Annotated in this window: 44 protein-coding genes, 1 pseudogene and 2 riboswitches (1 of these 47 running past the window's edge); of the genes and pseudogenes, 31 read left to right on the top strand and 14 right to left on the bottom strand. The window is 68.3% G+C overall.

Annotated features, from left to right (window positions below):
• The 6 genes from DIE21_RS30930 to hutC all read left to right on the top strand — a co-directional run.
• Positions 1 to 30, top strand: the final stretch of a protein-coding gene (locus DIE21_RS30930; protein WP_124501249.1) for a transporter substrate-binding domain-containing protein. 831 nt of this gene lie to the left of the window's left edge; the window shows 30 of its 861 coding nt (coding positions 832–861); the start codon falls outside the window, past its left edge; the stop codon is at positions 28 to 30.
• Between the two features lie 92 nt (positions 31 to 122).
• The gene (locus DIE21_RS30925; protein ID WP_124501237.1) at positions 123 to 845 is read left to right on the top strand and encodes an ABC transporter permease; all 723 of its coding nucleotides are present in this window, start codon (positions 123 to 125) and stop codon (positions 843 to 845) included.
• Between the two features lie 12 nt (positions 846 to 857).
• Complete coding sequence (locus DIE21_RS30920; RefSeq protein ID WP_124501236.1) at positions 858 to 1,604, top strand: ABC transporter permease; 747 nt, start codon at positions 858 to 860, stop codon at positions 1,602 to 1,604.
• A 28-nt stretch (positions 1,605 to 1,632) separates the two neighbouring features.
• On the top strand, positions 1,633 to 2,424 hold the full coding sequence (locus DIE21_RS30915; RefSeq protein ID WP_011660730.1) for an ABC transporter ATP-binding protein: 792 nt from the start codon (positions 1,633 to 1,635) through the stop codon (positions 2,422 to 2,424).
• A 7-nt stretch (positions 2,425 to 2,431) separates the two neighbouring features.
• Positions 2,432 to 3,934, top strand: a complete 1,503-nt coding sequence (gene hutH, locus DIE21_RS30910; RefSeq protein ID WP_124501235.1) for a histidine ammonia-lyase — start codon at positions 2,432 to 2,434, stop codon at positions 3,932 to 3,934.
• Between the two features lie 33 nt (positions 3,935 to 3,967).
• Entirely contained in the window at positions 3,968 to 4,723 is a 756-nt protein-coding gene (hutC, locus tag DIE21_RS30905; RefSeq protein ID WP_124501234.1) for a histidine utilization repressor, read from the top strand.
• A gap of 178 nt (positions 4,724 to 4,901) precedes the next feature.
• On the opposite strand, the gene DIE21_RS30900 is transcribed toward hutC, so the two are convergent.
• Positions 4,902 to 5,924: an ABC transporter substrate-binding protein gene (locus DIE21_RS30900; protein WP_124501233.1), complete on the bottom strand. Its 1,023-nt coding sequence runs from the start codon at positions 5,922 to 5,924 to the stop codon at positions 4,902 to 4,904.
• A 138-nt stretch (positions 5,925 to 6,062) separates the two neighbouring features.
• A riboswitch (guanidine-I (ykkC/yxkD leader) is annotated at positions 6,063 to 6,184 on the bottom strand.
• A gap of 433 nt (positions 6,185 to 6,617) precedes the next feature.
• Positions 6,618 to 6,751: riboswitch (guanidine-I (ykkC/yxkD leader) on the top strand.
• Positions 6,752 to 6,808: 57 nt separating this feature from the next.
• Here DIE21_RS30900 and DIE21_RS30890 point away from each other — a divergent pair.
• The 11 genes from DIE21_RS30890 (at position 6,809) to DIE21_RS30840 (ending at position 24,041) form a co-directional block, all read left to right on the top strand.
• Positions 6,809 to 7,570 carry an urea amidolyase associated protein UAAP1 gene (locus tag DIE21_RS30890; protein ID WP_124501232.1) on the top strand — a complete coding sequence of 254 codons (762 nt, stop codon included), beginning with the start codon at positions 6,809 to 6,811 and terminating at the stop codon, positions 7,568 to 7,570.
• An 11-nt stretch (positions 7,571 to 7,581) separates the two neighbouring features.
• On the top strand, positions 7,582 to 8,238 hold the full coding sequence (locus tag DIE21_RS30885) for an urea amidolyase associated protein UAAP2 (protein ID WP_124501231.1): 657 nt from the start codon (positions 7,582 to 7,584) through the stop codon (positions 8,236 to 8,238).
• A 79-nt stretch (positions 8,239 to 8,317) separates the two neighbouring features.
• Entirely contained in the window at positions 8,318 to 11,905 is a 3,588-nt protein-coding gene (gene uca, locus DIE21_RS30880) for an urea carboxylase (protein WP_124501230.1), read from the top strand.
• A complete protein-coding gene (gene atzF, locus DIE21_RS30875) occupies positions 11,902 to 13,812 on the top strand; it encodes an allophanate hydrolase (protein ID WP_124501229.1) in 1,911 nt (636 codons plus the stop codon). The genes uca and atzF overlap by 4 nt, the downstream gene beginning before the upstream one ends.
• Positions 13,813 to 13,876: 64 nt before the next feature.
• On the top strand, positions 13,877 to 14,851 hold the full coding sequence (locus DIE21_RS30870) for an ABC transporter permease (RefSeq protein ID WP_124501228.1): 975 nt from the start codon (positions 13,877 to 13,879) through the stop codon (positions 14,849 to 14,851).
• A 45-nt stretch (positions 14,852 to 14,896) separates the two neighbouring features.
• Positions 14,897 to 15,808: an ABC transporter ATP-binding protein gene (locus tag DIE21_RS30865; RefSeq protein ID WP_124501227.1), complete on the top strand. Its 912-nt coding sequence runs from the start codon at positions 14,897 to 14,899 to the stop codon at positions 15,806 to 15,808.
• 295 nt (positions 15,809 to 16,103) lie between these two features.
• Positions 16,104 to 19,559: an adenylate/guanylate cyclase domain-containing protein gene (locus DIE21_RS30860; RefSeq protein ID WP_124501226.1), complete on the top strand. Its 3,456-nt coding sequence runs from the start codon at positions 16,104 to 16,106 to the stop codon at positions 19,557 to 19,559.
• Between the two features lie 93 nt (positions 19,560 to 19,652).
• A complete protein-coding gene (locus DIE21_RS30855; protein ID WP_124501225.1) occupies positions 19,653 to 20,702 on the top strand; it encodes a patatin-like phospholipase family protein in 1,050 nt (349 codons plus the stop codon).
• A gap of 138 nt (positions 20,703 to 20,840) precedes the next feature.
• The gene (locus DIE21_RS30850) at positions 20,841 to 21,380 is read left to right on the top strand and encodes a hypothetical protein (RefSeq protein ID WP_185640727.1); all 540 of its coding nucleotides are present in this window, start codon (positions 20,841 to 20,843) and stop codon (positions 21,378 to 21,380) included.
• Positions 21,381 to 21,654: 274 nt separating this feature from the next.
• On the top strand, positions 21,655 to 22,584 hold the full coding sequence (locus tag DIE21_RS30845; RefSeq protein WP_124501223.1) for a glyoxalase: 930 nt from the start codon (positions 21,655 to 21,657) through the stop codon (positions 22,582 to 22,584).
• The gene (locus tag DIE21_RS30840) at positions 22,584 to 24,041 is read left to right on the top strand and encodes an alginate export family protein (protein WP_124501222.1); all 1,458 of its coding nucleotides are present in this window, start codon (positions 22,584 to 22,586) and stop codon (positions 24,039 to 24,041) included. Before DIE21_RS30845 ends, DIE21_RS30840 begins: the two co-directional genes overlap by 1 nt.
• A gap of 18 nt (positions 24,042 to 24,059) precedes the next feature.
• Here the strand turns inward: DIE21_RS30840 and DIE21_RS30835 are convergent, their stop codons facing one another.
• Positions 24,060 to 24,965 carry a LysR family transcriptional regulator gene (locus tag DIE21_RS30835; RefSeq protein WP_124501221.1) on the bottom strand — a complete coding sequence of 302 codons (906 nt, stop codon included), beginning with the start codon at positions 24,963 to 24,965 and terminating at the stop codon, positions 24,060 to 24,062.
• A gap of 212 nt (positions 24,966 to 25,177) precedes the next feature.
• Here DIE21_RS30835 and DIE21_RS37985 point away from each other — a divergent pair.
• A pseudogene (locus DIE21_RS37985) lies at positions 25,178 to 25,321 on the top strand (MBL fold metallo-hydrolase); the annotation flags it as partial.
• A gap of 28 nt (positions 25,322 to 25,349) precedes the next feature.
• On the opposite strand, the gene DIE21_RS30825 reads toward DIE21_RS37985, so the two are convergent.
• Entirely contained in the window at positions 25,350 to 26,258 is a 909-nt protein-coding gene (locus DIE21_RS30825; protein ID WP_124501220.1) for an AraC family transcriptional regulator, read from the bottom strand.
• 398 nt (positions 26,259 to 26,656) lie between these two features.
• On the opposite strand from DIE21_RS30825, the gene DIE21_RS30820 reads away from it, so the two are divergent.
• From DIE21_RS30820 to DIE21_RS30810, 3 genes are all read left to right on the top strand, one after another.
• A complete protein-coding gene (locus DIE21_RS30820) occupies positions 26,657 to 29,512 on the top strand; it encodes a winged helix-turn-helix domain-containing protein (RefSeq protein WP_124501219.1) in 2,856 nt (951 codons plus the stop codon).
• A gap of 157 nt (positions 29,513 to 29,669) precedes the next feature.
• On the top strand, positions 29,670 to 31,526 hold the full coding sequence (locus DIE21_RS30815) for an amidohydrolase (protein WP_124501218.1): 1,857 nt from the start codon (positions 29,670 to 29,672) through the stop codon (positions 31,524 to 31,526).
• A 95-nt stretch (positions 31,527 to 31,621) separates the two neighbouring features.
• Positions 31,622 to 32,293 (top strand): phosphohydrolase, encoded by a 672-nt coding sequence (locus tag DIE21_RS30810; protein WP_124501217.1) that lies wholly within the window; start codon positions 31,622 to 31,624, stop codon positions 32,291 to 32,293.
• Positions 32,294 to 32,381: 88 nt separating this feature from the next.
• Here DIE21_RS30810 and DIE21_RS30805 read toward each other — a convergent pair whose 3' ends face one another.
• The 4 genes from DIE21_RS30805 to DIE21_RS30790 form a co-directional block, all read right to left on the bottom strand.
• Positions 32,382 to 33,494: an alkene reductase gene (locus tag DIE21_RS30805; protein ID WP_124501216.1), complete on the bottom strand. Its 1,113-nt coding sequence runs from the start codon at positions 33,492 to 33,494 to the stop codon at positions 32,382 to 32,384.
• Positions 33,495 to 33,646: 152 nt separating this feature from the next.
• Positions 33,647 to 34,864, bottom strand: coding sequence for an MFS transporter (locus tag DIE21_RS30800; protein ID WP_124501215.1), 1,218 nt, complete (start codon positions 34,862 to 34,864; stop codon positions 33,647 to 33,649).
• 329 nt (positions 34,865 to 35,193) lie between these two features.
• Positions 35,194 to 36,111: a LysR family transcriptional regulator gene (locus tag DIE21_RS30795; RefSeq protein WP_124501214.1), complete on the bottom strand. Its 918-nt coding sequence runs from the start codon at positions 36,109 to 36,111 to the stop codon at positions 35,194 to 35,196.
• 70 nt (positions 36,112 to 36,181) lie between these two features.
• Complete coding sequence (locus DIE21_RS30790) at positions 36,182 to 38,443, bottom strand: molybdopterin cofactor-binding domain-containing protein (protein ID WP_124501213.1); 2,262 nt, start codon at positions 38,441 to 38,443, stop codon at positions 36,182 to 36,184.
• A gap of 119 nt (positions 38,444 to 38,562) precedes the next feature.
• Between DIE21_RS30790 and DIE21_RS30785 the strand changes: the two genes are divergently transcribed.
• Entirely contained in the window at positions 38,563 to 39,615 is a 1,053-nt protein-coding gene (locus DIE21_RS30785) for an RNA-guided endonuclease TnpB family protein (protein ID WP_124501212.1), read from the top strand.
• A 15-nt stretch (positions 39,616 to 39,630) separates the two neighbouring features.
• Here DIE21_RS30785 and DIE21_RS30780 read toward each other — a convergent pair whose 3' ends face one another.
• From DIE21_RS30780 to DIE21_RS30770, 3 genes are all read right to left on the bottom strand, one after another.
• Positions 39,631 to 40,134: a (2Fe-2S)-binding protein gene (locus DIE21_RS30780; RefSeq protein ID WP_124501211.1), complete on the bottom strand. Its 504-nt coding sequence runs from the start codon at positions 40,132 to 40,134 to the stop codon at positions 39,631 to 39,633.
• Complete coding sequence (locus DIE21_RS30775) at positions 40,131 to 41,411, bottom strand: cytochrome c (protein ID WP_124501210.1); 1,281 nt, start codon at positions 41,409 to 41,411, stop codon at positions 40,131 to 40,133. Before DIE21_RS30775 ends, DIE21_RS30780 begins: the two co-directional genes overlap by 4 nt.
• Before the next feature lie 182 nt (positions 41,412 to 41,593).
• Positions 41,594 to 46,678 (bottom strand): ATP-binding sensor histidine kinase, encoded by a 5,085-nt coding sequence (locus DIE21_RS30770; protein WP_185642878.1) that lies wholly within the window; start codon positions 46,676 to 46,678, stop codon positions 41,594 to 41,596.
• 370 nt (positions 46,679 to 47,048) lie between these two features.
• Here DIE21_RS30770 and DIE21_RS30765 point away from each other — a divergent pair, with 370 nt between their 5' ends.
• The 3 genes from DIE21_RS30765 (at position 47,049) to DIE21_RS30755 (ending at position 49,702) form a co-directional block, all read left to right on the top strand.
• Positions 47,049 to 48,515 (top strand): winged helix-turn-helix domain-containing protein, encoded by a 1,467-nt coding sequence (locus tag DIE21_RS30765; protein ID WP_185642876.1) that lies wholly within the window; start codon positions 47,049 to 47,051, stop codon positions 48,513 to 48,515.
• Entirely contained in the window at positions 48,412 to 48,957 is a 546-nt protein-coding gene (locus DIE21_RS30760; RefSeq protein ID WP_311767467.1) for a response regulator, read from the top strand. The genes DIE21_RS30765 and DIE21_RS30760 overlap by 104 nt, the downstream gene beginning before the upstream one ends.
• 103 nt (positions 48,958 to 49,060) lie before the next feature.
• On the top strand, positions 49,061 to 49,702 hold the full coding sequence (locus DIE21_RS30755) for a response regulator transcription factor (protein WP_124501207.1): 642 nt from the start codon (positions 49,061 to 49,063) through the stop codon (positions 49,700 to 49,702).
• A 118-nt stretch (positions 49,703 to 49,820) separates the two neighbouring features.
• On the opposite strand, the gene DIE21_RS30750 is transcribed toward DIE21_RS30755, so the two are convergent.
• Positions 49,821 to 50,642 (bottom strand): alpha/beta fold hydrolase, encoded by an 822-nt coding sequence (locus DIE21_RS30750; protein WP_185640723.1) that lies wholly within the window; start codon positions 50,640 to 50,642, stop codon positions 49,821 to 49,823.
• A gap of 552 nt (positions 50,643 to 51,194) precedes the next feature.
• On the opposite strand from DIE21_RS30750, the gene DIE21_RS30745 reads away from it, so the two are divergent.
• The 3 genes from DIE21_RS30745 (at position 51,195) to DIE21_RS30735 (ending at position 54,643) form a co-directional block, all read left to right on the top strand.
• Complete coding sequence (locus tag DIE21_RS30745) at positions 51,195 to 51,620, top strand: DUF3331 domain-containing protein (RefSeq protein ID WP_124501205.1); 426 nt, start codon at positions 51,195 to 51,197, stop codon at positions 51,618 to 51,620.
• A gap of 71 nt (positions 51,621 to 51,691) precedes the next feature.
• Entirely contained in the window at positions 51,692 to 52,513 is an 822-nt protein-coding gene (locus DIE21_RS30740) for an alpha/beta fold hydrolase (RefSeq protein ID WP_124501204.1), read from the top strand.
• 351 nt (positions 52,514 to 52,864) lie between these two features.
• Positions 52,865 to 54,643, top strand: coding sequence for a winged helix-turn-helix domain-containing protein (locus tag DIE21_RS30735; RefSeq protein ID WP_124501247.1), 1,779 nt, complete (start codon positions 52,865 to 52,867; stop codon positions 54,641 to 54,643).
• A 112-nt stretch (positions 54,644 to 54,755) separates the two neighbouring features.
• Here the strand turns inward: DIE21_RS30735 and DIE21_RS30730 are convergent, their stop codons facing one another.
• The 3 genes from DIE21_RS30730 to DIE21_RS30720 all read right to left on the bottom strand — a co-directional run bounded on the left by DIE21_RS30730 (position 54,756) and on the right by DIE21_RS30720 (position 56,322).
• Positions 54,756 to 55,664: a LysR family transcriptional regulator gene (locus DIE21_RS30730; RefSeq protein WP_124501203.1), complete on the bottom strand. Its 909-nt coding sequence runs from the start codon at positions 55,662 to 55,664 to the stop codon at positions 54,756 to 54,758.
• A 75-nt stretch (positions 55,665 to 55,739) separates the two neighbouring features.
• Positions 55,740 to 56,021, bottom strand: a complete 282-nt coding sequence (locus DIE21_RS30725; RefSeq protein ID WP_124501202.1) for a XapX domain-containing protein — start codon at positions 56,019 to 56,021, stop codon at positions 55,740 to 55,742.
• Between the two features lie 85 nt (positions 56,022 to 56,106).
• A complete protein-coding gene (locus tag DIE21_RS30720; protein ID WP_124501201.1) occupies positions 56,107 to 56,322 on the bottom strand; it encodes a hypothetical protein in 216 nt (71 codons plus the stop codon).
• 14 nt (positions 56,323 to 56,336) lie between these two features.
• On the opposite strand from DIE21_RS30720, the gene DIE21_RS30715 reads away from it, so the two are divergent.
• The 3 genes from DIE21_RS30715 to DIE21_RS30705 all read left to right on the top strand — a co-directional run.
• Positions 56,337 to 57,023 (top strand): hydrolase, encoded by a 687-nt coding sequence (locus DIE21_RS30715; protein ID WP_124501200.1) that lies wholly within the window; start codon positions 56,337 to 56,339, stop codon positions 57,021 to 57,023.
• A gap of 165 nt (positions 57,024 to 57,188) precedes the next feature.
• The gene (locus DIE21_RS30710; RefSeq protein ID WP_124501199.1) at positions 57,189 to 57,356 is read left to right on the top strand and encodes a DUF1427 family protein; all 168 of its coding nucleotides are present in this window, start codon (positions 57,189 to 57,191) and stop codon (positions 57,354 to 57,356) included.
• A 19-nt stretch (positions 57,357 to 57,375) separates the two neighbouring features.
• A partial coding sequence (locus DIE21_RS30705; RefSeq protein ID WP_148092765.1) for an amidohydrolase family protein occupies positions 57,376 to 57,671 on the top strand: 296 nt, incomplete at its 3' end.

Below are 57,671 nucleotides of genomic sequence, written 5' to 3'. Positions count from 1 at the left end.
AAGTGGTTCAAGACCGACGTCACGCCGTAAGCGCGTAACCGGCCGCCGCCGCGCAAGCGGCTCGCACGACGCGCGGCGGCACGCATCCTGCGGATTCATTCAACGCTTGCCGGGAGGCACGCATGGCGATTCTTGAAATGCTCGGCTTCGGAACCGAGGGCTGGGGCGGCGTGCTGTTGCTCGCGGCGCTGATGACGGTCGCGCTGACGCTCGCCGCGCTCGCGGTCGGCGCCGTGATCGGCGCGGCGATCGCGGCGGCGAAGCTGTCGCGCCACCGCGGTGCCCGCCTGCTCGGCGACCTGTACACGACGGTGTTTCGCGGCGTGCCCGAACTGCTCGTCATCTACCTGTTCTATTTCGGCGGCTCGACGCTCGTCACGACCGTCGGCCAGTGGTTCGGCGCGGAAGGCTTCATCGGCGTGCCGCCGTTCGTGATCGGCGCGCTCGCGGTGGGGATGATCTCCGGCGCGTACCAGGCCGAGGTGTATCGCGCGGCCGTGCTCGCGGTATCGAAGGGCGAGCTCGAGGCGGCGCGCTCGATCGGCATGCCGCGCAGCATGGTCCTGCGCCGCATCCTGGTCCCGCAGGTGCTGCGTTTCGCGCTGCCCGGCATCGGCAACGTATGGCAGCTGAGCCTGAAGGATTCGGCGCTGATCTCGGTCACCGGGCTCGCCGAGCTGCTGCGCACGAGCCAGATCGCGGCGAACTCGACGCATCAGTACTTCGTGTTCTTCGTCGCGGGCGGCGCGCTCTACCTGGTCATGACGGGCCTGTCGAACCGCGTGTTCAACCGGGCCGAAGCAATCGTCGGCCGCTCGTTCCGCCGCAATTTCGCGCGCAACTGACGGAGAGCACGCATGTCATTCGATTTCGACTTCCTCCTCGACACGCTGCGCCAGCTGCTCACGGCCGTGCCGACCACGCTGGGCCTGTTCTTCGCGTCGCTCGCGCTCGGCGGCCTGCTGTCGCTCGTGATCGTCACGATGCGCGTGTCGCCGCACTGGCTGCCGAACCGTTGCGCGCGTGCCTACATCCTCGTGTTTCGCGGCTCGCCGCTGCTGATCCAGATGTTTCTCGTGTACTACGGGCTCGGCCAGTTCGGCGTGATCCGCGAAAGCTTCATGTGGCCGCTGCTGCGCGAGCCGTACGTCTGCGCGGTGCTGTCGCTCGCGCTGTGCACGGCGGGCTATACGGCCGAGATCGTGCGCGGCGGGCTGATGGCCGTGCCGGTCGGGCAGATCGAGGCCGGTTATTCGATCGGCCTGTCGGGCTTCGCGCTGCTGCGCCGCGTGATCGGCCCGATCGCATTGCGCCAGTGCCTGCCCGCGTATTCGACCGAAGCCGTGCTGCTGGTCAAGTCGACCGCGCTCGCCAGCCTCGTGACCGTGTGGGAGGTGACGGGCGTCGCGCAGCAGATCATCCAGCAGACCTACCGCACGACCGAGGTGTTCGTGTGCGCGGCCCTCATTTATCTCGGCCTGAACTTCATCGTCGTGCGCCTGCTCGGCGCGCTCGAATGGCGGCTTTCCGGCCACCTGCGTGCGCCCAAGCCATCCGGTGCACCCGCCGCGGCGACACGCAATTCCCGGCGCGTGGCGTCCTGAGCGTCCCCGTCCTTTCCAGGAGAATCCGATGAACACCGCTGCTCCCGTTGCGCTGTCGGTCAAGAACATCCACAAGTCGTTCGGCGATCACCACGTGCTGAAGGGCATCTCGCTCGACGCGCACGAGGGCGACGTCATTTCGATCCTCGGCGCGAGCGGCTCGGGCAAGAGCACCTTCCTGCGCTGCCTGAACCTGCTCGAAACGCCCGACGACGGCTCCGTCGCGCTTGCCGGCGAGGAACTGAAGATGAAGCGCGCCCGCGACGGCAAGCTGCAGCCGGGCGACCGTCGGCAGGTCGATCGCATCCGCTCGCAGCTCGGGATGGTGTTCCAGAACTTCAACCTGTGGTCGCACATGACCGTGCTGGACAATCTCGTCGAAGGGCCGCTGCGCGTGCTGAAGCGCAGCCGCGCGGAAGCGGTCGAGGAAGCCGAGGCGCTGCTCGCGCGCGTCGGCCTCGCGGACAAGCGCGGCTACTATCCGGCGCACCTGTCGGGCGGCCAGCAGCAGCGCGTCGCGATCGCCCGCGCGCTCGCAATGCATCCGAAGGTGATGCTGTTCGACGAACCGACGTCGGCGCTCGACCCGGAGCTGGTCGGCGAAGTGCTGCGCGTGATGCGCTCGCTCGCGGAGGAAGGGCGCACCATGCTGGTCGTCACGCACGAAATGGGCTTCGCGCGGCACGTGTCGAATCGCGTGATGTTCCTGCATCAGGGCGAGGTCGATTCGGACGGGCCGCCCGACGCGCTGTTCGGCGGCCAGTGTTCCGAGCGCTTCCGCCAGTTCGTGTCGAGCCATCACGACCGCGCCGCGAACTGAGGACGTCATGACCGTATTCCGTTCTGCACGGCCGCTCGACTGGCGGCAGATTGCGGCCGTCGCGGCCGGCGAACCGCTGGGGTTGACCGACGCCGCGCGCGGTCGGATCGCCGCGGCGCGCGGGCTCGTCGACGAGATCGTCGCGCGCGGGATTCGCGCCTATGGCGTCAATACCGGCGTCGGTGCGCTGTGCGACGTGATCGTGTCGCCGGCACAGCAGAGCACGCTGTCGCGCAACATCCTGATGAGCCACGCGGTCGGCGTGGGCATGCCGCTCGGCGCGGCGGAAACGCGCGCGATCATCGCGGCCGCGATCAACAACTTTGCGCACGGGCATTCGGGCGTGCATGCCGATGTCGTCGAACAGCTCGTCGCGCTGCTCGAACACGATTGCCTGCCGGAGGTGCCGGCGCACGGTTCGGTCGGCTACCTGACCCACATGGCGCACGTCGCGCTCGTGTGCATCGGGCACGGTCATGCGCGCCATCGCGGCGAGCGCGTGCGCGGCGACGAGGCACTGCGCCGCATCGGCCGCGAACCGCTCGCGCTCGGTGCGAAGGAAGGCTTGAGCCTGGTCAACGGCACGCCGTGCGTCACGGGGCTCGCCGCGCTCGCGCTGGCGCGCGCGGAGCGGCTGCTCGACTGGGCCGACTGGATCGCGGCAGCGAGCTTCGAGAATCTGGGCGGGCAGCTCGCCGCGTTCGACCCGGCGTCGCTCGCGCTGCGGATCTCGCCCGGCATCGCGCATGTCGGCGCGCGCCTGCGGGCGATGCTCGCCGGCAGCCCGATGCTCGCCGCGGCGAGCGGGCGGCATACGCAGGATCCGCTCAGCCTGCGCACGATCCCGCATGTGCACGGCGCGGCGCGCGACGTGTTCGCGGTGACGGCGGAAGTCGTCGACCGCGAACTCGCGTCCGTCACCGACAATCCGATCGTCGCCGGTACGCGCGACGCACCGGTCGTGCATTCGCAGGCGCATGCGGTCGGCGCGGGCATCGCGCTGGCGATGGACAGCCTCGCGGCCGCGATGGCGCAGGTGGCGGCGATCGCCGAGCGGCGTCTGGACCGTCTCGTCAATCCGCTGGTGAGCGGGCTGCCGGCGTTTCTCGCGGCGCCCGGCGGCACGTGTTCGGGGTTCATGATCGCGCAGTACACGGCGGTCGCGCTGGTCGCGCAGAATCAGCGGCTCGCGGCGCCGGCGAGCCTCGACGGCGGCATTACGTCGGGGCTGCAGGAAGATCACCTGTGTCACGCGACGCCTGCCGCGCTGAAGGCGCTCGACATCATCGAGAATACGACGCGCGTGCTCGCGATCGAGCTGCTGGCCGCGGCGCAGGCGTACGATTTGCAGGCGCGCGAAACAGGGCGGGCGGGGCGCGCCGCGTCGACCGATGCGCTGTGGCGACAGGTGCGCGAACGCGTGCCGCCGTATCACGACGACCGGCCGCTTGCCGACGACATCGCGATCGCGGCCGGGATCGTCGCGGGCGAGCCACCGTCCGTGCTGTAGCGGCGCATCCAACCTTCATTCGGTCGAGGGCGCATGAACGAAACGGAACGATACACACCGGCGCGTCGGGCGGGCACATCGGGCGACGCCGTGCCGGCACGCGTGCTGCCGGCGTACCAGCAGATCAAGCGCTACGTCGTCGAGCGGATCGCGAAGGGCGACTGGAAGCCAGGCGGCGCGATTCCGACCGAGGCCGAGCTGGTCAAGGAATTCGGCGTGGCCCGGATGACGGTGTCGCGTGCGCTGCGCGAGCTGACGGCCGAGCGCGTGCTGACGCGCATCCAGGGCGCCGGCACGTTCGTCGAGCGCCGCCATTACGAATCGACGGTGCTCGAAATCCGCAACATCGCGGACGAGATCGCGGAGCGCGGCCATCGGCACAGTGCACGCGTGCTGCTGATCGAGCGCAGCGTCGACCCGGAAGCGATCGATGCGCTCGGGCTGCGTGCCGGGCCCGTGTTTCATTCACGCATCGTGCATTACGAGGAAGACGAGCCGATCCAGTTCGAGGATCGCTACGTCAACCCGGCCTTGTTTCCCGACTACCTGGAGCAGGATTTCACGATCGAGACGCCGAATCACTACATGGTGCGATTGGCGCCGATCCAGCGCGCGGAGTTTCGCATCTACGCGGAGAAGCCGAATGCGCAGGTGCGTCGGCATCTCGTGATGGAGATCGGCGAACCGTGTCTGGTGTTGAGGCGCCGCACGTGGGTCGGCGAGCACGTCGCCACGTCCGTCAGGCTGTGGCATCCGGCGTCGCGGTTTCATCTGGCGGGGAAGATGTAGGACCTGCGTTGAGCCGCTGGTTCTCGCCGAGGAGGTGCTTCAGTACGCGGACCTGACGCGATGCCAGGCCCGCGTGCTGCTGCTTCCTTCGGTAATGCGTCTGTCCGGATATCCGCGGTTGCCGAACCGGATCAGCCACCGGCAGGCCCGGCTCGCCCGGCGAGCGAGCCCGCTGCGGTTAGTGCAGTTCGCCGAAGCGCGGATCGATATACGCGTCGACGTCCTGCGACTGCTTGTACACGGCGTTACGCACGTTGAACGCATTCGCGTTGCGCGTCGAGCCATAGATCGAGTCGAGTCCGTCACCCTTGCGGAACGCACGCTGCGCGGCAGGCTCGTCGAGGAGGTGCGTGCCCTTCAGCAGCGGAAGGTACTGCTCCGGCGCGAGCCCGACGCGCGCGGACATGATCCTGACCGCGTCGGCCTGCGTCTTCGGGTCGTTGATGTAAGCGACGCAGCGATACCAGACCTTGACGACCTTCGCCCAGTCGGCCCGGCGCGCGGCGAGGCTCGCCGGCGCGACCGTGATCGCATCGTAGATCAGCCCCGGCGCATCCGCCGACGTGAAGATCGCCCGTGCGCCCGGTGCGCGCTTCAACGCCTCGCCCGCGTTCGGCTGCCAGGCGGCCACCGCGGCGATGTCGGCCGACGAACCGAGCACCTGCGGCAGTTCGTTGGTTTTCGCATTCACGAGCGTGACGTCGCTGTTCTTGAGCCCGTGCTTCCGGAGCGCGGTTTCGAGCAGCAGGTGATCGACCAGGCCGAGTTCGACGCCGACCTTCTTGCCCTTCAGCGCCTCGACGGTGCGCAGCGGCGGCTTCGCGACGATCATGTCGTTGCCGGCCGAATAGTCGGTCAGCAGGATCATGACGTTCTTCGCGCCGGCCGCGCCGGTGACGAGCGCATCGCCGTTGGTCGCCGCGACCGCGTCGAGCTTGCCTGCGGAAAACGCGTCGAGCGATGCCGAATAATCGAACCATTCGAAATCGACGTCGACGCCGGCTTCCTTGAACCAGCCCTTGTCGAGCGCGACCTGGAACGCGACCCAGCCCGGCCAGTCGCTGTAACCGATCTTCAGTGGCGCGGCCGCCTGCGCGGCGGGCGCCACCAATAGCGCGGCCGCCGTGACGGCGGCCCCCAATGCGTGACGGACGGAACGGAGGGACGGCAGGCGGCGGAACGCCAGGGCGGGACGGGTCATCGTTGTTCTCCAGGAGACCGGGATCGGGATCGTCGATTCGGACCGTGCCTGTGCGCGGTCCGGCCGCGTGGCCGGTTCCTGCGGATGCGGAACGTACGAAGCGGCCACGGAGAGGCGCGACGGCCGTTGCCATCGCCAATCTCCCGGGCTTTTGTCCCGCCGTGTAGCGCGCGTGCATCCGGTCTTGCGATCGGACGCACCCGCGCCGGGCTGCTCTCGGACCAGACGTTCGATGAACCGGAACCCTAGCACCCCTAAGATGCGACGCCGCCGCACCTCTCGGCGTCATGCCGAGCGAGAAGCGTGCCAATGGCATGCGGCAATGCGATTCAACGGCGGCGTACGGCGCGCTGAAGTTCGATGAAGCGGGCAGAGAACAGCGCGCTCAATACACGCCGGAGCAGGTCGAGCTTGTTCATGAAGGGTGAGGTATCGAGTGACGGTGCATCCGTCCAGCAATGCCCATGCCATCGCGGATCGTGCGGTGCGCGTGCGTGCGATGCGCACTGCGCCGGTGCGCGATCGCGTGCGCATGGTGCGTCGCACGCCCGCTGCGAGGGCAGGCGTCTGCCGCCGATTCGTGGATGCCGCGCCGTCATCGAGCCGCCGTGCCACGTCGTGCGGTCTTTGCGCGGCGGCTGGCACGCAACTCGCTTAATCGACGCTCGAGAGGTGCGAAGCAATTTGCATCATCTTCAGGATCGCTAGGGTTCCGGTCGTGCGGCGTTTGCGCCGCGCGATGACTGGTCCGAGAGCAATCCGGTCTTGCCTTCGCCTCGATTCGAGGAAACGGCGAGGCTCCACGGAGGGATAAAAGCCCGGGAGGTCGCGATGTCGTTCGGTCGCCCTCTCACGCCTTTTGTCCAACCGACCACGGAGCCGCCATGTCGCCGAGCCCCCAAGCCGTCCCCGTCCTTGTTCCGCCGCCACACGCCGTGTGGGAAACGCTGATTCCCGCAGGAACCCACTGGTCCGGCATCCTGCGCCGCGGTCTCGCGCTGCGCATCGTCGATGTCGACGGCGGCGCGAACCTGTCCGCCGTCTTTCATCGCCAGGAAGATCCGCTCGAACGCTACAACATGGCCGATACGCTTAAGGCGCAGCACACCGCGCATCTCACGCGCGGCCATGCGCTGTACACCGACATGGGGCGCGTGATCGCGTCGATCACGGCCGACACGCTCGGCTGGCACGACCCGCTCGGCGGCGTCGGCGATGCGCGGTTGTTCGCGCACAAGTACGGCACCACGTCGTACCAGGCCGATCGCAACGCGATGATCCGCAACGGCCGCGACAGCCTCGTGCTCGAGCTCGCGAAATACGGACTGTCGGCGCGCGATCTCGCCGCGAACGTCAACTTCTTCAGCCGGCTCGACGCGCGCGACGACGGCGCGCTCGATTTCGTCGCCGGACATTCGCCGGCCGGCAGCGCGCTCGACCTGCGCTTCGAGATGAACACGCTCGCGGCGTTCTCGACCGCGCCGCATCCGCTCGATCCGCGTGCGGACTACGCACCGAAGCCCGTGAGGCTGATCGCGTACCGCGCGTATCCGGCGGACGGCGCCGCGCCCGAGGACGACCCGTGCCGGCGCGCGTGCGCCGAGAACACGCGCGGCTTCGCCAACACCGACCGTCTGTTCGCGTAAGGAGCCGGACCATGCCGATCATCGAAAGCCGTCTCGACCCGCGCGACGCGATCCACGACACCACGCTGAACGCGGGCGAACCGTGGCTGCACGACCTGAAGCGCGGACAGGTCTTCCGCATCCTCGACCTGGAGGGCAACCAGGCCGTCGACACGTTGTTCTACCGGTCCGACGACACCGAGGAGCGCTACAGCGCGCAGGACACGATTCGCGCGCAGCGCAACCTGTACCTGAGCGCGGGCAGCGTGCTGCTGTCCAGCCGGGGCAACCCGATGGTGACGATCGTCGCGGACACCTGCGGCCGCCACGACACGCTCGGTGGCGCGTGCGCGGCCGAGAGCAACGCCGTGCGCTATGCGCTCGACAAGCGCTACATGCACAACTGCCGCGACAGCTTCCTCAACGCGATCGCGCACTGCACGTGCGGCGCGGGCGTGCGGCTCGGCAAGCGCGACCTCGTCGGCAACGTCAACTTCTTCATGAACGTGCCCGTCACGCCGCTCGGCGGGCTCACGTTCGAGGACGGCATTTCCGCGCCCGGCAAGTACGTCGAGATGCGGGCGGAGATGGACGTCACGGTGCTGATCTCGAACTGCCCGCAACTCAACAATCCGTGCAACGGCTACAACCCGACGCCCGTGCGCCTCACGGTTTGGGAGGCTGAATGAACTACCCCCACGCTCACTATCGTTCGCTGCCCCCCAAGGGGGCGGTTGCCTCCCTTGGGGCGGCCCGGCGGGAGGCAACATGAGATTCGCCAAGGTCCTCGTCGCGAACCGCGGCGAAATCGCGTGCCGCGTGATCCGCACGCTGAAGCGGCTCGGCATCGCGTCGGTCGCGATCCATTCGGATGCCGATCGCGACGCGCGTCACGTGGCGCTCGCCGACGAAGCCGTGCGTGTCGGGCCCGCGCCGGCGGCCGACAGCTACCTGAACGTCGCGGCGATCCTCGCCGCCGCGCGCGAGACCGGCGCGCAGGCCGTGCATCCCGGCTACGGTTTCCTGTCCGAGCATGCCGGTTTCGCCGATGCATGCGAAGCGGCGGGACTGCGTTTCATCGGGCCGCGCGGCGATCACATGCGCGCGTTCGGCCTCAAGCACACCGCGCGCGCGCTCGCCGCCGCGCAGGGCGTCGCGCTGCTGCCGGGCACGGGCCTGCTCGACGACGTGGCGATGGCGCTTGCCGAAGCCGGCGCAATCGGTTATCCGGTGATGCTGAAAAGCACCGCCGGCGGCGGCGGGATCGGCATGTCGCTGTGCCGCGATGCCGCGCAGCTCGAGGCGGCCTTCGAATCCGTCGTGCGGCTCGGCAACGCGAACTTCGCGCATGCGGGCGTCTATCTCGAGAAGTTCGTCGAACACGCGCGGCACATCGAAGTGCAGATCTTCGGCGACGGCCGGGGCGGTGCGATCGCGCTCGGCGAACGCGACTGCTCCGTGCAGCGCCGCAACCAGAAGGTGATCGAGGAGACGCCCGCGCCGGACCTGAGCGGCGCCGAGCGCGACGCGCTGCACGCGAGCGCGGTGCGGCTCGCCCGCGCGGTCGGCTACGCGTCGGCCGGCACGGTCGAATTCGTGTTCGACACGCACGCGCGGCGGTTCTATTTCCTCGAGGTGAATACGCGCCTGCAGGTCGAACATTGCGTGACCGAAGCGGTGACGGGTGTCGATCTCGTGGAATGGATGATCCTGCAGGCGGAAGGCGACCTGCCGCCGCTCGACACGCTCGCCGTTGCGCCGCGCGGCGCGAGCATCCAGGTGCGGCTCTATGCGGAGGATCCGCACAAGCAGTTCCTGCCGAGCGCGGGCTTGCTCACGCACGTCGCGTTTCCGGACCACGTGCGTGTCGACGGCTGGATCGATGCGGGCACCGAGATCAGCGCGCATTACGATCCGTTGCTCGCGAAGCTGATCGTGCGCGGCGATACGCGGCGCGACGCGCTGGCCGCATTGCAGGCCGCGCTGGCGCATACCGAACTGTACGGGATCGAGACCAACCTCGACTACCTGCGTGCCGTGGTCGGCTCGGATACGTTCGCGCGCGGCGCGCCGACGACGGCATTCCTGTCGCGCTTCGCGTTCGCGCCGGACACGATCGACGTGCTCGACGGCGGCGTGCAGACCACCGTGCAGCAGGCCCCCGGGCGCGTCGGCTACTGGAGCGTCGGCGTGCCGCCGTCCGGGCCGATGGACGATCGCGCGTTCGACCTCGCGAACGCGCTGCTCGGCAACGCGCGCGACGCGGCCGGGCTGGAATTCACGATGGTCGGCGCGACGCTGCGCTTCAACACGGCGACGCTGTTCGTGCTCGGCGGCGCGCCGCTCGCGGCCACGCTCGACGGCGCGCCCGCGCCGTTCTGGCAGGTGCTGCGCGCACGGCCGGGCACGGTGCTGAAGCTCGGCGGCGTGACGGGCGCGGGTGTGCGCGCATGCCTGGCCGTGAAAGGCGGGCTGCAGGTGCCCGACTATCTCGGCAGCAAGGCGACCTTCACGCTCGGCCAGTTCGGCGGCCACGCGGGGCGCGCGCTGCGCAAGGGCGACGTGCTGCATCTGCACGCGGACGCGGGGCGTGGCGACGCGGGCACGACGCTGGCCGCGGCCGACATCCCCGCGCTGACGCATGCGTGGACGCTCGGCGTGCTCGACGGTCCGCACGGCGCGCCGGATTTCTTCACGCCCGACGACATCGCGATGCTCTACGGCACGCAGTGGACAGTCCATTACAACTCCAGCCGCACCGGCGTGCGGCTGATCGGCCCGAAGCCGCAATGGGCGCGCGTGGACGGCGGCGAGGCAGGCCTGCATCCGTCGAACATCCACGACAACGCGTATGCGATCGGTGCGGTCGATTTCACCGGCGACATGCCGGTGATCCTGGGCCCCGACGGTCCGAGCCTCGGCGGTTTCGTCTGTCCGGTGACGGTCGTGCGCGACGAGTGGTGGAAGCTCGGGCAGTTGCGCCCGGGCGATACCGTGCAGTTCGTGCGCGCCCGCGTGTCGCCCGCGCATGCCGCCGCGGTCGTGCCTGCGGCACCCGCCGGCGCGCCGGACGATTGCGTACTGGATCGCGACCCGTCGGCCGGCGGCGGCTTCGGCGTGGTCTACCGGCGCTCGGGCGATCGCAACGTGCTGGTCGAATACGGGCCGCTCGTGCTCGACCTCAACCTGCGCTTTCGCGTGCACGCGCTGATGTGCTGGCTTGACGCGCACCGGCTGCCCGGCATGCTCGACCTGACGCCGGGGATTCGCTCCCTGCAGGTGCAGTTCGACGCGCGGACGTTGCCGCTTGCCGCGCTGCTCGCGCATCTGCAGGCCGCCGAGCGCGAACTGCCCGACGTGGCCGACATGCGCGTGCAGAACCGCATCGTGCATCTGCCGCTGTCGTGGGACGACCCGTCGACGCGCATCGCGATCGAGCGCTACATGCAGTCGGTGCGGCCCGACGCGCCGTGGTGCCCGAGCAATATCGAGTTCATCCGGCGCATCAACGGCCTGGCGAGCATCGACGACGTCAAGCGCATCGTGTTCGACGCGCGCTATCTGGTGATGGGGCTCGGCGACGTCTACCTCGGTGCGCCGGTCGCGACGCCGATCGATCCGCGGCATCGGCTCGTGACGACGAAGTACAACCCCGCGCGCACCTGGACGCCGGAGAACGCGGTCGGCATCGGCGGCGCGTATCTGTGCGTGTACGGGATGGAAGGGCCCGGCGGCTACCAGTTCGTCGGCCGTACCGTGCAGATGTGGAACCGCCACCGCACCTCGCGCGAATTCGAGGCCGGCAAACCCTGGCTGCTGCGCTTCTTCGACGAGATCCGTTTTTACGAAGTCAGCGAGGCCGAGCTGACCGCGCTGCGCGCGGATTTCATCGCGGGCCGTGCTGCGCTGAAGATCGAGGAATCCGTGTTCGATCTGGGTGCATACAACCGTTTCCTGCGCGACGAGGCGGATTCGATCGCGACGTTCAAGGCCGCGCAGCAAACCGCGTTCGAAGCCGAGCGCGAGCGATGGCGGGTGGCCGGGCAGGCGGAATACGTCGGTGAAGCGGAGCAGGGCGACGCGCCGGCGGCACCGGCAGCGGGTGCGCTCGACGACACGCGGCGGGCGATTGCCGCGGACGTGTCGGGCAGCGTGTGGAAGGTGCTGGTCGAAGCCGGCGAGCGCGTGACCGAGGGGCAGGTCGTCGCGATCGTCGAGTCGATGAAGATGGAGGTGGCTGTGACGGCAATGGAACACGGCACGATCGAGATGATCGATTGCGCGCAGGGCGCGGCGGTGGTGGCCGGCCAGCGGCTGATGGTGATGAAGGCCGGCGCTGCCGAGGAGGTCGCATGAGCACGACGGAACGCTCGATCCTGCCCGGGCTGCGCTCGCTTGCCGCGCTGCGCGCGCGCTATGAAGCGGGCGACCTGACGCCGCATGCGCTCGTCGACGCGATCGCCGCGCATGTCGACGCGGGCGACCCGCATCATGCGTGGATCCGGCCACTGACGCGCACGGAGATGACGCGGTATGCCGACGCGCTCGCCGGGCGCGACATCGCGTCGTTGCCGCTCTACGGCGTGCCGTTCGCGATCAAGGACAACATCGACCTCGCCGGCATCCCGACGACGGCGGCCTGCCCGGCCTATACGTATACGCCGGCGCGCAGCGCGCCTGTCGTCGAGCGGCTGATCGCGGCCGGCGCGATTCCCGTCGGCAAGACCAATCTCGACCAGTTCGCGACCGGGCTCTCGGGACAGCGCTCGCCTTACGGCGCGTGCCGCAATGCGCTCGATCCGCGCTATGCGTCGGGCGGGTCGAGTTCCGGGTCGGCGGTGGCGGTCGCGCTCGGCGTTGCAACGTTCTCGCTCGGCACCGACACGGCCGGTTCCGGGCGCGTGCCGGCCGCGTTCCACGGGCTCGTCGGGCTCAAGCCGACGCGGGGCGTGCTGAGCACGCTCGGCGTGGTGCCGGCCTGCCGGTCGCTCGATTGCGTGTCGGTGTTCGCGCACTCGCCGGCGGATGCACGGGCGGTGTTCGACGTCGCGCATGGCGTGACCGAAGGCGACCCGTACGGGCGCGCATGGCAGCCGCTGCCGGGCGCGGACGGCCTGCGCGCGCATCCGGTGCGGCCGCTCGGGCAGTTGCGGTTCGGCGCGCCGCGTGCCGATCAGCTCGAATTCTTCGGCGACGAATCGTATCGCGCGGCATGGAGCGCGGCGCTCGAACGCCTGCGCGCGACCGGCGCGCGGGTCGTCGAGATCGATTTCAGTCCGCTCCTGGCCGCCGCGCGGCTGCTGTACGAAGGCCCGTGGGTGGCCGAGCGGCTCGCCGCGATCGGCGCATTCGCCGCGCGGGAACCCGATGCGCTGCATCCGGTGATCCGCGAGATCGTCGGCGGTGCGTCGCGCTTCAGCGCGGTCGACGCGTTCGCGGCATTCGACCGGCTCGCGACGCTGCGCGTCGAGGCGGACCGCGCATGGGGCGGGCTCGATGCGCTCGTGATGCCGACCTCGGCGACGACGGCGACCGTCGACGCGCTCGAAGCCGACCCGATCGGCGTCAACTCACGCTTCGGCTACTACACGAATTTCGTCAACCTGCTCGACCTGTCGGCGATCGCGGTGCCTGCCGGCCTATGCGAAACCGGGCGGCATGCGGGCTTGCCGTTCGGGATCACGTTCGTCGGCCGCGCGCACGACGATGCGCGGCTGCTGGATCTCGCACAGGCGTGGGCCGACGGCACCGTCGCCGCGGGCGATGCGGCTGCGGGTGACGCCGGGTCACCTGCACCGGCCGCACCTGCGCCCGGTGTGTCGCCCGATGCGTCGCCCGGCGTGTCGTCCGGCGTCGTGCGCGTGGCCGTCGTCGGCGCGCATCTGCGTGGCGAGCCGTTGAACGGGCAGCTCACGCAGCGGGGCGCGCGTTTCGTCGTCGCGACGACGACCGCGGCCGCCTATCGCCTCTACGCGCTGTCCGCGGCGGCATGCGGCGGCGTCGCCAAGCCGGGCCTCGTGCGCGTGCCGGACGGCGGCGCGCCGATCGCGGTCGAGATCTGGGAGATGCCGGTCGATACCTACGGCAGCTTCGTCGCCGGGATTGCGGCGCCGCTCGGCATCGGCACGCTGACGCTCGCGGACGGCTCGCGGGTGCAGGGTTTCCTGTGTGAAGGCGCGGCGCTCGCCGATGCGCAGGACATCACGCGCTTCGGCGGCTGGCGGGCTTACCGCGCACAGGCCGCCCGCGGCGCATTGCAATGAACACCCGGTCGCGCGTTGCCCCGGCATCCGCGCGACCGGCACCCGAAACGATACGGAGATTCCCATGTCAATGACCCGCAACACGACCGGATGGCTGGCCGTGCGCCGCGAACTGACGGCGCGCGGCAAGTGGACGCTCGGCCTGACGTCCTTCCTGCTGCCGTTCGCCGTCTGGTGCCTGATCAGCTATGTGCCGTTCGTCTGGCATCCGCAAATGCGCATCACGAATCCGGGGAGCGTCGACTATTTCCAGACCGGCATGCAGATCGACCGCGACGTGTTCGACGACGAGCTCGCGCATGCGCGTGCGACGCACGCGGCCGTGCCCGAAGGCGTGCGCGCGAACCCGGTGTACCTGCCCGCGCCGCACCAGGTGCTGCGCGCGTTCCACACGGCGTTCACGACGCCGCCCGCATCGCGCGACGGCGTGTGGCTGCACGAGAGCCTGTGGCACAGCATCCGGATCATCTTCTGGGGCTTCGTGATCTCGTCCGTGATCGGCGTGCCGCTCGGCATCGTCTGCGGCACCTTCAGTGCGCTCGCGCGGCTGCAGGAGCCGTTCCTGGAGTTCTTCCGCTACCTGCCGGCGCCGGCGTTCGGCGCGCTGATGGTCGCGATTCTCGGCATCTACGACGCGCCGAAGATCGCGATCATCGTGATCGGCACGCTGTTCCAGCAGGTGCTGATCATCGCGAACACGACGCGCAAGCTCGAATACGGGCTGTTCGAGGCCGCGATGACGCTCGGCACGAAGAAGCTGAAGCTGCTTACGCACGTCGTGATTCCCGGCGTGCTGCCGGACCTGTATCGCGACCAGCGGATCCTGCTTGGCTGGGCATGGACCTATCTGATCGTCGCCGAACTCGTCGGCACGAGCTCGGGCATCACGTGGTACATCAGCCAGCAGGCACGCTACCAGCATTTCGACAACGTATACGCGGCGATCCTGATGATCGGGATCATCGGCCTCGGCACCGACATCGCGCTCGGACTGCTCGGCCGCAAGCTGTTTCCGTGGGATCGCACGCTGAAAGCGTGACGCCCGTTGACGCGCGTCCATCGACCGATTTCCGTAGAGGGCATCATGCAGAATCCGCAAGCCGTTCCCGATTACCTGATTCAATCCGACGCGGTGCGCGAGCGCTTCGTGCGACTGAAATCCCGCGACGTGATTCTCGACGTGCGCCATGTCGGCAAGCGTTTCGCGACGCCGCAGGGCGAGTGCGTCGCGCTCGACGACATCAGTTTCCGTACCCACCGGCGCGAGTTCGTGTGCGTGATCGGACCGTCCGGCTGCGGCAAGTCGACGCTGATTCGCATCCTGGCGGGGCTCGAGGCGCAGACGAGCGGCGAGGTGCTGCTGGACGGCAAGCCCGTGCAGGGGCCGGGCGCCGATCGCGGGATGGTGTTCCAGGGCTATACGCTGTTTCCGTGGCTCACCGTGAAGAAGAACGTGATGTTCGGACTGCGGATGAACGGCAGCAGCAGCGGCGAAGCCGAGCGCGAGGCGCTGCAATGGCTCGATCTGGTCGGGCTGATGCGTTTCGCCGACGCGTATCCGCATCAGTTGTCGGGCGGCATGAAGCAGCGCGTGGCGATCGCCCGCGCGCTCGCGAACCGTCCGCGCATCCTGCTGATGGACGAGCCGTTCGGCGCACTCGACGCGCAGACGCGTGCGCGGATGCAGGCACACCTGCTCGACATCTGGCGCAATATCGACGTGACGATCCTGTTCATCACGCACGATCTCGACGAGGCGATTTTCCTGGCGGACCGGATTCTCGTGCTGAAGGCGAACCCGGGGGGCGTGCAGGAACTGATCGAGGTGCCGGTGGCGCGGCCGCGGGATGTCTCGCAGGTCAACACGCCCGAATTCATTGCGACGAAGGCGCGGCTCGAAGCGCTGATCCATCCGAAGGAGGAGGCGGCGGCGGACGACGACGGTGTCAAGCCGCACATGATCCGGATGACGGATGTGTCGGACAACGTCGAGTAGCGGGGGAGCCAGCCGCGCGGATGTGCCCGTGATCTCGTACTGCGGGCCCTTGGTACGGTTGCCGGGAGATCACGCCCCTTTATCGCCCGCCAATTTGAATCCTCGGCTTTGTTGGAGGGGGACAACGTGGCGCGGTCGTGCCGTGCGCCCCGTGGGTCGCGGGCGCGCGCCGCGGTTTCCCCGAGTACCGCATCGTTTGCCGTTGAACCAGCGATTCCTTCGCTTGCCGGCCTGATTCCCCGCGGAGAGTGGCGCATAATGTTTCGAGGTCGACCCTTGGCGGGAAGAGGGTTTTATGCGCTGCACACTATGCGGATCCGAGAATCCTCCCGGTGCGAGGTTCTGCCAGGAATGCCAGGCCGTGCTGGCCCGCACATGTCCGCATTGCGGGCATGACGCAGAGCCGGCGGCCCGCTTCTGCAGCAACTGCGGGGCGTTGCTCGCGGCACCTGCCGCTGCGCCGTCAAGTTCCCGACCGTCGGCTCAGGCACCGTCGCCCACCCCGATTCATTACACGCCCGATCATCTCGCCGAGCGGATCCGTGCCGAACACGCGGCCATGGAAGCGCGCGGCGAGCCGGCCGGCGAGCGCAAGACCGTGACCGCGCTGTTTGCCGACATGGCAGGTTCGACCGCGTTGATCCACGATCTCGATCCCGAAGTGGCGCATCGCCTGATCGTGCCCGTGGTCGAGCTGATGATGGAGGCGGTCCATTACTACGAGGGGTACGTCGCAAAATCGCTCGGTGACGGCATCCTCGCGCTGTTCGGCGCACCGATCGCCCACGAAGACCATGCGCAGCGCGCGCTCTTCGCTGCATTGCGCATGCAGCAGGCGATGCGGCAACACGGCGACCGCATTCGTCTGCAGGAAGGCATTCCGCTGCAGATTCGCGTCGGCGTTCATACCGGCGAGGTCGTCGTCCGTTCGATCCGCACCGACGACTTGCACACCGAATACGATCCGCTCGGGCATACGATCCACATCGCGTCGCGGATCGAGGGCATCGCCGCGCCGACGTCGATTCTCGTCAGCGAGTCCACCCACAAGCTGGCCGAAGGCTATTTCGAGTTCAAGGCGCTGGGGGCGACCCAACTCAAGGGAATTCCCGCGCCGCTGTGCGTATACGAGGTGCTTGGCCTGGGTGCGTTGCGCACGCGCCTGCAGCTGGCGGCGCACCGCGGTCTCGCGCGGTTCGTCGGCCGCGAAACGGAAATGGAACACCTGAACCGGGCCCTGGAGACCATGAGGTCCGGGCACGGGCGCGTGGTCGGTGTCGTGGGGGAGGCCGGCGTCGGAAAGTCTCGCCTGTTCCACGAGTTCAAGGAGCGTTCGCGGCGTGGCGCACTGGTGCTGGAGACGTTTTCGGTATCGCACGGCAAGGCGTTTCCCAATTTGCCGCTCATCGAACTCCTGAAGAACTATTTCCAGATCACGGCGCAGGACGACGAGCGGCGCTGCCGGGAAAAGGTCATCGGCAAGGCGCTCGCGCTCGAGCGCAGTTTCGAGGATCTCGTGCCGTACGTCCTCTATCTGCTTGGAATCGGCGAAGGCGGGGCGGTACTCGTCGAGATGGATCCGCAGATCCGGCGCGACCGCACCTTCGACGCGATCAGGCAGCTTCTCGTCCGAGAGAGCCGGAATCAGCCGGTCCATTTGCTGTTCGAGGATCTGCAATGGCTGGACCGTGAGACGGAAGCCTTTCTCGCCTACTTGATCGACCACGTGCCGGACGCACGCATCCTGCTTCTGGTGAACTACCGGCCGGAGTATCAGCCTGCGTGGGCCGGCGCGGCGCATTGCAGCAGAATCCGGCTCGAACCGCTTGGGCCCTCCGATGCGCAAGGACTGCTCACCGCGCTGCTCGGCGAGGATCGCACGCTCGCGCCCCTCAAGCAGCTGATTCTGGAGAAGACGGAGGGCAACCCGTTCTTCATGGAGGAAGTGGTCCAGACGCTCGTCGAGGAGAAGTCGCTGCTCGGCGATGCCGGGCGCTACCGGATCGTGGAGACTCCGGCCACGCTGCACATTCCGACGACCGTGCAGGGCGTGCTGGCGGCTCGAATCGACCGGCTTCCGATCGACGAAAAGGAACTGCTGCAGGCGCTCGCGGTGATCGGCCACGAGTTCCCGTTCAGCCTGATCCGGCGAATTTGCAGCGAGGCGCCGGCGCGGGACGACGAGTTGCGTCGCCTGCTCGCCCATCTGGAGGCCTCGGAGTTCATCTACGAGCGACCTGCCTTTCCCGAGGTCAATTATTCGTTCAAACACGCGCTGACCCAGGAAGTGGCCGGGCGTTCGTTGCTCATGGAGCGGCGCACCACGCTGCACGAGCGCACCGCGCAGGCGATCGAGATGCTGTTCCCGACGCGCATCGCCGATTACTGCAGCGAACTGGCGCACCACTACAGTCAGAGCGGCAACATTCCCAAGGCGGTCGAATACCTGCATCGCGCGGCGCAGCAGGCGTTGCGCCATGCCGCCCATCCCGATGCGATGAATCACCTCGGCGCGGCGCTTGCGCTGCTGAAGCGCTTGCCGGATACACCCATGAAAGCGCATTGGGAACTGACGCTGCTGCTTTCCCTCGGGCCGGTCCTGATGGATGTCCGCGGGTATGGCTCGACCGAGGTGGGCGCGACCTATCGGCGCGCGCTCGAATTGTGTGAGCGGACGGGTGAGGCATCGCAACGCTTTGCGACGCAGCTGGGATTGCGGATACACCATGTGGTGCGCGGCGAGATTGCAATCGCGACCGATCTGAGCAAGCAGATGCTCGATACGGCCCGGGATGCGAATGACCCGGGTTTGCTCGTGGAGGCATATGGCGCACTGGGCGCGTGCCTGTTTCTGGGGGGCGATTTCGGCGCCGCTCGCGCAAACCTGGAAGAGGCGCTTGCGATCTACGATCCGAAGCAGCATCAGGCGCACGTCTTCGCGCACGGGGTGGATCCTGGCATTCGGGCGCTCAATTACCTCGTATTGACCTTGTGGTTTCAGGGATATCCGGAACAAGCGCTCAAACGCAGCGCGGAAGCGCTCGCGCTCGCCCAGGACTTGGCGTATGGGCCATCTCTCGCGTTCAGTCTTACCTACGCGGCCCACCTGCATCAATTGCGCAGGGAGCCGATGCGGGCCGGCGAACGCGCGGATGCGGTCATTGCCGTATCGACCGAGCACGGACTGCCTTACTGGCTCGCGTGGGGGACGCTTCTGCGCGGCTGGGCGACGAGCGAGCAAGGCAACATCCAGGACGGCATCGCGCAGATGCGGCAGGGCCTCGACGCCCAGCGGGCAGCGGGCGGCGAGGATTTGCGACCGTATTCGCTCGCGCTGCTCGCCGGCAGTTACCGGCGCGCGGGTGACACGCGGGCGGCACGAGACAGGCTGGCAGAGGCCACGGCGATCATCGAGCAATCCGGTGAGCATTGCTACGAGGCCGAGCTGTGCCGGCTCGCGGGCATCTGTTCGGCCGCAGAGGCGAGCCGGGACGGCACGGCGCCTGCAGGCGATGACGAAGCCGCGGCCTGTTTTCACCGGGCGATCGCGTGCGCGCGCCGGCAGGGTGCCAGGGCACTGGAGTTGCGGGCAGCGTCGGATCTTGCGCGGCTATTGCAACGGCAGGGGAAGACCGCGGAGGCAAGGCAAGCGCTGTCCGAGGTGGTCGCCTGCTTCACGGAAGGCTTCGACACGCGCGACCTGCGAGAGGCGAAAGCGCTGCTGGATGCATTGGACGCGCGCACCGGATGAATGGAACGACGGCGCACGGCGACGGTTCGCGCGACGACGTGCGTTCGATGACCTGCCGCTGCTCCGCATCAGCGGAGCGCCGAGGAGACGGGCATGGCAACCACGCACACACGACGCCGCAACGATGGCCCGCGCAAACCGATCGCGCTCGCGTTGCAGGGCGGCGGAATGCACGGCGCCTTCACCTGGGGCGTGCTCGACCGGATGCTCGAAGACGGCAGGCTCGAAATCGAAGGCGTCAGTGCCACCAGTGCCGGCGCGATGAACGCCACCGTGCTCGCCTACGGGCTGCAAAAGGGCGGCGAAGACGGTGCGCGTCAGGCACTGCACGACTTCTGGCACGCGGTCGCGCAATCGGCGGAGCGCTACAACCCGCTGCGCTGGATGCCCTGGCTGAAGGGCACGCACAGCTTCGGGCTCGATCATTCGCCGCTTTATGCCTTCGCCGACATGATGCTGCGCGTTTTCTCGCCCTATCAGTTCAATCCGAACAACCTGAATCCGCTGCGCGAGGTGCTCGAGAGCCAGGTCGATTTCGACGCGCTGCGCAAGCACTGTCCAATCCGGCTGTATGTGTGCGCGACCAACGTCGAGACGGGGAAAATACGCCTCTTCACGGGCGAGGATGTCAGTGCCGACGCGGTCCTTGCATCGGCATGCGTGCCGACCCTGTTCCAGGCGGTCTCGATCGATGGCGAGTTCTACTGGGATGGCGGGTACATGGGGAATCCGGCCATCTATCCGCTCATCTACAACTGCGCGACGCGCGACGTCGTGATCGTGCACATCAATCCGCTCGTGCGCCGCGGTGTCCCGATCACGGCCTCGGAGATTCTCAACCGCATCAGCGAGATCAGTTTCAATTCGTCGCTGATGCGCGAGATGCGCGCCATCGCGTTCGTCACCGACCTGATCCAGCAAGGCACGATACAGCGCGGCGAGATGAAGGAAATGCTGATCCACTCCATTCGCGCCGACGACGCGCTGAGCGCGTTGAGCGTATCGAGCAAGTACAACGCGGACTGGGGATTTCTGAGCGAACTGCATGACCACGGGCGACGCGAGGCGGATGCATGGCTCGCGCATTACTACGGCAACATCGGACAGCGGTCGAGTATCGACATTCGCAGGGAATTTCTCTGAGCGCATCGCGGTAATGTCGGCATGGGGCGCTCAGGTATGGCCGTCCCGGGCCAAGGAGCGAACGTGAACCGGACGCAGGCGCGGTTCGTCGCGTTGTGGTCGTGCAGCGGCGGGACACATGCCGAGGATGTCTATCGCATGCTGGCGCGATGCTATACGGAGCCGGCGCGCCATTACCACACGCTCGCGCATGTACGGCGATGCTTGCGTCATCTCGACCTGGCGCGCGGCTCGATTGCCGAACCGGACGCGGTCGAACTCGCGCTCTGGTTCCATGACGTGATCTTCGTTCCGGGCGCGCAAGACAACGAGCAGCGTAGCGCGGACTGGTTCCGGCACCGGGCAGACGGGCGAATCCGCGCATGCGACCAGATCTGCGCGATGATTCTCGCGACGACCCACCGGGGCTTGGCGGCAGAACCGGATACCCGTTTCGTGTGCGACATCGACCTGGCGGTGCTTGGCGCTTCCCGCAGCCGATTTCGCGAAGATGGCCGGCGCCTGCGGGCCGAGCGCCCGGATCTCGACGACCGGGATTACGACCGTCATGAACGGAAGATTCTGCGCGGGCTGCTCGAACGTCCGCGCATCTATCTGACCGATTTCTTCTACACGCGCTGCGAGGCGCGCGCGCGCGGCAATCTGAGCTGGCGGCTGGGTTTGCCGATTCCGGAGTGACGGCGCGTGCCATCGATGAAGTCGTGCGCACGTGCCTGCCTCACGGTGGCCGGCCGGCGTCGCGATTCATCGGTTGCCGGCGCCTTCACGCTCCGGCACGAATCGTACCGTGCGACCCCGATGGGCGCGGCACGCCGGCCGCGCCGGACGCGCCCGCGCCCCGGATTCAGAATAATTCAGGACGCCGCCATGACTTTAAGGCTCATCTTCTCTAGTCTTGCTGACGTACCGCCGCACGGGCCGCGCGCCAGTCGGCAAGCTCAAGGAGAACTCGATGATTGCCCCGAAGTTGCGACAGGTATTGCTGACGACCGCCGTGTTCGGCGCATTGCTGGCGAGCGCGCCGGCCCATGCCGATACGACGCGCCTGGTCGATTCCGCGTCCGGGCGGGTACCGGCCGTCGCGGTCGGCCCGCAATACGATACGACGCACGTCTGCGTCGCCCCGGAAGATTTCGACCGCTTTACCGACAGCTTCGTCGCGACGTTCGGCGGCAAGAAGTCGAAGCAGGGCGTGTTCCAGGTCACGCCGACGCCGAGCCAGACGATGTCGCAGCTCGTGCTCACGCCGGTCGGCACGGTTTCGGTGTTCGGCTTCAAGACGCCGATTCCGTATCCGTTCTGTGACGAGCGCACCGGCTATCTCGTCACCGACATGGACGTCGCCGTGAAATCGGCGCGTGCGCATGGCGCCGACGTGATCGTCGACACGTTCCCGGACCCGATCGGCCGCGACGCGATCGTCCGCTGGCCCGGCGGCGTGAACATGCAACTGTACTGGCATACCGAAGCGCCGCATTACGACGCGCTGCAGACGGTGCCGGAAAACCGCGTGTACGTGTCGCCGGAAAGCGCGAACAAGCTGGTGCACGATTTCGTCGCGTTCTCGCGCGGCAAGGTCGTGTCGGACGTGCGCCGCGCGCCGGGCGTCGAGATTGGCCGGCCGAACGATACGTACCGCCGCATCCGCATCGAATCGGGCTTCGGCAAGATGACCGTGCTCGCGACGGACGGCCATCTGCCTTACCCGTTCGGCCGCGAGATGACGGGCTACGAAGTGTCCGATCTCGCCACGACGCTGAAGCAGGCGCAGGCGGCCGGCGTGACCGTGCTCGTGCCGACCTTCACGTCGGACGGCCGCGACGCCGCGCTCGTGCAGTTCCCGGGCGGCTATGTCGCCGAGATCCACGCGCGGTCGAAGTGATGGGACACCGGTCGAGGCAACGCGCGTGGCGGGGCATGCTGCCGGCCGCCATGCTGGCGGCGGGCGCCGCGACGTATGCCGGTACCGCGGCGGGCGCCGACGCGTCGTCGGCGCCGGCCTCGGCCGACGGCACGGCGTGTACCGCGAAGCGGCCCACCGTGCTGTTCAACCGCTGGCAGGAAGACTGGTCGGTGCTGGCGAATCCGTGCGTGCCGCGCAAGCCGCTCGACGCGCTAAAGTACATCCCGCTGGGCGGCGACCCGTCGACGTACCTGTCGCTCGGCGCGAACCTGCGCGAGCGCTTCGAGCTGAACAACGCACCGCTGTTCGGGCTCGGCGCCGCGCACGACGACAATTACGTGATCCAGCGCGCGAACGTGCACGCGGACCTGCGCGTTGCCGGGCATTTCCAGGCGTTTTTCCAGCTCGAGGATGCGCGGCCGTTCGGCAAGGATACGGTCGGGACGGTCGATCGCAACCGGCTCGACATCGAGCAGGCGTTCGTCGCGTATGTCGACCAGCTGGGCGGCGGCACGTTCAAGACCCGCATCGGCCGGCAGGAGATGGCGTTCGACTTGCAGCGGTTCGTGTCGGTGCGCGACGGGCCCAACGTGCGTCAGGCATTCGACGCACTGTGGGCCGATTACGAAATCGGCAAATGGCGGCTGATCGGCTATGTGACGCGCCCGGTGCAATATCGCAACGACGCGGTGTTCGACGACGTGTCGAACCGTCACCTGAGATTCGACGGCGTGCGCGTCGAGCGATCCGGCACGGGGCCCGGCGACCTGTCGGCCTACTGGTCGCGTTATACGCGCGATAACGCACGCTATCTCGCCGGGGCCGGCACCGAACGGCGCGACGTATTCGACATGCGCTACGCGGGCAAGTCGGGGCGGCTGGACTGGGACGCCGAGGTGATGCTGCAGACGGGGCACATCGGACCGGACACGATCGGTGCATGGGCGTTCGGCACGCTGGGCGGCTACACGTTCACGCAGACGCCGGGCACGCCGCGCATCGGCATTCAGGTCGACGGCGCGTCGGGCGACACGCATCCCGGCGACGGGCGCATGGGCACCTTCAACCCGCTGTTCCCGAACGGCTACTACTTCACGCTTGCCGGCTACACGGGCTACAGCAACCTGATTCACGTGAAGCCGTCGCTGACGTTCAAGCCGGCCAGCAACGTGACGGTGCTGACCGCGGTCGGTTTCCAGTGGCGCGCGACGACGGCCGACGCGATCTACGGACAGGGGATGTCGGTCGTGCCCGGCACGGCAGGCAAGGGCGGCGCGTGGACGGGCATGTATGCGCAGGCGCGCGTGGACTGGCTCGTGAATGCGAACGTGGCGCTGGCCGTCGAGGCCGTGCACTTCCAGATTGCCGACTCGATTCGCGCGCTCGGCGCGCGCAATGCCGACTACGTCGGCATGGAAGCCAAGTTCGGCTGGTAACGCGGCGCGCCGTGCGATTCAGTGCGGCGCGCGAGCCAGCGCTTCGACGAAATCCATGAACGCCGTGACGCGCGTCGAGCCTCGCTGATTCGGCAGGTAGAGCGCGGTGACGACCGAGCGGGCCGTATCGGGCGTGACGTCGTACTGCTCGAAGAGCCTGCGCAAGCGGCCCGACTGAACGTCGGCGCCGACGAGCCAGTCGGGCAGCAGCGCGATGCCGGCGCCGCCGAGTGCGGCCTCGCGCAACACTTCGCTGTGGTTCGATTTGAATCGCCCGGCGACGAGCACCTTCGTCGCGCCGTGCGCATCGGCGAACGACCAGGCCTGCTGGTCGCCGCCGAAATGAAAGCGCAGGCACGCGTGATCGACCAGCTCGCCCGGTGCCGACGGCGTGCCGTGCGCATCGAGATAGTCGTGGCTCGCGACGACGTACCGCTGGAACGTGCCGAGCGGGCGCGCGACGACCTCCGCGGACGGCGCCGCGTCGCCGAGCCGGATCGCGACGTCGATCCGGCCGGCGACGAGATCGACGCGTTCGTCGGTGAGTTGCAGATCCACGTCGAGCTTCGGGTAGCGCGCGAGGAACGCGGCGACGTGCGGTGCGATGCGACGCACCCCGTACGCGACCGGCACGGACACGCGCAGTGGTCCGGACGGCTCGTCACCGCGATCGGCGACGAGTGCGTCGGCCTCCGCGAGTTCCTCCAGCAGCCGCTTCGCCCGTGCGTAGTAGACGGAGCCGGCATCGGATAGCGTGACCTGTCGCGTCGTGCGGTTCAGCAGCACGGTGCCGAGCGACGCCTCGAGCGCGTCCACCGCACGCACCACCGACGAAGCCGCGAGATCGAGGCGCCGCCCCGCGCGGGAGAAGCCGCCGGCTTCCGCTACTTCCACGAACGCGCGCAGCGCGGAGAACTTGTCCATGTCGTCGTCTTGTGCGTGTCGCAACGATGCGTTGCATGCCGTTTGAATTCTATCTCCCGGCCGACGGCATGGATCGCACCGGGCGCCGCCTTCAGAACGATTCATGTGTCGCTCAGGATTATTCCGGATCCTGACGGGCAAGCGCGGCGTCACGGCATGACGTCGATAGGCAAACCGGAATCGGACATGAAGAGCTTCAACTGATGTGCGCGCGCGACGCCTTCGAGCGCGTGGCGGACAGGCGGTATCGGGTTGGGGCCGCGCACATCGCGTTTCCCGGGCTCGGGCACTGGCGAAAAGACGGCGAACGGTACGACCGGGTGCCGGTCAACTACAACGCGACGCCGCTGCAATAGCGGGTGAACAGGCCTTCGGCGCGGCGGTTCAACGCGACATGCCGCGCCGCCATGCGCCGGGCGGATGGCCGACGATGCGCGCGAAGATGCGGTTCAGGTGGCTCTGGTCCGCGAAGCCGCAGACGACCGCGATTTCCGCGAGCGTCATGTCGGTCGTCTCGATCAGCTGGCGGGCGTGGAGCACGCGCTGTTCGAGCAGCCATTGATGCGGTGTGCGCCCGGTCGTCCGCGAGAACGCACGGATGAAATAGCCGCGCGACAGATCGCACTCGTTCGCGACTTCCTCGATCGACACGCCGAGGTTCGCCTTCTCCATCAGCAACTCCTTGGCGAGCGCGACCTTGGCCGGCGACAGGACGCCCTTGCGCTGCAGGTCGCGCGCGCGCGCATTGCCGTAACGGCGGGCCAGATGGGTGCCGATCGCGAGCCCCGTCTGCTCGACGAACAACGCGTTCAGCGCGCCGGGCCCGTCGAGGCTGTCGGCGACCGCGTGCGCGAGGTGGCCCAGCACCGCGTCCTGCACGTCGGGCGCACAGCTCAGGCCGCCGATTTCGATGCCGTCGTGCTCGCGGCCGAGGTCGTCCAGGTAGCGATGCGACAGCTCGACGAGGACGAAATCGAACTTGCCGTACAGATCGGCGCGGAAATTCCGCGAAAAGTCGCGAACATAGATGGAATTGTGCTGAAACCACCGCTCGAATTGGCCGGACCCGCGGTAGATCGTTCGCCGGTGACCGCCATTCAGCGACACGCCGACCAGGAAGCCGCGATCGCTGGCTGCCATCTCGATGCGCTCGAATTGTTCGCCGCGCATGCATTTGCGGTGGAGCGTCAGGCCGCCCGCGGACCTTTCAATATCCTTGGACAGCAGGCTCGAGATGCATCCGAGCGTGTCTTTCGGCGGTGCCGCCGGTGGCGCGGCGAGGGGGTTGGGCATGTCGGAAAATCCTTCGGAGTCGGGCGGCGGGCGAGCATCCTTGCGTCCGGTACTTGAAGCGGGCCAGATAGGCCGAAGATAACTTGAACAAATGTCCGCAGCTTGACGAAATGCTTGCAGCGGACCGCTGAGCGCGGTGCCGGGGCCCGACCGGCACGCAAACACGCCATGCCGAATGATATCGCCCGATTCGCATTCGCGCTGCGCTTGTCGGGCCGTGGCCGCCGGCGCGGGGCATCAGCGCATTTTCCTTCAAGATTTTTGCCAATGCCGCGTTTACACTCGGCCCACTTTTTCGAGACTTTGAACCCGCCCTGAAGGGCAGGCCGGGTGCGGACTCCCGTCTGGTGATCTGCTGCGTTCACAGGGCGGTCATCGTGGGGAACCTGGAGGCAGCCATGATCCGGATCGGGGCTTTATCGGTGGATTTCGAGCAGCGCGACATTCGCAGTCACGGTGCATCGCTGCGTATCGGCGCGCGCGCGCTCGACATACTTGAGGTACTGCATCGCGCCAACGGTTCCGTCGTGTCGAAGGACGACATCATGGATGCCGTCTGGCCCGGCCTGATCGTCGAGGAAAACCGGCTGCAGGTGCATGTCGCGACGTTGCGCAAGGCGCTTGGCGCGAGCCGCGACCTGATCAAGACCGTCCCGGGCCGCGGGTACCTGCTGATCGCGAATCCGCCGGTCGCGCACGCGGTGGCGCCGCGCCCGGCCGCCGCGGCACCGGACGCCGAGGCGGCACACCCGGCCCCGTTCGTCGGACGCCGGGCCGAGATCGAGCAGATCGTCGACATGATCGACCGTGTGCCGGTCGTCACGCTCGTCGGCGCGGGCGGCATCGGCAAGACGAGCCTGGCCGACCGGGTTGCGCATGCGCTGCGCAGCGGGGCCGGCGAGCGCGTGCTGTTCGTGGAACTGGCGCGCGCCACGTCGCGCGACGACGTGCTGCTCGCGATTGCCGCCGAACTGGGGCTCGAGACGGCCGGCGTGCCGGCCGTCGACCGGATCGGCGAGGCATTCGCCGTTTCGCGCAGCCTGCTCGTGCTCGACAACGCGGAGCACGTCGTCGACCTGGTGGCCGACCTCGTCGAGTCGCTGACGGCGCGTGCCGCGCCGCTGCGGGTGCTCGTGACGAGTCGCGAACCCCTTCATATCTCGATCGAAGCCGTGTTCCGCGTGAGTCCGCTGGCGGTGCCCGACGGCGCTGCAACGGTCGACGAGATCGCGCGTCACGCGGCCGTCGAGCTGTTTCTGGCGCGCATGCGCGCGGCCACGCCCGATTGCGTGGTCGACGCGGCCGGCATCAGGCTGATCGGCGATATCTGCCGGCGGCTCGATGGGCTTCCGCTCGCCATCGAACTGGCTGCCGCGCGCGTGGCGACGCTCGGGCTCGAGGTCGTCGCGTCGCGTCTCGACGACCGGCTGAACCTGCTGACAGGCGGGCTGCGCTTCGCGCTGCCGCGCCATCAGACGCTGCGCGCGACGTTCGACTGGAGCTACGTGTTGCTGGATCCGGCCGCGCGTTCGCTGTTTCGCCGGATGGCGTGCTTCGTCGGCCCGTTCACGTTCGATGCCGCCCGCGAAGTCGCGATGGATCCCGGCATGTCCGCCGCCGACATGACCGCGGTGCTCGGCGAACTGGTCGCCAAGTCGCTGGTGACCGTCGAGTTCAACGGCGCGCAGGCGCGCTACCGCCTGACCGAATCGACGCGCGCGTACGCACTCGAGAAATTGCATGACGAGGGCGAGTTCGAACGCATTGCCGAGCGTCATGCGCGCCATGAACACGCGCAAGCGGAAGCGCGCGCGCAAGCCGCGCGCCTGGCCAGCGCGCCCGAGCCCGCGCCCGCGGCGCTCGAGCCGCGCGTCCCGGAAGCCGACGCATTGGCGCTCGCGTTGCGGGAGCCGGCGCGCATGCGCGACTGTTCGATACCGGCGAGGCGCGCGCTCGAGGCAATCGACGCCGACGCGCCCGGGGCCGTCGATGCGGCGGCCGAGATGCGATTGCGTGCCGCCTACGCGTCGGCGCTGTTGCATACGGACGGCGATACGCCCACGGTCGCGGCGATGTGGGAGCGCACGCTCGGTCTCGCCGGGCGGGTCGGCGACGACGCATTCGACGCGTGCGCGCTGGCCGGGCTGTGGAACACGATGCTGACGCACGCCGACATTCACGAATCGCTGCGCTATGCGATGCGCTTCGAGCGGGCCGCCGAGCGGCGCGGCGACCGATCGCAACGGGTGCTGGCGAACGCGATGGTCGCGACTTCGCTGCATTACTTCGGCGAGCACGCGCAGGCGCGCGAGCGGCTGGAGGCGGCAACGGCCGAGCTGGCCGAAGCCGGCGAACCGCCTTGCGCGGTAGCGGCGCTCGGCGTCGACGTCGCGACGCTCGGCCGGACGATGCTCGCGCGGCTCGTCTGGATGCAGGGCGATCAGGAGCATGCGATGCGGCTCGGTGCGCAGGCGGTCGAAGCCGCGCGCCGCAGCGGGTCGGCGCTGGCGTTGTGCATCGTGCTCGGCGCCGCGGCGGTGCCGATCGCGTTGCGGTATGGCGATCACGACGTGACCTCCGACTATCTCGCGGCGCTGCGATCGGCCGCCGAGGCGAACGGGTTCGACATCTGGCTCAGCCACGCGGAATGTCTCGCGGGACAGTTCGACATGCAGGCCGGCCATCCCGGCGCCGGATTGGCGCGGCTCGAGCCCGCGCTGCGACGCATCGAGGCGAGCGGATTCCGGCGCCTGCTCGCGCCGCTGGTGGTCGCGTACGCGGAAGGGCTGACGCGCACGGGCCGTGCTGACGAGGCCCGCGCGAAGCTCGACGCGACGCTCGCGTGCTGCCGCGCGCGAGGCGAGCATCTGTTCGTGCCGGAACTGCTGCGTGCCAGGGGGCGGGTGATGCTCGAACGGGCACGCACGGCCGACGCGGAGCGCGCGATCGCGTGCGAAGCGGACGGGCACCGGCATCTGCTGATGGCGATCCAGGCCGCGAACGGGCAGGGCGCGGCCATGTGGGCGCTGCGCGGCACGCTCGATCTCGCCGATCATCTGATCGAGCGCGGGCATATCGGGCAGGCGTCGTCGCTGGTGGCCAACCTGTCCGGGCCCGTCGATCCGCAATCGCGCGCGTTCGACGTGCGCCGCCTGGCGCGGGTGCAGAGCTTCATCCGCCAGGAGACGATGCAGCCGGCGGGCGATGCGCGCACGCGGCACGAGATGGCGGATACGATGCAATCGGCGGCATGACGGCGCGCGCGAACCGCACGGGATACGCCCGCGCACCGCGGCCGGCCGTCCGGTCGTTCAACATTCAAGGGAGGGTGGATGGTCCGTGTAACGTCAAACCGCAGGCATGCCGCGTGCGGCCGCATGCCGGCCTGCGGCGCGAGCGGGGAGGCTGACGGTGCTTAGGGCGACGCAATCCGCGGAGTCGGCGGACCTCATCGTCTACAACGGCAAGATCGCGACGCAGGACGACACGCAGTCGTTCGTGACCGCGCTCGCCGTGAAGGACGGACGGATTCTCGCGGCCGGCAGCGGACACGAGGTCATGCGCCATGCGCGCGACGACACGCTTCACATCGACCTGAACGGCCGCACCGTGATCCCGGGGCTGAACGATTCGCACTTGCACGCGATCCGCGGCGGCCTGAATTTCAACCTGGAGCTGCGCTGGGACGGCGTGTCGACGCTGGCCGAGGCGCTCTGCATGCTGCGTCGCCAGGTGCTGCGCACGCCCGCGCCGCAGTGGGTGCGCGTGGTCGGCGGCTGGACGGAATTCCAGTTCGAGGAAAAGCGCGGGCCGACGGTGGCCGAACTCAACACGATCGCGCCCGACACGCCGGTCTTCGTGATGCACCTGGGCGACAGCGCGCTGCTGAACGCGGCCGCGCTGCGCGCGATCGGCTATGGCCGCGACACGTCCGATCCGCCCGGCGGCGAGATCCAGCGCGATCGTGCCGGCAGGCCCACCGGCATGCTGATCGCGCGCCCGGACCTGGCCGTCCTGCATGCGGCGCTCGAGAAGGGCCCCAAGCTCGGCTTCGACGCGCAGATGAACTCGATGCGGCACTTCATGCGCGAACTGAACCGCCTCGGCGTGACCAGTGCGATCGACGCCGGCGGCGATTGCCAGGCCTATCCGGACGATTACGCCGCGATCATGACGCTTGCCGAGCGCGGGGAAATGACGGTGCGCATCGCGTACAGCCTGTTCGTGCAGCATGCGGGGCGCGAAGTCGACGACTACGCGCGCTGGATGACGCTGGCGAAGCCCGGCGACGGCGACGCGTTCCTGCGGATGAACGGCGCCGGCGAACTGCTGGTGTATGCCGCAGCCGATTTCGGCAATTTCCTCGAACCGCGCCCGGACCTGCCCGACGTGCTCGAGGCGGAACTGAGCGCGGTCGTCCGGCTGCTGGTCAGGCACCGCTGGCCGTTCAGGCTGCACGCGACGTACGACGAATCGATCGACCGCTTCCTGAACGTGCTCGAAGCCGTGAACCGCGACGTTCCGTTCGACGGCCTGCGCTGGTTCTTCGATCATTGCGAGACGATTTCGGATGCGAACATCGCGCGCATCGCGGCGCTCGGCGGCGGCGTGACGGTCCAGCACCGGATGGCGTTTCAGGGCGAGTACTTCATCGCGCGCTATGGCGCGCAAGCCGCCACGCGCACGCCGCCGATCCGCGCGATGCTGGCGGCCGGCCTGCCGGTCGGCGCCGGCTCCGATGCGACACGCATCGCGAGCTACAACCCGTTCGTGTCGCTGTACTGGATGGTGTCCGGGCGCACGGTCGGCGGCACCGTGCTTTATCCGGAAGGCAACCGGCTGAGCCGCATGGAGGCGCTGCGCCGCTATACGGTCGGCAGTGCGTGGTTCTCGAACGAAGACGACCGCAAGGGCGCGCTGGTACCCGGCCGGTACGCGGACTTCGCCGTGCTGACGGACGATTACTTCACGATCGACGAGTCGCGCATCAAGCACCTGTCGTCGGTCCTGACGATCGTCGACGGCAAGGTCGTGCACGCGGACGGCGAATTCGCGCCGCTGGCGCCGCCGCCGCTGCCGGTGAGTCCCGCGTGGTCGCCCGTGGCCGAGTTCGGCGGCACCGGCGGGGCGCGTCCGGCCGCGTCGGCACAGCCGCGCGTCGCGGCCGGCGCCGGCCGCGATACCGGTTTCGCGCGGCGCCCGCGTGCGGCCGCGACGGAACGCGTCGAGCCGTGCAACGCGATCGGTTGCCTCGGTGCGGCCTGTTAGGTCATGGATGTCGGCACGTGCGGCGGCCACCTCGACGCGTGCCGAGCGAAGAATAAACAACTTTCCGGCCCCGGCATGGGGCAGAAGGAGACGAAATGAGCTCTGCGCACACGTGCGCACCGGCCGATGACGAAGTCGCGGGCGTCCGCATTCCGAGGACGCCGGTCGCGATCGAGGCCGCCGAAGCAGCGCGCGCGTCATTGCCGCGCGTGATCGCCGATCACGCTTGCCGGGTGTTCGTCCTCGCCTCGCTCGCCGCGCGCCGTGCGCGCGAGACGTGCGATGCCGAGGCGCTGTACGTGGCCGCGATGTACGCGAACATGGGCTTGAGTACCGCGTATTGCCGCTCGAGCGCGCGCTACGAACTCGACAGCGCCGATGCCGCGCACGCGTTCCTGCTGCGGCACCGGTCGCCGCCGCACGTGTGCGACGACGTATGGCGCGCAATCGCGCTGCATACGACGCCCGGCGTCGCCGCACGCGTGTCGCCGCTGGCGCGTGCGCTGTCGTCCGCGGTCTCGACGGACCTGATGGCCGCGGACTTCGACGCGCATTCCGCCGACGAGCGCCGCGCGCTGCTCGCCGCGTACCCGCGCGGTGACGGGTTCGGCGCCGCGTTCCTCGACGCGGTCGCGCGCGGGGTCGCGCACCGGCCGGCGTCGACGTTCGGCACATGGAGCGCCGACGTGCTCGAGCGGGCCGACCCGGATTTTCGTCGCCCGAACTTCTGCGGACGCGTGCTGGGTGCGCGCTGGAACGACGCCTGAGGGAACCGTTGCGAAGCGACGGCCGGCTTCCGCCGCAGCCCGTCTGGCCCGACGGGCATTGCGCCGGGCCGCCGCCTCGCCGCCGGGTTCAGGCGGCCGGTTCCACCGCGCCGTGCCGCGCGTAGTCGACGTATCCCGCGCGGCCGCCGCCATACCAGCCGATCGACCTCGGCGCGGCGAGCGGCGCGTGCATGGCGATGCGTTCGACGAGATCCGGGTTGGCGATGTAGGCGCGCGCGAATGCGACGAGATCGGCGTCGCCCGCATCGATCAGCGCGTTCGCGGCGTCCGGCGCGATGCCGCCGTTGACGATCAGCGTGCCGCCGAACGTCTTGCGCGTGTGCTCGACGATGCGCGGCAGGTCGGGCTCGCCGCTCCAGCCGTTGGTGTCCGCCGCATGCAGGTAGGCGACACCCGCTTCGTCCAGCATGCGGTTGACGTACGCGTACGTTGCATCCGGATCCGCGTCGCGCACGTTGTTGTATTCCGCGTACGGCGAGATGCGCACGCCCACGCGGCCAAGCGGCATCACGCCGCCGATCGCGTCGACGATCTCCTCGAGGAAGCGCGCGCGGTTCGCGAGCGAGCCGCCGTAGCGGTCGTCGCGGCGGTTCAGTGTCGACGACAGGAACTGGTGCGGCAGGTAGCCGTTGGCCGCGTGGATCTCGACACCGTCGAAGCCGGCCGCCATCGCGCGGGCCGCCGCGCGGCGGAATTCATCGACCGTCGCGGCGACTTCGTCCGTCGTCATCGCGCGCGACGGTGTTGCGTGAATCTTCGTGTAGTAGCCGTTCTGCAACTGCGCCCACACCTGCAGATGCTCGAGGTCGTCGTTGATGCCGGACGGCGACAGCGGCGCGTTGCCGCCGAGCAGCGTCAGCGAGCTGACGCGGCCGCCGTGCCACAGCTGCGCGAAGATGCGGCCGCCGTTCGCATGGACCGCGTCCGTGACCTGCTTCCAGCCGGCCGCCTGCGCGTCGGTGACGAGCCCGGGTGTGAGTTCGAACGCCGCGGACGCGTGGCTGACGTTGATCGCCTCGGTGACGATCAGGCCGGCGGACGCGCGCTGTGCGTAGTACTCGGCCATGAGCCCGGTCGGCTGGCCGCGCGCCGGTGCGCGCGAACGCGTCATCGGCCCCATCACGACTCGGTTGGGCAGCGGCAGGCCGCGCAGATCGTAGGTGCTGAGCAGGGAAGACATGGTGGATTCCTTGTGCGTGGAGCAGGGTGCAGCCGCCGTCGCCCCGAGGCGAACGGCGGGCCCTGCGGAAAGCCGGGCTGACATGCCGGCAACGTTCCGGCGCGCGAACGACCCGGGCGGCATCCGTGCGCGAACCGGCGGTCGGGATCGGTTCAGGCGCGTGCGTGGCGTTGCGCGTGCGGCCGCCCGATGACGAGGTAGTGCGCGAGCGCGACGATCGGGAACGCACCGGCGAACGCGGCGACCAGCGGCCAGCCGCCGTGCGCGTACAGCGGGCTCGCGAGCGCGGAGCCGATGGCGCCGCCGACGAAGATGCTGGTCATGTACAGCGCGTTCAGGCGGTTGCGGCTCGTCGCGTCCAGCGCGTAGATCTCGCGCTGGCCCAGCACCATGTTCATCTGCACCGCGAAATCGAGCACGATGCCCGTGACGACGAGGCCGTACAGGCCCACGCCGTGAATCAGCGCGACCGCGTACGACAGTGCGCCGGCGACCAGCGCGATCAGCGTCGCGCGCACGGTATGGCCGGCATCCGCGAGGCGGCCGGCGACCGGCGCCGACGTCGCGCCGATCGCGCCGACGAGCGCGAACAGCCCGATGGCGGATTGCGACAGCCCGTAGTGACGCGTCAGCTCGACCGGCACGGCCGTCCAGAACAGGCTGAACGACGCGAACATCAGGCCCTGGTACAACGCGCGATGGCGCAGCACCGGCATCGTGTGAACGAGATGCAGCAGCGAGCCGATCAGCGCGAAATAGGTCGCGCGATGCTCGGGCCGGCGCGACGGAATCGTCAGCGCGAGCACGGCCGTCACGAGCGTCATCAGCACCGCGGCGGCCGCGAACACGAAGCGCCAGCCGAACGCGTCGGCCACCACGCTCGACAGCGGGCGCGCGAGCAGGATGCCGAGCAGCAGGCCGCTCATGATCGTGCCGACCACCCGGCCGCGCGAATGATCCGGCGCGAGGTGCGCGGCGAGCGGCACCAGGATCTGGACGGCGACCGAACTGAAGCCGATCAGCAGCGAGATCGCGAGGAACAGGCCGGGCGTCCGGGTCACCGCGGCCGCCGCGAGGCTCGCGATCGAGATCACGGCCGTGACGATCATCAGCTTGCGGTTCTCGACCAGGTCGCCGAGCGGCACGATGAAGAACAGGCCGAGCGCGTAGCCGATCTGCGTCAGCGACACGATGAGGCTCGCCGTCGCGCCGGACATGTGCAGCCCGGGCGCGATGAGCTCGGTGATCGGTTGCGCGTAGTACAGGTTCGCGACGATCGCGCCGCAACTGAACGCGAACAGCAGGATGAGGCCCTGCGTGAGCCTGGCCGCCTGCCCGGGGGCCGCGTGCGGGGTGGATTCCGTTGACATGGTCGACTCCTTGAACGAGATGTCGGGCGCCCGCTTGCCGGGCGATGCATTGCGATTCCGCCAGCGGCGAGCGGGGCACGCCGCAATGCCGTCAAGACTATTGATCGATCGACGACAACGGAATACGTCCGCCGCGCAATCGAGCATTGCGTGCCGCGCAAAAGGGCGCATGGCCCGCGCGCAACGCCGCCGCCGGCCGGCGGGGCTGGCGGCGCCGCACGCCGACGCTCGCAAGGCCGGCCGGCGGCGCACACGGTGTCGAGGATGTGAAAACCGTTGGGGCGGGCGGCGCGCGGCGCGCGTCCGGGCAGGGCAGCCTGCGGCCGCGTTCAGCCGCGCTCGCCCTGCAGTGTCGGAATCTGCGCGAACAGGCTCGCGAGCCAGTCGACGAAGATCTTGAGCTTGACGGGCGTATGCCGATTCGGCGGATACAGGATCGAGATCGGCCGGGGCGGGGCGTTGAAATCGGTCAGCACCTCGCGCAACCGTCCCGATTTCAGATACGGCTCGACCAGGTACAGCGACGTCTTGATCAGGCCGATGCCGGCGACGCCGCATTCGATGTAGGTATCGGCGTCGTTGACCGCGACCGTGCCGCACAGCTGCACGATGCGCGTTTCGCCGTCGACGACGTAGTCCCATGGCCGCGGCCGGCCGGTGTCGGCCGAGATGTGACTGACCGCGACATGCTGCGCGAGATCGTCGACCGTCTCGGGCGCGCCGCATCGATCGAGATACGCGGGGGCCGCGCACGTGCAGGTGGTCAGGCTGCCGATCCGTTTCGCGATCATGCCCGAGTCGTCGAGCGCGCCGACGCGCACCACGCAATCGACGCCCTCGCCGACGAGGTCGATCTGGCGATCGGTCACGCCGAGTTCGATCGAGATGTTCGGATGGGCGGCGAGAAACGCGGGCAGCGCCGGCACCATGATCTGCTTGGCCATGGCCGGCGGCAGGTTCACTTTCAGGCGGCCGCGCGGCACGTTGCGCGCCTGCGATACCGCCGCCTCCATGTCGTCGATTTCGCGCAGCACCCCGACGCAGCGTTCGTAGTAAGCCTGCCCGTCCTCGGTCAGCGAGATGCGGCGGGTCGTGCGGTTCAGCAGCCGGCAGCCGAGGTGCTGTTCGAGCGTGCTCAGCAGGGCGGACACGCGCGGTGTGGTGAGCCCGGTCGTATCCGACGCGCGCGTGAAACTGCCCGTTTCGACGATGCGCGTAAACACGCGCATCGAAAGCAAGGTATCCATCGTTCAGCAATCTCCAGCCTGTCGAGTGTCGGCGCCGGTTCGTGCCGGCGCGATCGGTGGTGCGACGACGCTATGCGTCGATGCGTTTCCTGAGCCCTTCACCGGCGAACGGCATTTCACGAGGGCGCTGGCCGGTCGCGTCGAAGATCGCGTTGGCGAGCGCGCCGGCGGTCGGCCCCATGGACGCTTCGGCCGCGCCGAGAAACGGTGCGCCGGGGCGGTTGATCAGGTGCACCTTCACGCTTTGCGGCGCCGCCTGGAAACGCAGGATCGGATAGCTGCTCCAGTCGAAGCTGCGGATGCGCTGCGTGTCGTATTGGAGCGCCTCGTACAGCGTCCAGCTGGCGGCCTGCACGATGCCGCCCTCGATCTGGTTGCGGATGCCGTCCGGCGACACGACCTGGCCCGCGTCGACCGCGACTTCCGCGCGATCGAGCGTCACCTGGCCCGTTTCCGGCACCACCGAAATCTCGACCGCGATCGCGACGTAGGCCATCAGGTTCTTGTACTTGCCGAACGCGAAGCCCACGCCGCGGTTGCGCTCGCGCGGCGGGCGGGGCCAGCCGAATTTGGCCGCGGCGAGCTGGATCACCTGGCGCGCGCGGTGGTCCTGCATGTGGCGCAGCCGGAATTCGACGGGATCGATGCCGGCCGCGTGCGCGAGCTCGTCCATGAAGCTTTCGATCGACCAGACGTTCGTATGGGCGCCGAGCGAGCGCATGGCCGACGTCTGCAGCGGCATCGTCGGCGAGAAGTGGTTGACGATGTGCATGTTCGGGAGGGCATACAGCGGGATCGCATTGCGATCCCCGCCGCCCTCGGGCTGCAGCATCGGCGTCGACGGCGCGGGGATGAACGGCGGCTCGAGCATTCGCGCGGGCAGCAGCCTGCCGGCATTGACGATGCGTTCGTTGTGCGAGCTGCTCCACAGCGCGTACTTCCAGTCGACGATACGGCCGCCGGCGTCGAGCGACGCGCTGATTTCGGTGACCATGGCCGGCGTGAAGTGGTCCCACGTGTGCTCCTGTTCGCGCATCCACTGGACGCGGATCGGCTTGCCGGGCATCGCGGCCGCGATCAGCGCCGCATGCGCGGCGGCGTCGTCCGCGCCGTTGTGCCCGTAGCAGCCGGAGCCCTCGGTGTGAATGCAGCGGATCGCCGCCTTCGGCATCGACAGCATTTCGGCGAGCGCGTCGCGCAGCGGGTAGACGCCTTGCGAGTGGGTCCACACGGTCAGCGTGCCGTTCTCGAGATGCGCGACCGAACAGGACGGCCCGATCGAGCCGTGCAGCAGGTAGTTCTTGCGGAACGTGGCGCTCAGCGTCTTCGTCGCGGGCGCGGTGGCCGCATGCGTGCTGGCGATCTCGATGTCCTGCGTGGCGATGCGCTTCAGGTCTTCATGGACCGTCGCGCGGTCCGGCAACGGGCGGCCCGCCGACCAGCGGCTGCCGGCGGCCAGCGCGCGCTGCGCGACGACCGCCTGCCATTCGCCCTGTGCGACGACTGCAAGCAGGCTGCCGTTGCGCACGATCCGCACGACACCCGGCATCTTCAGGATCGCGGCTTCGTCGAACGACTGCAGCTTCGCGTCGTACACCGGCGGCATCACGACGCGCGCATGCAGCATGCCGGGCAGTTCGATGTCCTGCACGTAGCTGATGCCGCCCGTGACCTTGTTCGGAATGTCGACACGCGGCAGCGACGTGCCGATCACGGTGAACGTCGCCGGCGGCTTCAGCGGCGACGTCGGCGTCGCGTTGCGGTGCAGGTCGACGATGCGCACCGCATCGCCATAGCGCATCGTGCGGCCGTCCGGCGCCTTGATGAGCGCGTCGGCGACCGTGAGCGTGCGCGGATCGACGCCGAACTGCTTCGCCGCGCCGTCGACCAGCAGCCCGCGCACTTGCGCGGCGGCGTTCAGCAGCGCGGAGCCGCTGTCCGCCATCGTATGGCTGCCGGCGGTCAGGCCCTCGTCCGGCGATGCGCCGGTGTCGGCGGTCAGGAACGTGATCAGCGCGGGCTTCATGTTCAGCTCCTCGGCCGCCACCTGCAGCAATGCGGTGCGCACGCCGGTGCCGAGCTCGACCTTGCCCGTGAACACGGTGACCTTGCCGTCGGGCGCGATCCTGATCCACGCATCGAGCAGCGGGTTGGTCTTCAGGCTGCCGGCCAGCGTTTCGGTGGCTTTGGATACATGGACGGCCGCGCCTTCGTCCGCGATCACGACCTCGGCGGCGGCGCGAGCGGCCGGCGCAAGACTGAACGCGACGAACAGCGCGCCGGAAACCATGAAGTGCCGGCGGCCTTCGTCGATGTCGTCGGGTGCATTCATCAGAATTTGCTCCGAGAAACCCCGCCATTTCCCCCAAGGGGACTTCCTTCGGGGCGAATGGCGGGAAGGAAAGGCGTGCTGTTGACAGGCAGCTTCTTCCACGGGTTAGGATCACCAGCATGATCCTTGTCTACCGCTACCGGGTGAAGTCGCTCAACGGACTGCTTAACAAGCAGAGCCGCGCGGTGAACTACGTCTGGAACTTCTGCAACGACACGCAGAAGCATGCTCTCAAGTGGCGCAAGAAATGGCCGACGGGTTTCGACTTGAACGTGCTGACGACCGGCAGCAGCAAGGCGCTCGGCATTCACTCCGGCACGGTCAACGCCACGTGCGAGCAATACGCGAAGTCGCGCAGCCAGCATCGACGCCCTTACCTGCGCTATCGCGGCAGGAAATCGCTTGGCTGGGTGCCGCTGAAGGGCCGAGACCTGAAGCGCGAGGGCGATGCGTTTCGCTTTGCCGGCAACACCTTTCGCGTATTCAATAGCCGACCGCTTCCCGACGGAAAGATCAAGGACGGGACCAGCTTTGCGCAAGACGCACGGGGCAACTGGTTTCTCAACATCGTGATCGAGATGCCCGATGTTCAGGCTCACCCGATCCGTTCGGGTGTCGGTATCGATCTCGGCCTGAAAGACTTCGCCACACTTTCGACGGGCGAGAAGCTGCCTAATGACCAACTCGGCCGACGCGCGGCCGAGAAGCTCGCGAAAGCGCAACGGGCGCGCAAGCACAAGCGACATATCGCGAAGCTGCACGCCAAGGTCGCGAATGCCCGTGCCGATTTCCAACACAAGCTCGCGCTCAATCTGGTCCGTCGCTTCGATTACATCGCGGTCGGCAACGTGTCGGCCGCGAAGCTCGCCAGATCCAGGATGGCGAAGAGCGTCTACGACGCATCCTGGTCGTCCTTTCGGGACAAGCTCCGTTACAAGGCGATCGCGCACGGAGCCACGTTCGAGGAAGTCGACGAAAGCGGTTCCACCCAGTCCTGTTCGGCGTGCGGGTCGAAAGACAGCACGACGCGGCCGAAAGGTATCGCGGGACTGCGAATAAGGGAATGGAAGTGCAGTAGCTGTGGTGTCGTGCATGATCGTGATACCAATGCTGCGCTGAACATTCTCCGATGCGGACGTGCATCGCCAGGTGTGGGAATCCTCCGAATTTAGGCGCGGAGGAGGACGTCAACAGAGCCCCTTGCTGATCGTGACCGGCGCGCCGGCCGGCTGCGGATCCGGCAGCCCCGCGACCTGGCGCACGGCCGCCAGGATCCGCAGGTGGGTGCCGCAACGGCACAGATTCGGTTCCATGTGGGTACGCAGTTCGCGTTCGGTCGGTTTCGGATTGCGTTCGAGCAGCGCTTGCGCGCGCATGATCATGCCCGCGATGCAATAGCCGCACTGCGCCGCCTGGTGATCGATGAACGCCTGCTGAAGCTTGCCCGGCCGCTCGGCGGTGCCGAGGCTCTCGAGGGTTCTGACTCTGCGCGCGCCGACCGCGGAGACCGGGATCAGGCACGAGAACATCGGCTTGTCGTCGACGATCACGGTGCATGCGCCGCATTGTCCGAGGCCGCAGCCGAACTTCGCGCCGTGCAGGTGCAGATCGTTGCGCAGCGCATAGAGGAGCGGCGTGGACGGATCGATGTCGAGCGTGTGCCGCGCGCCATTGACGGTGAGGGTGATCATCGCGTGCTGTCCTCTTTTCTGAGCTGCGCCGCCATGGCTTCGATGCCGTTCCACGCGGGGCGATCCGAGTACGCTTCGCGGATATAGGCGGCGAGGTCCGCGATCTGGCGGTCGTCGTACGGGTCGATGAACGACGGCATGTAGTTCAGCGTGTCCTCGCCATGCCAGCCGATGCCGTTGAACATCATCTGGATCGCATTGCGCGGCGTGTCCGCGGCGACCGCCGTGCTGAACGCGAGTGTCGGCCGCTCGCCGATCGACTGCATCGGCGCCGCCGGCCCGTGGCACTGCGCGCACGATGCCTGGAACAGAACCGCGCCGCGTTGTCCGGCGGGTGTCGCGGGCGCCCGCGCGGCGTCGACCGCGGCGGTCCGCGGGCCGCCCGGTTTCTGGATCGACAGGATGTACGTGGCGATTGCCTCGACGTCGTCCGCGGGCACGGTCGCGAGATCGCGCGTGACGGGAAGCATCGGTCCGGCGGCCGCGCCGTGCTCGCTCGCGCGGCCGGTGCGCAGGTACGTCACCAGTTGCGCCTGCGTCCACGGACGTGCCGCGCTGCCGAGCGCATTGAGCGGCGGCGCTTCCCAGCCGTCGACGATGCCGCCGTCGAACGCCTTGCCTGCCTGTTCGCCGCCGATCGCGTTCAGCGGCGAGTGACAGGACGCGCAGTGGCCGAGACCGTCGACGAGCGCCTTGCCGCGATTCCACTGCGCGGATTGCGACGGGTCCGGCGCGTACGCCCCCTCGCGCAGGAACAGGACGTTCCAGAACGCGACCAGCGGGCGGAAGTTGAGCGGGAAGATCAGGTCGTTCTTCGGCGTGTTCGCTTGAACCGGCTCGCGCGTCATCAGGTACGCGTACGCGGCCGCGATGTCGTCGTCGGACATGCGCGTGAAATGAAGGTACGGGAAGGCCGGGTAGAGCGGATGACCGTCGCGGGCGATCCCGCTGCGCAGCGCACGCGCGAACGCGTCGCGCGACCAGCGGCCGATGCCGGTATCGGCGTCCGGCGTGATGTTGGTCGCGTAGATCGTGCCGAACGGCGTCGCGAGCGGCAGCCCGCCGGCGAACGGCTTGCCGTCCTTCGCCGTATGGCAGACGACGCAATCGCCGAGCGCGACCACGCGCGCGCCGGCCCGCACGAGTTGCGGATCGAACGACGCGCGCTCGGGCGGGTCGATCGGCGCGATCGACGGCCGGACCATGATCGCGGCCGCGACCGCGAGGCCGGCGACCGCGACGCCGGCCAAACCGAACCAGAGTCGTGTGTGCTTCATGCGCGCTCCACGCGAATCGGCCGCTCGTGCTCGATTCGACGCGCGCGACGCTGTGCGGCGGAAATCATGCGTCACTCCAGGATGGGCGCCATGCGCAGGCGAATGCCCGCACGACGGCTCGTGAAGGCAGTCTACGCGGGCGTCGCCGCCATTTCCTGAAGCTGCGCTGAAACGTTCTGAAGTCAGTGCGTCGTCGACACCGGCAGCCGGAACGTCAGCGCGGTCCCGCCGCCGTCGCGCGGCACGGCCTCGAGCGTGCCGCCGTGCGCCTCGATGATCGAGCGGCAGATCGCGAGGCCCATCCCCATGCCGTGCGGCTTCGTCGTGAAGAAGGGATCGAAGATCCGGCCGGCGATGCCGGCGTCGATGCCGGCGCCGCGATCCGCGATGCAGATGACCACGTGGCCGTCGCCGGCGTGCGACGCAACGTCGAGCTCGCGCGACGTGGCCGGGCCGTCCATCGCGTCGAGCGCGTTGGTGACCAGGTTCAGGATCACCTGCTGGAGCTGCGTGCGATCCGCCATCACGTGGAGGTCGTTGCAGTGCAGGTCGACGCGCAGTGCGACCTGCTTGGCGTCGATTTCGGGCGCCGTGAGATGCAGCATGTCGCGGATCAGCGCGTCGATCGCGAGCGGTGCGAGCGCGAGCGGCGCCTGGCGTGCGAGCGATCGCAACGCGCGGACGATGTCGGCCGCCCGCACGCCGGACGCGCGAATGTCCTCGAGGCTTGCGAGCGCTTCGTCGAGGTCGGGCTGCGTGCCGCGCAGCCAGCGCATGCCGGCACCCGCGCTCGTCACGATGCTGGTGAGCGGCTGATTGATCTCGTGCGCGATCGACGCGGCCAGCTCGCCCATCACGGTCACGTGCGCGGTGCGCGCGAGCTCGGTCCGGGCATGCCGCAGCGCGGCCTCCGTCTCGAGCCGGCGCGCGTTCTCGTCGATCAGTTCCGCATAGAGCCGTGCGGATTCGAGCGCGTTGGCCGCCTGCGGCGCCAGCACTTCCAGCATCGCGATGCGCCGCGGCGAAAACACGCCGTTGGTCAGCGCATTCTCGAGATAGAGCACGCCGATCAGCGCACCCTGTTTCAGCAACGGCAGGCAGAACAGCGAGCGCGTCGGATGCGCGCGCAGGCTGTCGACGTGATCGGGCACGCCTTCGCGGTGTGCGTTCGCGAGCACGACCGGCTTGCGGGTTCGCGCGACGGTGTTCAGGATCGACAGCGGAACGTCTTCCTCGGTGGGTTCGCCGCGCGCAATGTCGACGACGACGTCGCTGCCGACGATGCGCGCGGTTGCCTCGATCGTCAGCCGGTCGTGCCGTGCGAGCAGCAGCAGGCCGTAGCGCGCGCCCGCATAGACGATCATGTTGCGCATCAGCGTCTGGACCAGGCGCTCCAGCACGATTTCCTCGGACAGCGAATGCGCCGCGCGCATCGCGAGCGCGAAATCGAGGTCCTCGCGCGCGGGCACGGCCGGCCCGCCCGGCAACGGATCCATCACGAGGAACGGATGCTGCGCTTCCATTGCCTGCGTCTTGCCGGTCGCGCCCCAGCGCCGGTAGCACGCGTGTGCGAGCCGCAACTGATGGCGGGCCGGACCGCTCAGCCCGAGCGACGCGGCGTGGCGCGCGGCCAGTTCGTGCGCGAGCGCCTGTTCGTGCACGAAACCGCGCTCCGCCGCGAGGCTGGCGGAGGCCTCGTACTGCTGCATCGCGACGACATGCTCGCCGCGTACGCGGGCGAACTCGGCGTCGATCAGCGCGAGCTTGTTGCGGAACGTCGCCGGATTCCGGTCGCTCCACGCGGCGACGCGCGCGCGCTGCGGCGCGAAGCGTTCGAGCAGCCGGTCGGGCGGCGTGGCGCCGCCGTCGCTCGCGATGCCCGCCAGCACGCCGAACAGCTGGAAGTCGGACTGCATGATGTGCGCGGGCGTCGACCACGCGAACGGTGCGGCCGCATCGAGCGATGCGCGCGCCGCGTCTGCGTCGCCGAAGATGAACGCCGCCTGGCCGGCGAGCACGTCGGTCCAGAACTGCAGCACCGACATCGGCGTCCTGGTCGACGCACGGGTGCGCCAGGTGCCGATCGGCCGATCGAAGCCGAGCTGCAGCGCGTCGACGAATTCCGATTGGGTGGAAACGAGGTCGACGATGTCGTCGTAACGCGCGCCGCGCGCGATTTCCAGCAGCGGATCGATCTCGTCGCGGATCGCGGGCAGCGCCTCGCCCATCGACAGCAGATCGCTGACGATGTGGTTGCAGCTGTAGCACATCCAGCGCAGCTCGGCGCTCGCATTGCCCGCCGCCTTCGCATCGCGCGCGCATTCGAGCGCGTACGACAGCGGCCGGGTCCAGACGCTCACCTGGTCGAGCGCGATCAGCGTCGCGGAACGGTAGCGCTCGAAGCCGTGGCGATCGACCAGCGCGAGCGCGACCTGCGCGAATGCGAAACCGTCGTCGTACGCATCGTGATGCTGGGCAATGCTGACGCCGTACCAGGCGAGGCCCTGCACCGACGCGGCGGTGACGCCGTGCTGCAAGGTCAGCCGGACCATGGTCGCGAAATGCAGCAGCATCAGCCCGCCGCTCGGATAGAACATCGCGGCCTCGAGCGCGGTCAACAGCGCCATCGTGGCTTCCACGCGCGTGTCGGTCATGACGGGCAAGTCGACGAGGGCGTGGATGGCGCGGCCGCCGAGCGCCTCCTGCACCGCGTCGCAGGCTGCCGCGAGATCGGCCTCGACCGGCTCGGCGGGCAGTTCCACGCCGAGCAGGGCCAGCCCGGCCAGCGCGACGTCGACGGCCTGCCGGTAGCGTGACTCCACCGTGAGTTGCGCGGCCTTCAGCCGGTGGGCCTCGGCACGGTCGGCCGGCGTGCGCGTGCGCGCCATGAGCGCGTCGATCGCGATGGCCGCCTGCGCGGTTTCGCCGGTGGCGAGGAGCAGGCCGCTGCGAAGGATGCCGATTCGGCTCGCGAGACCATAGTGCTGCGCCCACGCGTGGGGACCGAGCAGCGATTGCGCGGACGCGAGAAACGACAGTGCGCGATCGCGCGCGGCGGCCGGGGCCGCCGCCTGTGCCGCCGCGACCAGCACATCCGCGAAGGCGAGCGCGAGCGCGCGGTCGAGCGGCGCGGCTTTCGCCTGCTCGATCTGGCTCGCCAGGGCGAGCAGGCATTCGGTCGACGAACGGTCCACGCGGGCGAGCATCGCCGCGGCGATCCGGGTGTGGCGCAGCGCGCGTTCCGCGCGGTCGGTGAGCGCGTAGACAGCCTCGAGGACGCGGTCGTGAACGAAGCGCCAGCGATTGCCGGCGAGCGACACGAGGCCGGCCTGACGCGCGGGGTCCATCCAGAAACTGAGTTCCGCGCGCGTCTTGCCGGCGGCTGCGCACAGCAGCGTATCGTCGGCGTCGATGCCGATGCACGCCAGCAGCGACAGCAGCATTCTCGATTCGTGCGGCAGCCGCTGCATCCGGTTCTCCAGCAGGCTGACGACGTTCTCGCTCGGGAAGCGCGCGTCGATATCGGCCGAAGACCATTGCCATGTTTGCCGTGCCGCGTCGTAGTCGAGCAGCCGCTCGTCGATCAGCGCACGCAGCAGTTGCTGGATGTGGAACGGATTGCCACCGGTGTTGCGGTGAACGATGGCGCCCAGCCCGGACAGCCGATCCGGCGCGTCGCGGAGCATCCCGGCCAGCATGCGCGGGACGTCGGCGGCGCCCAGCGGCGCGAGCGTCAGGGTCGACACGCGCGTGCGGTCGAGCTGCCGCAGGAAGCGGCGGAAGGCCGGCGCGAGTGTGTGCTGCGGCCCGCTCCGATAACCGGCGACGATACAGAAATGTGCCGGCGGATCGGCCGCGAGCGACGCGAGACACGCGAGCGTCGCGTCGTCGGCCCACTGGATGTCGTCCAGCGTCACGACGAGCGGTTCGGCCGGCGCCGCGAACGCGCGGAAAGCGTTCACGACGATCTGGCATAGCCGAAATTCCGGAATCGCATCGGCGTGGGCGTACGCGACGGGCTCGACGTCGAGCAGCCACGTGATTTCCGGGAAGATGCGCGCCAGCAGGCTGGCCTGACGGCCCACGCAGTCGCGCAGCCGCGCGGCAATCGCCGCGATTTCATCGTCGCGCCGGGCCAGCGCACTGCCGAACAGCGTGCGCAACGCCTGCAGCACGGGCGCGTAGGGCCGGGCGGGCTGGAACTGGCCGACCTTCGCCGACGCGCACCACGCGGTGCGCGACGCGGCGCGCACGTCGCGCGTGAAAGCCTCGATCAGCGCGGTCTTGCCGATGCCGGCCGCCCCGTCGATCAGGACGATGGCTGCCTCGCCGGTTCGCGATACGTTCGCGCGTATCGCATCGAGCCGGCGCGACTCGGGCTCGCGGCCGACCAGCAGGTCGGCCGTGTGCAGGCCGCCGAGCGGAGCGCTGCCGCCGAGCGTGAACGGCTCGACGGGGCCCGAGGTCCGCCAGTCGCGCAGGATGCGTTCGAGGTCGCGCTGCACCGTTTCGCAGGACGGATAGCGGTCGGCCGGCTCCTTCGCGATCAGCTTCAGGATCAGGTCGTTCAGGATGGCCGGCACGTCTTCGCGAAAGGCCGTGGGCGGCGCCGGTTGCATGGCGACGTGCGCATGAACCCATTCGGAAGCTGACGTGGCCTGGTACGGCAGCGCGCCGGTCAGCAGGCGGAACAGCGTGATGCCGAACGCGTAGAGGTCGGAGCGCTCGTCGACGCACGCGCCCTCCGAGACTTCAGGCGCCGCGAACGCGGCGAAATCCGTGCGGATCGTGCGCTCGGCGATAGGCTCCGTGCGCCGGTCGCGGGCATGCGCAAACGAGCGGAGCATGACCGTGCCGTTCGGCGCGGTGACGAAACTGGCCGGTTGCAGATCGCCATGCAGCCAGCCGCGCCGATGCAGTTCCCCTAGCGTGCGCGCGGCATGGATCGCGGTGTCGAGAAAGACTTCGAGCGGCAGCGGTTCGTCGGCCAGCGTGTCGAACGCTTGTACGTCGACACGCGGATAAACGAGCACCGGGCCGTCGGCCGCGCGGATCAGCGCGGCGGGAATCAGCGCCCACCCCGGTTCCAGCACGTCGTTCAATGCGAACTCGCGCTCGAATTGCCGGCAGCGCGAATCGAATTCCCAGCGGGTCTGGCATGCCGACCACACGCGTCCCGTGTCGGCGTCCGTCAGGTCGAACCGCAGGATGTCGCCGGAGCGAACCGCATTCGACACGCTGGCGCGCGCGAACCAGTCGGCGTCCATTCGATTCGCGTTGTCCGGGGTGAGCAAAGCTGGGTTCACGGTGGCGTGGCAGGCGGGTTGAAGCAGGGTGTAAGCGGCTCGTAAAGCGGCATCGGCCGGGCTGAATGCGCGCGTGGCGGCGGGCCCGTGCATTGTCCGTCAGCTCGCGAGAATTTGCAGTACTTGCGGCAGAGCCGGCGACCGACGCGTGCCGGCACCGGACTAAACCTATGGATAATGGTCCGCGCGCCTGTCGCGCCATACGATCCGTTCACGCTTTCCGACATGCCGCGACGCGGCCGGAAGGGCAGGACAGAGCGTGCCGCCTCGCGAGGCGGCGCACGGTTTCACGCAGCATGGGCGGGTGCGGATCATGTACAGGTTCGGTCGGGTGACGGTCTCCCTTGAGTGCCGCGAAGTCTACGTCGACGGGCAGTCGCGATATATCGGCGCCCGCGCGTTCGAGATCCTCGAGCTGCTGGTGAAGGCAGCCGGCAGGCTCGTATCGAAGGAAGAAATCATGCAGGCCGTGTGGCCACACACGATCGTGGTCGAGAACAACATCCAGGTGCACGTGTCGACGCTGCGCAAGCTGTTCGGCGGCAAGCACGGCTGGATCCGGACCGAACCGGGCCGCGGATATCGCCTTGCTCCGCCGGTCGACCTTTCCCGCGCCGAGCGCGAGCCGGAGCGGTTCGACGCGGCGGGCGGCGCACGCGCCGGCGGCGTGTCGCGCAAATGCCCGCTGATCGGCCGCGAGCGCGACGCGGCCGAACTGCACGCGCTGCTCGAGCGCGAGGCGCTCGTCACGCTGGTCGGGCCCGGCGGTGTCGGCAAGACGCATCTCGCGCAGGAGGTCGTCGCGGCCTGGTCGGCGGCATGCGGCATCGAGTCGATCCGGCTCGATCTCGCCGGCCGGCCGGGCGGCGCGACGCTCGAATCCGCGGTGCTGGACGCACTCGGCGCGCCGGGCAGCCCGGCCGCCGAGCCGGCGGATGTCGTGCGCGCGATCGGCGGGCGGCGCGTCATGCTGGTGTTCGACAATGCCGAGCAGCATGTCGATGAACTCGCGGCGCTCTGCGAAGCGATCACGGCGGGAAATACCGGCGCGCTGCTCGTCGTGACGAGTCGCGAACCGTTGCGGGTCGCCAGCGAGCGCGTGTACCGGGTCGGCCCGCTGCCGGTGCCGCCGGCCGGTGCGAACGGCGACGAGATCCTCGCGTGCGGTGCGGTCCGCATGTTTCTGGCGCGCGCGCGCGCGATGGGCACCGACATTCCCGCGGACAGGCAGACGCTTGACGCGATCGCGACCATCTGCCGCCGCCTGAGCGGCCTGCCGCTCGCCCTCGAACTCGGCGCGGCCCGTGTGGCATCGCTCGGGATCCAGGGATTGGCCACCGATCTCGACAAGTCCGTCCTGTCGTTGTCCGGCGGCCTGCGCACGGCCCATCCGCGCCAGCAGACCCTCAGGGCCACCATCGAGTGGAGTTACCAGTTGCTCGACGATGCGGAGCGCATCGTGCTGTGCCGTCTCGCGGTGTTTCCGGATGCATTCCGGCTCGACGCGGCGTGCGCGCTGGGCGCCTGCGACGAACCGGCCGCCGATCAGGTGCTCGACTGCGTCGTCAGCCTCGCGTCGAAATCGCTGCTGGTCGTCCATTCCGTCGGGCTTTCGAAGCGCTACTCGTTGCTCGAGGTCGTGCGCGCCTATGCGCTCGAGAAGCTGGCGGAGTCCGGCGAGGCCGGTCGCGTTCATGCCCGATATGCGTCCTTCGTGGCGGAGGCGCGCGCGGACGGGCTGCCGCCGACGCCGGTCGCGTCCGCGCAACCGGTGCCGGCGCTCAGGCGGTGGGCGTGATACGTCTGTCGATACCGCTCGAGCGGTATCGCGATGTTCTGGATTGACACAGATTTCGGGTTCTCATTTCATGGGCATGGTTTGCATCATCGATGACGATGCGTCGGTCCGCAAAAGTCTTGCCAGCCTGTTGAAATCGGCTGGCTATACGGCATTGCCGTTTGCGTCGGGCGAGGAATTCCTCGCGAGCGGCCCGCTGGACGATGCGGTTTGCGTGCTGATCGACCTGAAGATGAAGGGGATGAGCGGCCTCGACGTTCAGCGCCTGCTGGTTCAGCGCAACGCGACGATTCCGGTCATCTTCATGTCGTCGCACGGGGATGACGAGTCGGTTCGTCGCGCACTCGCGCAAGGCGCGGTCGCGTTTCTGCGCAAGCCGTTTTCATCGGACGATATGATCAATCTGATCGATCAGGCCGCATCGGGCGGGGGCCCTGCCTGACGGCCCCCGTCGATCGGCCGGATCGCGGCTGCCTGGCATTTCCGCGGGGCTCCCGGCTCGTTTATCATTTCATGATGAACGGGACGCCTGTACAGGGAAAGCAATGGCAAGCACGCCGGATATGACGTCGATCGTCTATGTGGTCGACGACGATGAAACGCTGCGGCGCGCGTTGAGCGCGCTGTTGCGTTCGGCCGGTTTTCGCGTCGAGACCTTTGCATCGTCGCGGGCGTTTCTCGCGTTCGAGCGGCCCGATGTGGCGAGCTGCCTGATCCTCGATGTGCGTCTTGCCGACGAGAGCGGGCTGGCCGTTCAGGAGGAAGCCGTGCGCACGGGGCTGAACGTGCCCATCCTGTTCATGACGGGCTACGGTGACGTGGCCACGACGGTCAAGGCGATGAAGGGCGGCGCACTCGACTTCCTGACGAAGCCGTTCGACGACGATGCGATGCTCGATGCCGTCGGCCGCGCACTGGCCGGGGACCGCGACCGTCTCGCGCGCGATCGCGCATTGCGTGTGCTGCGTCAGGCCTATGCGTCGTTGACGCCGCGCGAACGCGAAGTAATGAGCCATGTGGTCGCGGGTCTGATGAACAAGCAGATCGCGTCGCGTCTCGGCCTGCAGGAAATCACGGTGAAGGTGCACCGGGCGCAGGTCATGAAGAAGATGCAGGTGCGCACGCTGCCGGACCTCGTGCGGCAAGCCGAAGCGCTGGGCGTGCGCCCGGGCGGCGCGCCCGAATGAGCCGGCGCTGGACCGGCGGCCGTTCCGCGTCGACGCGCGCGGCAATCAGATGGCTGCGCCCTGAAAATTCCTGAAACAAGCTGAAGGGCGCGCCGGCCGGCGCGCCGTGCGGCGACGTTTACGCCTTCAGGAACGCGAGCAGTTCGGCATTGATCCGCTCCGCGTCGACGACGCACATGCCGTGCGAGCCGCCGGGGATGACCTTGAGTTGCGCGTGCTTGACGATCTTCGCGGACAGGCGCGCGGAATCGTCGATCGGCACGATCTGGTCGTCGTCGCCGTGCAGGATCAGCGTCGGGACGTCGATCTTCTTCAGGTCCTCGGTGTAGTCGACCTCGGAGAATTCCTTCACGCACAGATACTGGCCATACACGCCGCCCATCATCCCTTGCGCCCAGAATGCGTCGATCGTGCCCTGCGATACCTTCGCGCCGGGGCGATTGAAGCCGAAGAACGGCACGGCGAGATCCTTGTAGAACTGCGAACGGTTCTCGGCGACGTTCTTGCGGATGCCGTCGAATACGTCCATCGGCAAGCCACCGGGATTGGACGGCGATTTCACCATTTGCGGCGGCACGGCGCCGATCAGCACGGCCTTCGACACGCGCTTCGTGCCGTGACGGCCGATGTAGTGCGCGACTTCGCCGCCGCCGGTGGAGTGGCCGACGAGCGTGGCTTCGCGCAGGTCGAGCGCATTCATCAGCGCGGCGAGATCGTCCGCGTAGGTATCCATGTCATTGCCTTGCGACGGCTGGCTCGATCGGCCGTGACCGCGGCGATCGTGCGCGATCACGCGGTAGCCGTGCTGCACCAGGAACAGCATCTGCGCATCCCATGCATCGCCACACAGCGGCCAGCCGTGCGAGAAGACGACCGGGCGGCCGCTGCCCCAGTCCTTGAAATAGATCTGCGTACCGTCTTTCGTGGTGATCGTGTTCATCGCATGGGCTCCTTGATGGGCGGATGAGGCATGTTTGGGGGCGGCAGCGGCGGCGGCCGGCAGCGCGGCGGCTGCAACGGCGGTCGCGCCGGCAAGCAGCATGTCTCGGCGGCGCGCCGAGGGGACGGCGTCGGTGTCTGCGGGGCGCATTGAAGCTCCTTGAACGTGCGGTGGAACGATGCCGCGTGGAATGGAAGGTCCGGATCTGCCCGCATGCGGCAATCTCGCCGGCAGACGGCGTGCGTTCGCGCTCGTGGGCCGGCGGGCGCACGAGGGGAGCGAACGAACGTCGACGGGAGCCTATCGCGGGGCCGGGCGGCCTGTACTGAAATCCGGCTGAATTTTCATGAACCGGTCGTGCCGCGCGCCGCGCGTGCGGGGCGGCCAGAACAATTAAGCCGGGGAATCAAGACTCTTCAGCGGCCGCCCGCTATCGTCAGCATCAAGCCGTCCCGTCGCGGGTCGCTGCCGGTTCGCGCCGGCGGGTGACGACCGTGACGGGCGCGGATGCGAAACGTCCGAATCTCTCGCCATTTGCCTGGATATGCCGTCATGGACGCATTCGATCGCTGGGAGCACGTGATGACGCTGCTCGATCCGTCGCCCGGTGCAAGCCGCTGCGCGTCGTCGAATCTTCGCGACCGCGACATCGCGCGCCGCCGTCATCGTGACGATGCACGCGGTGCGTCGAGCGGTGGCGCACGCCGCCGGTGCGCGATCGTCGCGATCGAGCGGCAGACCGATTCGTCGGTACTCGTGTCGTGGAGCGATCCGACGCACTGCCGGTATGACGAGCAGCGCTGGATCAGCGCAAAGTCCCGCTCGCTGGGGCGCTGCGCACTGACCGGCCAGCCGATTCGCACCGGCGACGCGATCTACAAGCCGCAGTGGCGCGGATCGAAGCGTCCCGCGAATTGCTGGGAGGCGATCCTCGCGTCCGAACTGGACCGGTTCATCGTCAGGATGTCCCGTTCGTGACCGGAGACGGTGCATCCCAATCATCGGCCGCGGCGGGCGGCCGAGATTTTTTCCATCTCCAAGGTAGCTTCATGAGCACGTTCACGACACGCGACGGCGTCTCGATTCACTACAAGGACTGGGGCGCGGGGCGCCCTGTCGTGTTCATTCACGGCTGGCCGTTGAACGCGGACATGTGGGACGTCCAGATGCATCATCTCGCATCGCACGGCTTTCGCTGCATCGCGTACGACCGGCGCGGCTTCGGCCGCTCCGGCCAACCGTGGACGGGCTACGACTACGATACGCTGGCGGACGATCTCGCGACGCTGATCGAGACGCTCGGATTGCGCGACGTGACGCTCGTCGGCTTTTCGATGGGCGGCGGCGAGGTTGCCCGATACATCGGCCGGCACGGTACGCACCACGTGGCGAAGGCGGTCCTGATCGGATCGGTGACGCCGCTGGTCGCGCGGCGCGACGATCATCCGGACGGCGTCGACGTCGCGGTGTTCGACGGCATTCGCTCGGCGATCGTGGCGGATCGCGCGGCATTCTTCGAGCACTTCTGGCCGTTGTTCACCGGTTCGAACCGGGCGGATTCGACGATCTCGCGCGCCGCGCTCGACTGGACCTCGTTCATGGCGCTGCAGGCGGGATTGAAGGGCACGCTCGATTGCGTCCGTGCATTTTCCGAAACCGATTTCAGGACGGATCTCGACCGGTTCGACGTACCGACGCGCGTGATTCATGGCGACGACGACCAGACGGCGCCGCTCGCGCTGACGGGGGCCGCCACGGTGGCGCGCGTGCCGCACGCGACGCTGAGCGTGTACGAGGGCGGCCCGCACGCGCTGTATCTGACGCATGCGCAGCGATTGAACGACGAACTGCTGGCGTTCGTCCGCGCGTGACACGGCGGACGGTCCGGGAACCCGTACGTTGAAACACGGGCGCGCAAACGTCGCGCGCCCGGATGTCCGTGTCGGCCGATGCAGGAGAAAAATGGAAGCCGAACCGGTGGTCGTATTTTCGTAAAGCAACGCATTCGTCGGTGCATCACGGCGTCTCGTGTCCCGCATGGATGGCACGGTGTCGCGTCGCGTAGAGCGGGCGCGAGGCGCGCGGATTCCGACAGTTCAAAAAATTTGCTCGTTCCGTTCTAATCATTCGAATCAATATACACAGCAAATGCCGTAGCATTGGTGTCAGATCGATGTCGTTCTGGACAAGGCATCGATAAATGCCCTCGATTAGAAATTCCCATGATCCGCATTGGAACGCTTCACGTTTTTCTCGACAGACGTGAAATTCGCTCGAACGGCAAACTGTTACGCATCGGCAGCCGTGCATTCGAAATCCTCGAACTCCTGATTCAGGCAAATGGCGCGCTGGTCTCGAAAGACGAGATCATGCAGCGCGTGTGGCCGCACACGATCGTGGAGGAAAACAACCTGCAGGTGCATATCGCGTCGTTGCGCAAGGCGCTGGCCCGGGACCGGAATCTGATCGTCACGGTGCCGGGGCGCGGCTATCGGCTCGTCGGCCGACCCGCCGAAGGCGAAGGCGGAGCCCCCGTGCGTCTCGCGACGCCGCGGCTCGCGCCCGCGCCGACCGCGCTCGTGGGGCGGGAGCAGATGGTTGCCGATGTCCTCGCGGCGCTCGACGCGTCTCGCGTCGTGACGCTGGTCGGTGCGGGCGGCATCGGCAAGACGCGCGTCGCGATCGAAGCCGCGATCCGGGCCGAGACGCGCTTTCCGGATGGGGCGGCGGTCGTATCGCTGGCGACGGTTGCGTGCCCGCAATGCGTCCCCGACGCGCTGGCGGATGGCCTGGACATCGCGCTGCCGGCCCGATCGCGGACGCTCGAAGCGGTGCTGGCGAGCGTCGCGCATCGCAGGATGTTGCTCGTGCTCGACAATTGCGAGCATCTGCTTGACGCGGCGGCGCGGATCGCGGCCGTGTTGACCGAGTCCGACACCGGGCTGCGTGTGCTGGCGACCAGCCGCGAGGCGCTTCGCATCCACGGCGAGCGGCAGTGTCCGGTGCCACCGCTCGATGTCCCCGACGAGCGCGCCGGCGCGGCCGAGACACTGGGCGCAAGCGCGGTGCAACTGTTCGCGGCGCGCGCGCGCGCGGCCGCCCCGCGCTTTCCGCTCGACGAACGCAGCGTGTCCCTGATGGCGTCGGTGTGCCGACGTCTCGACGGTCTGCCGCTGGCCATCGAGCTGGCCGCTGCCCGTGCGGCCGTGCTCGGCATCGACGTACTGGCCGCCCATCTCGACGACCATTTCAGGTTGCTGACCGGCGGTTTTCGCACCGCATTGCCGCGTCACCGGACGCTGCAGGCCATGTACGACTGGAGCTACCGCTTGCTGGGGGACGCGGAACGCGTGCTGCTGCGATGGCTTGGCGTGTTCCGCGACGGCTTTTCGATCGACGCGGTGCGGGACGTGGTCGGAACGCGGCTCGGGGTCGATGCGGACCTGCTCGACACGATCGCCGGCCTCGTGTCGAAGTCGCTCGTGAGCGTCGAGAATGCGCACGGCGCGCCGCGCTACCGGTTGCTGACGACGACGCGCGCCTACGCACTGCAGCAGCTCGCGAACAACGGCGAATGCGCGGAGGCCGCGCTTGCGCACGCGCACTATTTCCATGCGTTGTTCACGCTGGCGCCGGGCGGATCGCGGCTCGACCGGGTTCGCGGCGAACTCGGCAATCTGCACGCGGCGCTCGACTGGGCATTCTCGCCGGACGGCGACGCGGAGACCGGCATCGCGCTGGCGGCCGTGGCGGTGCCGTGCCTGTTCGACCTGTCTCTCGTCGACGAGGGGAGGGAATGCGCGCGCGCGGCGCTCGAGGCGATGCGGGATCGGGATGCGACGTCGGTCCATGCCGATGCGCGCATGCGCGTGCTGGCCGCGTATGCGGCCGCGCTTGAACGACCCGCCGGATCGAACCGCGGTATACACGATGCGTGGCCGGAAGCGAACGCGCTTGCATGCGAGACCGGCGAGGGCGGGCGGCTGCCGCGCGAACCGTAACGGCGCGCGTGGCCGGCTCGATCACGATGTGTCGGCCGATGCCCGGGCCTGGACGCGTGGCTCGAGAACGCGATGCAGTGCGCGCTCGATGGGTTCCCGCGACACGGCGGGATCACGCAAGCGCGAGGAACCGGTCGACGAGATCGGGGCGATCGAGCTGCTCGACCCACCACCGCAACGCACGGCCGGCTTCGTCGTCGCGCCACGCCAGGTAGCAATGCGTGGTGTCGCGCATGCCGGTCACCTGGCGGGCCACGAGCTTGCCCTGCGCGATCGCGCGGGCCGCGATGCAATCCGGAAGCGTGCCGACGGCGAGCCCTTCGCACTGCGCGGCCAGTTTTGCCGCGAGCGTGGGCAGCGCGAGCGTCGACTGCCCGGCATCGACGGCGACCGAGCGCGGCTGCAGTTCGCGAGACGTATCGGTGATGACGGCGCCGCGATACTCGACGACCGACGCCATCGACAGCGGTTCGGGCATCGCCGCGAGCGGATGGGTCGGGGCGACGGCGAACACGTGCCTGAGCATGCCGATCGGTCGCGCAACGAGGCCCGGCAGTTCAGGCGGCTCGTCCGCCGCACCGACGACGAGATCCGCGCGGCGCGAAACCAGTGCGTCCCAGGTGCCACCGAGGACTTCGGTGGAGAGCCGCAGCCGCGTGTCCATCTCGAGCCCGTAGAACGCATGCACGTAAGGCCATAGCGCGTCGAACGGCAGGATCTCGTCGACACAGATGCGCACCTCGGTTTCCCAGCCTTGCTGCGCGCGCTGCGCCTTGCGCTCGAGCTGTTCCGCCGCATGCAGCAGCCGCCGGCCTTCCTCGACGACGATGCGACCCGCATGGGTGAGCTTCGCACGGCGTCCGCTGCGGTCGAACAGGGCGACGCCGAGGTCGCCCTCGAGCTTTTGCACGAGGTAAGTCAAGGCCGACGGTACGCGATGCAGCAGTTCCGCGGCTTCGGCGAACGTGCCGGTGCGGTCGATCGCGTCCAGCGCTTCGAGCGCTTCGAATGACAGCTTCATGTTGGATTTCACAGGCGGGGCGTCGGGCTGCCATGTTAACGCCGGGAACCGCCTTGTCCAGTCAATGACGGTCCGTCATGTCGGCGTCGATTCGCGGTGCTTCGCCGCGGCATTGGCGGGCTGCGCGCCGGGCAGGGCGCCGAACATGTGCTGGCTGCACTTCGCCTCGCTCCATGCGGTCTTCAGGTGGATGCCCGCGAGCATCCGGCGCGCGACCGGCAGGATCTGTTCGCCGGCAAGGATGCCCAGCAGGCCGACCAGCGCGATGGTGGGCGGAGCGGGCGATTGCACGCCGATCAACGCGTAGACGGCGCCGGCGAGAATGCCGGCCAATATCGAGGAAATGTACGGTTTCATAGTACGAATTGAAGTGAATGACAACCGTGTGGAAGGATGCGGAAAAATCCCGGCCGACGAACGGACGTAGTCGAAAAAGAGCCTATCAGGTCATCGCGGGCGCGGCGCGAAAATTCAACTGATTTAAGGTTTTTTCAGGACTTGTTTCGCGGATGTTTTTAAACAGAACGATTAATTGGCAGTGTTGCAGGTTTCCGTATTGAATGGCAGGCGTTGGCAGGAAAACCTCCCAGCACAGCGCATCGGGCGCCGCCGCCCCCCGGCTTGCCGGCAAGGCAGGCGCTATTTTTCTCCCCGTCAAAGGACATCACCGCCATGAGCAATCCGAAGCTTGAAGTTCTCACCCCGCAGAACAGCCAGCTGATCTTCATCGACCAGCAACCGCAGATGGCGTTCGGCGTGCAGTCGATCGATCGCCAGGCGCTGAAGAACAACGTCGTCGGCCTCGCGAAGGCTGCGAAGGTATTCAACATCCCGACCACGATCACGACGGTCGAAAGCCTGGGCTTCTCGGGTCATACCTATCCCGAGCTGCTCGACGTGTTCCCGAACCAGAAGACGCTCGAACGCACGTCGATGAACTCGTGGGACGACCAGAAGGTGCGCGACGCGTTGGCCGCGAACGGCCGCAAGAAGGTGGTCGTGTCCGGCCTGTGGACGGAAGTCTGCAACACCACGTTCGCACTGTGCGCGATGCTCGAAGGCGACTACGAGATCTACATGGTGGCCGACGCATCGGGCGGCACGACGCAGGCCGCGCACGACTTCGCGATGCAGCGGATGGTGCAGGCGGGCGTCGTGCCCGTCACGTGGCAGCAGGTGCTGCTCGAATGGCAGCGCGACTGGGCACGCCGCGAGACCTACGATGCGGTGATGGCGATCGCGAAGGAGCATTCGGGCGCGTACGGGATGGGCGTCGACTACGCGTACACGATGGTCCACAAGGCCGCCGAGCGTACGCTGACGCCGCACGAGTCGGTTCCGCCCGTGCCGGCGAAGTGACACGGACAGTCGCGACTGTCGATGCTGCCGCGGCGTGTGCCCTGCGCGCGCCGCGGCGGCGATACGTCAATGCGGGCGGCGTGACGCGGTCGACCCGCCCACGCCGCCCGCGGAGCGTTTGCCGGGCGGACGCCTGCATTCCAATTTGTTCGGGAGATTGATCGTATGGAACCTTATCTGGTTTCCCTTGGTGCGGGCCTGCTGATAGGCGTGATCTACAGCGCAATCAAGGTTCGCTCTCCCGCACCGCCGCTGATTGCCCTGGTCGGGTTGCTCGGCATGGTGATTGGCGTGCAGGCGGTCCCCGCCCTCAAGCAGCTCATCGGCCTTTGATCGAAGTGAGGTGACGCATATGACCGCAACCGAAACCCAACCGGATTTGATCCTCCGCAACGGCAGGTTCACGACCCTGGACCGCGCGAACCCGACGGCGACGGCGGTGGCGATAGCCGCCGGCCGCTTCGTCGCGGTCGGCAGCGACGCGGACGTGATGCCGCTCGCGGGCCGCGCGACGAAGGTCGTCGATCTCGAGGGCCGCAGCGTGCTGCCGGGCCTGACCGACAACCACTGCCACGTGATTCGCGGCGGCCTGAACTACAACATGGAGCTGCGCTGGGACGGCGTGCGCTCGCTCGCGGTCGCGATGGA

Source organism: Burkholderia sp. Bp9140 (assembly GCF_003853425.1).
Classification (GTDB): Bacteria; Pseudomonadota; Gammaproteobacteria; order Burkholderiales; family Burkholderiaceae; genus Burkholderia.
The sequence above is the reverse complement of the archived record's forward strand: the minus strand, read 5'-3'. Positions and strand labels throughout refer to the sequence as shown.

Coding starts and splice junctions, on each gene's coding strand:
- DIE21_RS30745 (WP_124501205.1), top strand. CDS start 51,195: ATGGACGCATTCGATCGCTGGGAGCACGTGATGACGCTGCTCGATCCG.
- DIE21_RS30800 (WP_124501215.1), bottom strand. CDS start 34,864: ATGTCAACGGAATCCACCCCGCACGCGGCCCCCGGGCAGGCGGCCAGG.
- DIE21_RS30840 (WP_124501222.1), top strand. CDS start 22,584: ATGGGACACCGGTCGAGGCAACGCGCGTGGCGGGGCATGCTGCCGGCC.
- DIE21_RS30790 (WP_124501213.1), bottom strand. CDS start 38,443: ATGAATGCACCCGACGACATCGACGAAGGCCGCCGGCACTTCATGGTT.
- hutC (WP_124501234.1), top strand. CDS start 3,968: ATGAACGAAACGGAACGATACACACCGGCGCGTCGGGCGGGCACATCG.
- DIE21_RS30850 (WP_185640727.1), top strand. CDS start 20,841: ATGCTGGCGCGATGCTATACGGAGCCGGCGCGCCATTACCACACGCTC.
- DIE21_RS30780 (WP_124501211.1), bottom strand. CDS start 40,134: ATGATCACCCTCACCGTCAATGGCGCGCGGCACACGCTCGACATCGAT.
- DIE21_RS30750 (WP_185640723.1), bottom strand. CDS start 50,642: ATGAACACGATCACCACGAAAGACGGTACGCAGATCTATTTCAAGGAC.
- DIE21_RS30835 (WP_124501221.1), bottom strand. CDS start 24,965: ATGGACAAGTTCTCCGCGCTGCGCGCGTTCGTGGAAGTAGCGGAAGCC.
- DIE21_RS30725 (WP_124501202.1), bottom strand. CDS start 56,021: ATGAAACCGTACATTTCCTCGATATTGGCCGGCATTCTCGCCGGCGCC.
- DIE21_RS30710 (WP_124501199.1), top strand. CDS start 57,189: ATGGAACCTTATCTGGTTTCCCTTGGTGCGGGCCTGCTGATAGGCGTG.
- DIE21_RS30920 (WP_124501236.1), top strand. CDS start 858: ATGTCATTCGATTTCGACTTCCTCCTCGACACGCTGCGCCAGCTGCTC.
- DIE21_RS30885 (WP_124501231.1), top strand. CDS start 7,582: ATGCCGATCATCGAAAGCCGTCTCGACCCGCGCGACGCGATCCACGAC.
- DIE21_RS30890 (WP_124501232.1), top strand. CDS start 6,809: ATGTCGCCGAGCCCCCAAGCCGTCCCCGTCCTTGTTCCGCCGCCACAC.
- DIE21_RS30770 (WP_185642878.1), bottom strand. CDS start 46,678: ATGGACGCCGACTGGTTCGCGCGCGCCAGCGTGTCGAATGCGGTTCGC.
- DIE21_RS30730 (WP_124501203.1), bottom strand. CDS start 55,664: ATGAAGCTGTCATTCGAAGCGCTCGAAGCGCTGGACGCGATCGACCGC.
- DIE21_RS30900 (WP_124501233.1), bottom strand. CDS start 5,924: ATGACCCGTCCCGCCCTGGCGTTCCGCCGCCTGCCGTCCCTCCGTTCC.
- DIE21_RS30825 (WP_124501220.1), bottom strand. CDS start 26,258: ATGCCCAACCCCCTCGCCGCGCCACCGGCGGCACCGCCGAAAGACACG.
- DIE21_RS30805 (WP_124501216.1), bottom strand. CDS start 33,494: ATGTCTTCCCTGCTCAGCACCTACGATCTGCGCGGCCTGCCGCTGCCC.
- DIE21_RS30715 (WP_124501200.1), top strand. CDS start 56,337: ATGAGCAATCCGAAGCTTGAAGTTCTCACCCCGCAGAACAGCCAGCTG.
- DIE21_RS30795 (WP_124501214.1), bottom strand. CDS start 36,111: ATGGATACCTTGCTTTCGATGCGCGTGTTTACGCGCATCGTCGAAACG.
- DIE21_RS30925 (WP_124501237.1), top strand. CDS start 123: ATGGCGATTCTTGAAATGCTCGGCTTCGGAACCGAGGGCTGGGGCGGC.
- DIE21_RS30740 (WP_124501204.1), top strand. CDS start 51,692: ATGAGCACGTTCACGACACGCGACGGCGTCTCGATTCACTACAAGGAC.
- DIE21_RS30760 (WP_311767467.1), top strand. CDS start 48,412: ATGCCCGATATGCGTCCTTCGTGGCGGAGGCGCGCGCGGACGGGCTGC.
- DIE21_RS30845 (WP_124501223.1), top strand. CDS start 21,655: ATGATTGCCCCGAAGTTGCGACAGGTATTGCTGACGACCGCCGTGTTC.
- DIE21_RS30870 (WP_124501228.1), top strand. CDS start 13,877: ATGTCAATGACCCGCAACACGACCGGATGGCTGGCCGTGCGCCGCGAA.
- DIE21_RS30860 (WP_124501226.1), top strand. CDS start 16,104: ATGCGCTGCACACTATGCGGATCCGAGAATCCTCCCGGTGCGAGGTTC.
- DIE21_RS30755 (WP_124501207.1), top strand. CDS start 49,061: ATGGCAAGCACGCCGGATATGACGTCGATCGTCTATGTGGTCGACGAC.
- uca (WP_124501230.1), top strand. CDS start 8,318: ATGAGATTCGCCAAGGTCCTCGTCGCGAACCGCGGCGAAATCGCGTGC.
- DIE21_RS30735 (WP_124501247.1), top strand. CDS start 52,865: ATGATCCGCATTGGAACGCTTCACGTTTTTCTCGACAGACGTGAAATT.
- DIE21_RS30775 (WP_124501210.1), bottom strand. CDS start 41,411: ATGAAGCACACACGACTCTGGTTCGGTTTGGCCGGCGTCGCGGTCGCC.
- DIE21_RS30855 (WP_124501225.1), top strand. CDS start 19,653: ATGGCAACCACGCACACACGACGCCGCAACGATGGCCCGCGCAAACCG.
- DIE21_RS30915 (WP_011660730.1), top strand. CDS start 1,633: ATGAACACCGCTGCTCCCGTTGCGCTGTCGGTCAAGAACATCCACAAG.
- DIE21_RS30785 (WP_124501212.1), top strand. CDS start 38,563: ATGATCCTTGTCTACCGCTACCGGGTGAAGTCGCTCAACGGACTGCTT.
- hutH (WP_124501235.1), top strand. CDS start 2,432: ATGACCGTATTCCGTTCTGCACGGCCGCTCGACTGGCGGCAGATTGCG.
- DIE21_RS30810 (WP_124501217.1), top strand. CDS start 31,622: ATGAGCTCTGCGCACACGTGCGCACCGGCCGATGACGAAGTCGCGGGC.
- DIE21_RS30865 (WP_124501227.1), top strand. CDS start 14,897: ATGCAGAATCCGCAAGCCGTTCCCGATTACCTGATTCAATCCGACGCG.
- atzF (WP_124501229.1), top strand. CDS start 11,902: ATGAGCACGACGGAACGCTCGATCCTGCCCGGGCTGCGCTCGCTTGCC.
- DIE21_RS30820 (WP_124501219.1), top strand. CDS start 26,657: ATGATCCGGATCGGGGCTTTATCGGTGGATTTCGAGCAGCGCGACATT.